Raw genomic sequence first — 48,761 nt, 5'->3', positions numbered from 1 at the left:
TGAATTCAACGCAGTTAGCGCTAAAACTGGCTGCTAGAAAGGCATTAATTATCCGCAGCTCAGGTTATTTAGTTGTTCTAAATGAGAAATTTTTAACGCCGTTAGCGTCAGATTTGCTCCTTCAAATTGAGCAAGTATTAAGACTAATTGGTATTATCCACAACAGTGTATTTGTTGCACAGGACTTAGCCTGAGCAAATGTCTAGATAAGTGTTCTATCTTTGAGATGAGAGAGGATTACCGATAACTTCACGTCCAAATCCTGCTATAACTAAAGCACTCACACGCATAGGCATGGAGAATCTTCTGCTTAATCTTATTCTGTAACTAGGAAAAAGTGACAATGAAGAAAAGGGTATGGATAGCTGATATGTCGCAGAGAGGAGTATTGAGTTGGCTAGTTGAGGAAAATAACGCAGCTATTTATAGTTAGCTGCGTTATTGATATTTACGCTTTTGCTTTAGAAGTGGTTTCTTCTAGTTCTTTTGCTGCATCAGGGTCGTTGAAAACATCGATATCAAATTCGTTTTCAGATTTGGCCACAGCACAAGTTACCATACAGTCACCTGTTACGTTAACTGCTGTTCTTGTCATATCTAATAGTCTGTCTACACCAATGATAAGCGCGATACCTTCAACAGGCAATCCAACTTGGTTAAGCACCATTGCAAGCATGATCAAGCCAACACCAGGCACGCCTGCCGTACCAACTGAGGCAAGAGTCGCAGTCAAGATAACCATGAGATAGTCATTGATGGTGAGGTCTACGCCAAATACCTGAGCGATGAAGACCGTTGCAACACCTTGCATGATAGCCGTGCCATCCATATTAATGGTTGCACCCAGAGGGATCGTAAAAGAGGCAACTGAGTTATGCGCACCTAGTTTCTTAGTCGCGGTCTCCAGTGTTACGGGCATAGTTGCACTTGAGCTTGACGTACTAAAGGCAAACATGCATGCGTCTTTCATCTTCTTCAGGAAGATAATAGGGCTCAAGCCTGTTAACAGCTTGAACAAAATTGAATAGTTAATGAATGCATGAATTAGCAGAGCTGCCAACACTACCATAAAGTATTTGCCGAGCTCGGCGATTAACCCCATGTCGATCGTTGTAAACAACTTAGCCATTAAACAAAATACGCCATATGGAGCGACATTCATCAATAAAGTGACTAGCTTAAGCACCACTGTATTTAGGTCTTCAAATACGGTTGCTAGGCGAGCACCAGCATCGCCGCTGAGCGCCATAGCGATGCCAAATAGTAGCGCAAAGACGATGATTTGAAGCATGTTACCGTTGGCCATCGCGTCAATTGGATTGGTCGGGAACATGTTGATTATGACTTGCACAAGTGTCGGCGCTTGCTTTGCGTCAAATGACGCGCTGTTTGGAATTTCAACGCCACCACCCGGTGCAATAAGTAGTGCGAGCGTAATCGCTACCGTGATTGCGATTGCTGTTGTAATGAGATACAAACCAATGGACTTACCACCCAAGCGGCCCAATTTTTTTGGGTCACTAAGGCTACATGTGCCACATACAAGAGAAATAAACACTAAAGGAACAACAAGCATTTTTAAGCTTGCAATGAAGATCTGCCCACCGATGTGGAATAAACCGTCAACGAAGAAACCTTTAATGGGGAGGTCAAAGAGACCTAAAGGAATAAGTATTTCTTTATTCTTACCTAGGATGGCTTGAAGGGTGAGGCCTAGTACAACCCCCAACACCATGCCTATCATAATGCGCGCCGTTAGGCCCATTTTTTTATTTTCTGACATTGCCCTAACACTATGTATCTTAAAACTGCTAAAGCTTAACAGGCTTGGCGCAGATGAACAGCATTTCACGACAGAAAATCTACCTAATCTAATAAAAAATTGTGATTTTATCGATAAAATTGGGTTACTATTGAACAATAATAAAATTAACTTAGCTAGGGAGATAGGTGAATGCCCTTGATGCGCTATTTTAGCATACTGATGCTAGCATTCTTACTGACCGCGTGCGGTGGCGGCGGCAGTATTCAAAAAGATACAGATAATGGTGATGATGGTAGCGATGGCACTTATGCCATTACGCTTTCAGGAGCGGATACTAGTGGTAATTCTACGAATACACTTTCATCTTCATCTCCTTTAGTAATCACTGCCACGTTAACAAAAGATGGTAGCCCTCTGGCAAATAGTCGAGTCGTTTTTGAGAGCGACGAATTTGCAACCATGGAACCCAGCTCAGGGTCTGTCCTTACCAATGATGAGGGTAAAGCGTCAATTACTCTAAAAGTAACTGCTACTGTAGGTGCTGGACGTATTACGGCGACTTACACTCAAGGCGATAATAGTGCAACGGGATCTTTTGATTTTACCTCTCAAGGTGGCGGCGATGACGGCAATGTAACAGCGTCTGCAAAACTTGAGGTCATGCTATTAAGTAAATGCCCTGCTGGATGGGATGATAGCCGAGATCAGGCCATGATAGATCCTATCGCTGCTGGGTGTACTCGCGTCAATCAAGTATCGTCAAACGAGACGGCTGATGTATTCATCAAAATGACATCTAGCCAAACTGGCGATGCTATTGCCAACGGGTTAATTAGCGCTGAAACTACTTTAGGGACTATTTTACCATCGACAGGCACTGCGTTGACGGATTCTTTTGGTATTGCAATCTTAAAGTTTCAGCCTGGTAACCAAGGTGGCGCAGGTACCATTACCGTAAACTCTCCAGATTATGTCGATGTTACTCAGGCTATCAATTTTAATGTTGGTGTTGCTCAGTTGAATGTTACGATTGACAACGGTTTGGTGGATAGCAATGGCGTCCAACAAAAGCTTTCCGCAGGTGGAAGTACGGTTATTACTGTGACACTGAAAGATCAGAATGGGGCATTAATCAATAGTGCTGTTGAAGTTGCATTTAGCTCAGCTTGTTCTATAGCAACCCCTGCGCTGGCCGAATTAGATGAAACGGTAAATACCTCCAATGGCTTCGCCCGCTCTACTTACCGTGCAAAAGGTTGTCAAGGCGAAGATAGAATTTCTGTTACTATTCAAAACGGCAGCTCTCCAATAAATCAAGAAACAATTATTGAAGTGGATAGTGCACTTGCACAAGCGGTACAGTTTTTACCTGAGGAAGATGGATTTAATCAGTTTATTGCTTTACCTCCAGGTGAAGGCGGTTTACCAACCCAATCTGTTGTGAGCTTTAAACTGGTAGATGAAGATAACCTTGCAATTCCACGTGCTCGAGTCGACTTTAGGTTGTCAGATGAGCAAGGTCTTGCATCGCTGACGCAAATTACCGGAAACACCAATGCAAATGGTATTGTAAGAACGACTGTTAAGTCTGGTATTGTGCCAGGTCCGCTCGTTGTTAGTGCATGTTATATCCCTGAAGAATCTTACGCGAATTTACCTGATGGTGATGCGATTACCTGTTGGACGGATATCGCCAAAGCATGTAATGATGCAGATGCATCAAACGACGATGCTCGTTGTCCTACAGGTGTAATGCATACTATTGAGCTAAGTGAGCAAATATTTGGCGTATCGTCAGGGTTAATTTTAAGCTCAGGTGTCACAGATCAGGATACGTTTGATGCTTCCCCTGTTACATTCAATACCAACTCGCTTAATTATAATGGGGTAACAACAAATATTACCTTGTTCTTTGGTGATCAATTCAATCAGTTTAATGCTGATGGTGTCGCTGCAACGGTGATTGCTGAAGCCGGTGCTATTGGTAGTACTGAGTCTGAGGACACTTATGATTGTAGAACGAATAATGCTGCTTGTACTGTGGTATGGCGCAGCCAAGGAGATAGACCTTTCTATGAATATCGTTGGGGTAACCGCATTGGTGATATAGATGGCAATGCGAATACCTTTGAAGCGGTAGCGCCTAGGCTAGCAGCTACATTATCAAATACTCAAAAGCAAGACTCAGCTAATTGGAACTGTGACCCATATTTTGGTAGTGCTGCACCATGTATTAATGGCATGCTACGACAAAAAGACGCTTCGTCGGGCGACGATGCTGCAACTGCGCTTAGACGAATTGTAATGGGTGGGCGTGTAAGCGTGTTGGCTTTTGTTAAAGGCCAAGAAAATTTCAGAGATGAGCAATCAAGCGGTGGTGTAGAGCGCCGTAATGGTCGATTTGATATTGGCGAATATCGCCAAGAGTTTGACCTTACAGAAGCATTCCTAGATACCAATGAAAATGGTCGCTTTGATAAAGAGAATTGTGATTCTGCCGCAAACACTGGACCTTGTTCTCCAACCGGAACTGTAAATGGCGGTCATGACGATTGGTGGATGGATAGCAATAACAATGGTCGCTTTGATTTTGATAACGATGGTAACGGTGTTTATGAAGGGGACGGCAAGTATAATGGCTTGCTTTGTTCAGAAGCCGCTGAAGCTGCAGGAGAATGTACGAAAGAGCTAGTTAATGTATACAGACAATTTGAATTGATAATGTCTGGCGATAACGCTTTTGTGCGATTTACAGTGCCGGCTGCGCTTGCAGGTTCGAATACGTGCCCAAGTGGGAATGGCTTAGTGCTTGAACCATCTGGAGTAGAGGGAGTATGCGATCTCGCCGGTGTAGATTTTACGGCAGCAGGTAGCCCTTCAGCTGTTCCTATTACAATTTATTTCACTGATGAGTTTGGTAATCCGCTTCCGGCTGGCACAGAAGTCGAGATTTCAACAAATAACGGTGAATTAACCAGTGGAAGTGTGTCTGGCACCTTAGGGAATTACACAAGTGACAAGCCAAACTTCTTCAACGTTACGTTGGCGAGGGAAGCTGAGCCAAACAACAAACTTTCTGGTGTATTAGGGATCAAATTTACTTTTCCAGCTTTGGGAGATGATGATGACGAACGAAAGACACAATCAATAGGAATAAGCGTTACAGACGCAGGATAATTCAACAAATGCCAACTTTCGGGTTGGCATTTTTGTTTCTATTCCTTTATATTCCCGTGCCTTAACCTTATATATATGAATGCGTCCCTAAATTGGCTGAATATTGTACACAAATTGGATAATAATTCGGTGATCAGGGAAAAGTTAGTATTTTTAGCTTGTAACAATAGGTGTTTGTAGATATACCTATAAGTAATTTAACGCCCAAGTAAGGGCAAACATCAGACAGAATCGGTCAAAAATAGGCAGCTATGGGCAAATCGCTAGTAATTGTAGAGTCTCCCGCGAAGGCAAAAACAATCAATAAATACCTCGGCAAGGATTACATTGTTAAATCCAGTGTAGGTCATGTTCGAGATCTTCCTACCTCAGGGGCAGGTAAAACGAAAGGCTTGGCAACTAAGTCGCCAGCTGAAGTACGTAAAATGTCACCTGAAGAAAAAGCGCAATATAAAAAGCAAAAAGATTATGCAAATTTAGTTGCGAGGATGGGGATTGATCCTGAGAAGGGTTGGGAACCGCATTACGAAATTTTGCCGGGTAAAGAAAAAGTAGTTCAAGAACTACAAAAGCTTGCTGAAGATGCTGACCATATCTATCTCGCAACCGATTTGGATAGAGAAGGGGAGGCCATTGCTTGGCACCTTGAGCAGATTATCGGTGGCGATGAGAGCAAGTATAAGCGTGTGGTCTTTAACGAGATCACCAAAAACGCGATAACTCAAGCGTTTGAGGCGCCTGGCGACCTTAACACCGACATGGTATATGCGCAGCAGGCAAGACGATTCCTTGACCGTGTTGTTGGCTTTATGGTGTCCCCGCTGCTTTGGCAAAAAGTAGCAAGAGGGTTATCGGCAGGTCGTGTACAATCTGTTGCTGTGAGATTACTTGTTGAACGAGAGCGTGAGATTAAAGCGTTTATTCCAGAAGAGTTTTGGGATATTCACGCTGATGTTAAAGCAACAAAAGATGATATTCGCCTAGCGGTTACTAAGTTTAAAGGCGAAGCATTTAAGCCAGTAAATAAAGCGCAAGCTGATACAGCCGTACAAGTGCTTGAAAACAGTGCTTACGAAGTAGTCAAGGTTGAAGAAAAGCCAAGTAAGAGTAAGCCGAGTGCGCCATTTATTACCTCGACAATGCAGCAAGCGGCAAGTACTCGTTTAGGCTATGGCGTAAAGAAAACCATGATGTTAGCGCAGCGTCTATACGAGGCGGGTTACATCACCTATATGCGTACAGACTCGACGAATTTATCAAACGATGCGTTAGAAATGTGTCGTGGCTATATCGATAGTGAATTTGGTAGTAAGTATTTACCAGAAGCACCGCTGCGTTATTCCGCAAAAGGCAACGCACAAGAGGCGCATGAGGCAATTCGTCCTTCTGATGTGACAATCTTATCCGGTCATTTAGACGGCGTAGAGGCTGATGCTAAGAAGCTCTATGAGCTTATTTGGCGTCAGTTTGTGGCGTGTCAGATGATGCCTGCAGAGTATGACTTAACGACGCTGACCGTCGCTGCGGAAGATTACACGTTAAAAGCGAAAGGGCGCGTGCTACGTTTTGATGGTTGGACACGTGTACAACCATCCGTTCGTAAGAAGAATGAAGAAGAGCAGGCGCTTCCAAGTGTTTCAGTTGGCGACAAGCTTGATCTTATTGCAATTGATCCTAAGCAGCACTTTACTAAACCACCAGCACGTTTCAGCGAAGCAAGCTTAGTTAAGGAATTAGAAAAGCGTGGTATTGGTCGTCCATCTACCTATGCTGCTATCATTTCGACGATTCAGGACCGTGGTTATGTCCGAGTTGAAAACCGCCGTTTTTACGCTGAAAAAATGGGCGAGATCGTAACTGACAGACTCGTTGAGAATTTTAACGATTTAATGGACTTTGACTTTACCGCAAAAATGGAAGGTCGCCTTGATGATATCGCAGAAGGTGAACGCTTATGGACGCAGGTACTTGATAAGTTTTACGCCGACTTTTCTAACCAGCTAGAAATCGCAGCTGGCGATGAAAGTGAAGGCGGCATGCGACAAAATGTGATGGTCGAAACAGACATAGATTGTCCTACATGTTCACGTAAGATGGGTATTCGTACTGCTTCTACTGGGGTATTCCTTGGCTGTACAGGCTATAACTTACCGCCAAAAGAGCGCTGTACTACGACAATTAATCTCGTGTCAGGTGACGAAGCGGTTGCCGCGGATGCGGATGAAGAGGCGGAAGCCGAATCACTTCGTCATATGAAGCGTTGCCCAATTTGCGAAACAGCAATGGATTCATATCTTATTGATGAAACGAAAAAACTCCATGTATGCGGTAATAATCCAGCATGTAAGGGCTATGTCATTGAGACAGGTGCATTTAAGATCAAGGGCTACGATGGACCACTGATTGAGTGTGACAAGTGTGGCTCGGATATGCAGCTTAAATCTGGCCGTTTTGGTAAGTATTTTGGTTGTACAAATGAAGACTGTAAAAATACACGTAAACTATTGAAAAATGGTGAAGCTGCGCCACCGAAAGAAGATCCAGTTCCGCTACCGGAACTAGAATGCGAAAAATCGGACGCGCATTTTGTGCTTCGAGATGGCGCTTCAGGTATTTTCTTAGCGGCGCACACATTCCCGAAGTCACGTGAAACACGTGCTCCTAAAGTATCAGAGCTAAAACGCTTTAGAGATAGAATTTCACCTAAATTCTATTATCTGGCTGATGCGCCTGAGCAAGACTCGGATGGTAATCCTGCGATTGTTCGTTACTCTAGAAAAACCAAGACACAATATGTGATGACAGAAGTGGATGGTAAAGCGACGGGTTGGAAAGCGACGTATAGCAATGGTAAATGGGTAGAAGAAGAGAAAACTACCAAGAAAAAGAAAGCTTAACGGCTAGCCAAACATCGATAAGCGTCTTCGGATGCTATGGATATTTTGTCCAAAATGTTATTAAAAACAAAAGGCCGTTCAACGTATTGAGCGGCCTTTTCATCATGAATGCCATCACTTAATTAAGCGAACTGGTATTATACCAATTACACTAATTCTCCAAGCAATTTGAAGGGTGAAATAACTCATTTACTTAAAACAAATGGTGTTATTTAATGTTTACGTCTTTGACTTTTTGATAGCCAGTTGCTTCTAGCTCGTCGTTAACGCAATTCAAAACATATTTTTTCATCTCAGATGCTTGTACATCATCATCTTTTGCCCAATCAAGGCACATTTGAGTTAACTCTTGAACCAAATCTGCAGGCGCGACTGGTAACTCTTCATCCGCTTGTACTTGTACACAAGCAAAAAGAGATAGAGCGATGATTAATGATGAAACTAAGGTTTTCATTCGTGTTACCTGTTAGTTGAAAGAACAAGCATGTTTTAAAGCAAAATTTAAAATAAGGAAAACGAATTAATTTTCTCCTTAAGAGCAGAAAATTGATTCAAATTTACATTAATAAATGGTGAGAAATACAAGCGTTGATGCTACATTCAAAGGTTAAGTAAAACTAACTAAACATGGTGAAAATCAAAAACATGGAGCAAGAAACTAAGTCTGCGAATGAGCAATTTAATCGTTATGAATATCTCTTAGAAAGAACCTTATTTAAAGGAAGATGGCTGTTAGCGCCTTTCTTTGTTGGCCTACTGCTCGCGATTGTGTTGTTGTTACTTAAGTTCTTTAAACAGCTTTATGTGATGACCATCAGTGCGCTTACGGCGACAAACCAAGAGTTACTCATTGGTATCTTAACATTGGTTGATACGGCTTTACTGGCCGGGTTGTTGATCATTATTATTTTTAGTGGCTACGAGAATTTCGTTTCTAAGCTCAATGTTGAGCCCCAAGAAGATAAGCCGACTTGGATGGGAAAGGTTGGCTTCTCGGGCCTTAAAATCAAATTGATCAGTGCCATCGTAGCAATATCTGCGGTAGAACTACTCAAAGTCTTTATCCATTCTCAAGACTTAACCAGTGAGCAGCTTGCTTGGAAAGTAGGCATACATATTACTTTCGTGATCTCTGGGGTGTTGTTTTCGGTTACCGACTTTATTAATAGTCGAACCCACTCCCATTAAATATAGCGGATAAAAAGAGTGATAATCGACTTATGCTCACTATCACTCTTTTATTCTTATTAGCACAGTCTTTGGTTCGTGCTACGCCTATATGAGCAACATCTCGGATCCGAGCACGTCTTAGTCAAACTTTCTATTACTGTAAAGGAGCAATGAAGTGGCTACCACAACATAGCCCAATAACAGATATAGAGTGGCAACTGAGTGTTCGTGATTTAACAGGTAAGATTTAAACGCACTATGTAAAATGATTACGAACATGCACGAAAGTGACAATGTAAGGGCGCTCGTTATGATGCTCCCTAGCGCAACGCAAAGAATAAATCCTGCAACCGAGCCGATAAATATTATAAGGTAGAAAACCACAGTCTCAAATGTGGTAAGGAAGCTGCAAACCAGCAATACTGTAAGTTGAAACAAAGATAAGCAAAAGCCAAGCTTAACTGCTGCGACGTGATAGGCCTGTTTAATTGATTTTAGGCTTGAATAGACAGGTAATAGATAGAGCTGGTCCCATGTCATTTTTGTTTGTAGTTTGGACCAACAGACAAAAATAGCGACCATCAAAACAAGCATATCGGTAAAGCCAGTGATAAATTGAATTGTGACACCAAAAAAGCCGACTGCCACAATGGCTAAAAGCCCTGAGAGAAAAAATATTTGACAAGTTTGTATCAACAGGTTGCCTGAAAAATAGCTCATCGGCATAAAAAATTGCCTAAACCGCTGAGTGAGGAAATCAGGGGTAAAGGTATTACTCGGGAGCCAGCCAGTCTGTATATTATTTATGTAGGTTTGATATGCCAAATGATGCCATTGACAGTTATTATTTCGTGTAACCAGCAGATAAACTGCCACTAATATGAAGGGAATGGCGAGGAGTGCTAAAACTTGTGGAGTATCACCAAAAAACATAGCGAGCATGAGTACGAGCATGAAAACGTAGCTATTATGTTTGAAATAAAAGCTATTTCGAATACATAATAAAAAGAAACTACCACCAAAACTTGTTGCAAACAACATGGCATAAGCAACTTCTGGCGCGGGGCGGTTGAAAAGAGCGAGTGCATTGAACATGTAGCCAACGACTAGTATTACAAGTCCTTGTAAGTATACGTGCCGTTTAATTGCAGGGAATAGTAATGCGCTTTCCTGTGCTTGTAATTTCACTAACTGCCAGCAAAAAGCCATCCATAAGGCGCTGATAGCAAAGACCAAGCTAAATGTTTGTATGTTTTGCTCTTCTATTAAGGTTAATAATGGTGTAGCAATAGAAGCTAAGATCCCCGGAATGAAAAAATTTGCAGAGCCACACTCTCGTAACCAAAAGCCGGAAAACCCTGTCCACCAATTGCGCCGAGTTAACGTGCTCATGTGTGTAGCTCCACAAAAAGTTGTTCAAGGTTGCTATGGCTTTGCTGTAGGTCCGTTGGCCAATTTGAGCCGTCTTGAGCTTGGTAAATACTAAAACGTTCAGATTGGTGAAGCAGCTCTGCTGATGGAAGGTTGTTTGTAAGGTGATGCGGAACAAGTCTAATCTGTTCCTTCAGTGTATCTAGTTCGCCAGTAACCAATACCTTACCATCTTTAATAATAGCAATATGACTCGCGACGCGCTCAACGTCAGATGTAATATGCGAGGAGAAAAGTACACCAGAGCCGGACTCAAGCGCTAGCTCAAATAAGTCCGACATAAATTCTCGGCGTGCGATGGGGTCGAGATTTGAAACAGGCTCGTCAAGGATCAGTAACTTAGGTCGATACGACATCGCCATTATCAGCGCTAAGCTTTGTTGCTGACCAACTGAAAGGTTACTTACTAGCTTGTTTTCGTCTAACTCGAAGCGAGAAAGCCACTCTTGTTCTAGCGTGTTATCCCAATTTTGATAAAAGCTGCGGTGCAGTGCGAGGGCGTCTTTGACTTTAAAACCTTGATAACCACAGGGTTGCTGTGGCACATAGCCAATTTGGCTCTTGCATGTAGGACTCAGCTCTAGATTGCTGCTGTTGAGGCAGCTAACTTCACCACTATTTTGTTCGATTAGTCCAAGTGCAATTCGCAGTAGCGTAGTTTTACCTGCACCGTTTCGTCCCAGTAGACCCATAACCATACCAGGTTCAATAGTAAGGTTTATGTTTTCAAGAACAGACTTGTCGGAAAATTGTTTATGGATTTTGGTGAATTGTAGTAGTGGGCTTGTCATTATTCTTGTCCCCAGTTTTTATCTATCAATGATATCAACTCAACCTTGGTGATCCCAAGTTGTTTCGCATCATTAATTAAAATATCTAGGTTTTTGTTGAGCAGACTATCGGTCTGCTGTGTGGTTGGCTGTTGTGCTACTCGTGTCGGCTGACCGCGTCTTCGTTCAAGCCAACCTTGATCGACAAGTTGCCCGATTGCTCGAGAGACAGTCATCGGATTTACCGAGAAATGTTCAGCTAGCTTTCTTACAGAAGGTAGCTCTTCTCCGGCTTGTGCTTTACCTGACACAATTAAACGCACTACCTGATCAAATAGCTGCTTATAAATCGGCTCTGCGCTGTTGGGGTTGACATGAATAAGATCTAGCATTACTCTAATTCTACTGTATTAATACAATAATACACTGATACACTCACTTAAAGTTAGCATACTGACCGTGAGTCAACAAGGAAATAACTATGAAAAAGCCATTTAAGTTTAAGAAAAGCTTAGTAAAGCTAGCGCTGCTTCCTTTCGTTTTAGGAACTGTGCTGCCATTACAAGCAGCAGCATCAACAGCAGAATTATCCGCTTGCTATGCAAAGGGGCTCGATGATAGAGCACAATGCGGCAAAATCTCACAACCATTAAGTGAAACCAAAACAGAACAAAAAATTGATATTCACTTTATGGTTATTCCTGCAATAAAACAGCTTTACCCACAAGAAGCGATTATTGCGTTTGCAGGGGGACCTGGACAATCAGCCACCGAAATCGCAGCAAATTTTGAAAGGATCCTTAAATACGCTAGAGAAAGTAGAGACATCATACTTGTTGACCAACGGGGAACCGGAAAATCCAATCTATTGCAATGTGATATGGATAACCTTGAACAACAATTTGCGCTAAATGATACCTTGCTGGGTCTCGATTTTTACAAAGAAGATGCCCTAAAGTGCAAAGAAAAACTAGACACAGATCTTTCCGATTACACAACTGTTGCGGCAGCAAAAGATTTTGACGCGGTAAGAACCGCACTCGGTTATAGCAAGTTACACTTATACGGTGGCTCATATGGAACACGCATCGCACTTGAGTATATGAGACAGTTCCCTGATAGTGTTGCATCGGCCGTGTTAGATGGTCTTGCACCCAATAACCAAAGTTTAATGGCGATTGGTGGCGCGATAGAAGAGTCATTGAACGCCCTATTTGCACAATGTGAAGCCGATAAAAAGTGTGCAAATAATTATCCTAATCTAAAGCAGCAATGGCAAAGCTTGCTGGAGCAAGTTGGGCAAACGCCGATAGAGGTTTCTGTGCTTCACCCTAGAACCAGTAAACCGCTCGCAATGACGATGACCAAAATGAAGCTATTTAGCGCGATTAGGATGGCGCTTTACTCTCATACCTCCCGAGCATTGGTGCCGCTTGCGATTAGTGAAGCGACTAAAGGTAACCTTGCTCCTCTAGTTGGCATGATGGCACCAAGTGAAGACGGCCTTGGATTGGCCATGGGGATGCATCAGGCAATTGTATGTGGAGAAGATTGGCCACGATTAACGGCTGCGGACAAAGCGAAATATGGTGAAAACTATATGGGTAAGATGATGATTACAGGATTGGATGCGACGTGCCCAATTTGGAATGTGAGTCCGGTGTCGAGTAGTTACTATGAACCCGTTGCGTCCGATATTCCAACCTTACTACTTTCTGGCGGATTGGACCCAGCAACGCCTGCTCAGTGGGCCGAAGTTGCGATGGAAAAACTAAACAATGCCACACACTTAGTTGCACCAACGGCAACGCATATTGTCGCAGGGCAAAGCTGTGCTAATAAGCTTATTGCTAAGTTTTACGATGAAAAGACAGTGGGAGACTTTGATACCAGTTGTCTTGAAGAAGACACACGCAAACAATTCTTTATGAACATCAATGGCCCTGCAACAGCTGATAAGGAGTAACTCATGATCCAAGTAGATAACTTACATAAAAAGATTGGTGAAGTGAACGCGCTAGACGGGCTGTCATTTACCGCTCGTGATGGTCAAATTACGGGACTATTGGGACCCAACGGAGCTGGTAAAACGACTTGCTTACGGACCGTATTTGGCCTGCTTCAAGCTGATCAAGGTATGGCGTCTATCGATAGTATTGATGTTGCCAAAGAGCCAACCAGGGCAAAACAACAATTAGGATTGTTCCCAGACCCATGTGGGCTCTACGAGCGCATGACGCCGCGTGAATATACCCAATTTTACGCTGAACTAAGTGGCATGGACGCAAAATCGGCCGCTACAGCGACGCAAGAAGTATTAGAAAAGCTACAAATGTTGGATATCGCGGATAGACGCTGTAAAGGCTTTTCACAAGGCCAAAGAATGAAAACGGCGTTGGCACAGGCAATTGTGCATAAACCAACGAATATTGTACTTGATGAGCCAACACGTGGTTTAGATGTAATGAGTACCAGAGTGTTACGGGATTTGTTGATGATGCTTAAGGCGCAAGGTCACTGTGTCTTATTTTCTAGCCACGTGATGCAAGAAGTTGCAGCACTTTGTGATCATGTGGTGGTCATGGCGAAAGGCAAAGTGGTCGCGGAAGGTTCTCCAGAGGCCCTATGTGAACAAACAGGTAAAGCGTCGCTTGAGGAAGCTTTCATTACCCTGATAGGTACAGATGAAGGAATTGCAGCATGATGAAATTAATCTCAGTTTTATTTAAAAAAGAAGTGTTAGACGCAAGCCGCGACAAACGTTCAGTGATGGCTGGCCTTTACTATTGCATCGGTGCACCTATTCTAATGTGTGTATTGTTTACCGTCATGTTTAAGCAAATGGCTTCGCCTGAAGCACTCAAAATCACCATTAATAACGCAGAGAATGCGCCAAACTTAGTGCAATTTTTAGCGAGTAAAGAAATTGAACATGGTGAAGGCGAAGAAGTTAAAGCCATTACCTTGGAGATCAGCGAAGATTACCAAGAAAATATGATGCAAGGTAAGAGTGCGACGGTATTTATCATTGCTGATAAATCGGAGCAAAAGTTACGTTCATCAATTAACCGGCTAGAGCGTAACCTCATGTTATACAACAGCGAAGTCGCTTCATTGCGATTAGTCGCGCGTGGTATCGATCCGACTATTGCACGTGCGATTGATGTCCAAACTCATGACCAAGCGACACCGACCTCTAAAGGAGGCTTCGTATTAGGTATTGCAACATTATCTATTATTATTTCGCTATTTTATGCGGCGATGGGTATGGCAATTGACAGTAGTGCAGGGGAGCGTGAACGTAACTCATTACAGCTATTACTTAGCCACCCGATCAGTACCATGCATATTGTGTTAGCTAAAGTGGGGGCAATCGCAGGTTTTTCTATCATTGCTTTAGTGTTAACCACCATAGTATCTAAGTTTGCTTATAATATGGTGCCATGGGAAATGATGGGCTTTACAGTGGTCATTGGTCCTAAATTTATTATTTCAGCAATTATAATTGGCCTGCCTATTGCGTTAATGTCTGCCAGTTTATTGATATTTATCTCTTTCCTAGCTAAATCATTTAAAGAAGCGCAATCTTATGTGGCGATGGCGCTGTTCATTCCGGTAATGATGAGCATGGCAACGACCTATGATATTGCTACCGACATTATGCAGTGGATGCCGATCGCAGCGCAGCAAAATGCAATGATTGAAATCATTAAAGGCAATGCGATACCAGTACCACAACTATTATTGTCGAGCGCGGTCACACTGGGGTTGTTTGCTATTTTCACCTACCTAAGCAGTCGTATGCTAAAAAGTGAAAAGGTAGTGTTCGGCCTTTAATTTATTTGTTCCCAACTATGGCGCCCAAAGCGGCGCCATTTTTGTATTTTACCTCATCTTAATTTCACGTATAATCGGCGCCCCATAATTGATGTAGTAATGTACTAGCGCGATAACGCGCACAGTACGCAGTTGAGTAAGTATGAATACGGCACCTAACACCATGACAGAGCAAGATAATCGCAAAGAAGTTTTAGAGTTTAATAAGCTGCAAAAGCGTCTGCGCCGTAATGTCGGCAACGCCATCAAAGATTACAATATGATCGAAGAAGGCGATGTGGTGATGGCTTGTATCAGCGGTGGTAAGGATTCATTCGCTATGCTGGATATTTTACTTAGCCTAAAAAAAGCGGCACCAATTCACTTTGATGTGGTCGCGGTCAATCTGGATCAAAAGCAGCCTGGGTTCCCAGAGCATATTTTGCCTGAGTACTTCGAAACGTTAGACATTCCTTATTATATCATTGATAAAGATACCTACTCAGTCGTAAAAGAAAAAGTACCAGAGGGCAAAACGACTTGTGGCCTTTGTTCACGCTTGCGCCGTGGTACTTTGTATTCATTTGCTGAAAAGATTGGCGCGACAAAAATTGCACTGGGTCATCACTTAGATGATATTGTTGAAACGCTGTTTTTAAACATGTTCTACGGCGCGAGAATGAAAGCGATGCCACCCAAACTACGTTCTGATGATGGTCGTAATGTGGTGATCCGCCCACTCACTTATGCACGAGAAAAAGATCTTATTCAATACGCTGAACACAAAGATTTTCCTATTATTCCGTGCAACCTATGTGGTTCGCAAGAAAACTTGCAACGTCAAAATATTAAATCTATGTTGGTTGAGTGGGACAAGAAGACGCCAGGTCGAGTAGAGAATATTTTCAAATCAATTCAGAATGTTAGTCCAAGCCAACTGGCTGACACTGAACTCTTTGATTTCGAAAGTTTGCCTCTAGATAGAGACGGTGAGCGAGAAGCTTATGATTTTAACGAAGCAGTGGTTTCCTCGACAAACATTGATGAATCATTGTTCATTGATGTAACCAATATTTAATTCTCAATAGTGATTTACCCAGGCTAGCCTAAATAGTCTTATACTTCTTAACTATTTTACTTTTTGGCTTGCACAGCTCAAGTAAACGGAATGTGTGGCTGTGTATTTGCCGCACATTCCAATCTAAACTTGGGATCACCTCTTTTTCTAGCAGCTGTTATCCCGAGTCTACGCCTTAGTCTTCTAATGGGGATTTATAGCCATCAGGCTTTAGTGCTAAGACATCACAATCTAAGCTATCAATCACATGTTCAGCAGTATTGCCAACCAGCGCTGCACTCAGTCCAGTGCGACCGACAGTGCCAATGACCACTAACTCAGCATCTTTTTCTTTAGCAACGTAGGGAATAACGTCCTCTGGTAGCCCTTCTTTGATGATGCAATCGCTTTTATCTATTGAATAAGTTTCTGCAAGTGCAAACGTTTCGTCTTCATGGTGTTTTTTCACGGCTTCATTGTATTGCGATGGGTTAAACTCGGGAATTTCAATGGCAATATTAACAGGCGTTGCTGGATAGGTGTTTACCAGGCTCAATTTGGCATTGGCTAATTCACATAAAAACTGAGCATCCGTAATGATACGTTTATTAAGTTCTTGATGTTGCTCGTTATCGCTGACAGAGTTTACCGCTGCAATAATGTTGCCTTGATCTGGCCAAGCGTGATCTTTAACCAGTAATAGAGGTGCAGGGCATTTGCGAATTAAATGCCAATCGGTTGGGGTGAAGATCACTGATTTCAGGGTGTCGTGTTGATGCGTAGATTTAATGACCAAATCATAATCATGCGCAAGCACGGTTTTGATGATCGCTTCGTAGGGGCGATTGTGCCACAACACTTTAGTTTGGATACTCACATCAGAAAAGTCCTTAACCATATCGGCAAGCCATGCTTCTCTGTCTTTGATCACCGCTTCACGCATTGCTTCACGCTCGTCTTTAGACAACATCGTGGTCATTTCATAGGAGAAGTCATAAATAGACATAAATGCAGTGATGGCTGCACCGGTACGCTTGGCAAGATTGATAGAGCGTTCTAAGCTATTTTGGCGCTCTTTAGTTGGATCAATTACGGTGAGTATACTTTTGATTTTATCCACGACTATCTCCTTAAAACGGTATACAAATAAGGTCAGAAGCTTTTCACCTCTGACCTTATTGAGTGTAACCGATCCTATCTAAGGATAAAGTCTTAACGATAAATAGTTTGTTCTAAATCAAGATGCAATCGCGGCTGTTTCAGCTAGGGCTGCAGCATCAATAATGGTGATGAACTTGCCTTCGACCTTTATTGTTCCAGCTTTTTGGAAACGGCTGAGTAAACGACTAATGGTTTCTACAGTAAGACCCAAGTAGTTACCAATTTCACCGCGCGTCATCGTAAAGCGGAATTCTTTACGAGAAAAACCACGCTCGCCAAAGCGATTTGAAAGGTTATAGATAAAAGTTGCTAAGCGTTCTTCAGCAGTCTTTTTATTCAGTAATAACAACATTTCTTGGTCGTAATTGATTTCACTGCTCATTAATCGCATGATCTGTTGGCGCAGTTTTGGCAGCTTACCAGCTAACTCATCAAGGGTGTCAAAAGGGATTTCGCATACCATAGAGGTTTCTAAAGCTTGTGCGAAGCTTTGGTGCTGCATTTTATTAATGGCATCAAAACCCACAAGATCGCCCGCAAGGTGAAATCCTGTGATCTGCTCATCACCTTGTTCAGACAGTGTGTAGCTTTTAAATGAGCCGGAACGAACGGCAAAGATAGCATTTAATGGCGCACCTGACTCGAAAAGAAAATCTCCTTTATGAAGCGGCTTTTTACGTTCAATGATCTCATCTAGCTTGTCCATTTCACTGCCATTGAGCGAAAATGGGAGACAAAGTTGACTGATACTGCAATTATTGCAGCTGATTGTGCATTGGCTCTTTGAGCGGTTTTGATTACTTAAGTCCATAAAATTTCCATAAGTCTATGACGCACGTGAAGGCAACCTAGTACAAAGCATAACGGCTTTGGTACTACAGATCGCCACAAACTCATATGACACGCAAAAGAAAATTTGGTTATCAATTGGAGCTCCTAATCTCAAAGCGCTAACCAATAATCTTAAATGATGAGTTTGCTTAGATAAGGATAGGTTAATGTACTAACTTATCAGTTGCAATAATAATTAAATAAACACCATACCAAATCAATAAATTACCCATAATAATACGTGTAACTAAATGATTTATAAACTTTTGTAGCAGCTGAGCCGATTGCCCTATTACAATCAGTGCAGGCATTGTGCCGACACCAAAGGCGAGCATAATGAGTGCGCCTTCAGTTGCTGATCTCGCTTGTAATGTCCATGTTAAGGCCGAATAAACTAGGCCACAGGGTAGCCACCCCCATAAGGCGCCGTAGCAAAACGCTTTGGTTTTTGTATTGACCGGGACTAAGTAGCGATTGAGCTTAACAATATGTTGCCAAATTAAGCTTTTAGCAAACGACTCTAGCCATTTTAAGGTACTGGCTAAGCGCATTACGTAGATAGCGACAAGCACCATAAAAATACCACTCATCAATTGTAATATAATGGCGAGAGATGTGTTTTGCTTGGCGAGACTTGCCCCGAGTAGGGCAACAAGGCTGCCAGCAAGCGCATAGCTGGAGATACGTCCGATATTATACAACAGGGTAACAACCACCGCAGAAAGTTGCTTGCTCGCCAGTTGTAGCGAGCTGGCAATACCGCCACACATCACCAAGCAGTGGCCACTTCCCGCAAGCCCCATCACAAATGCACTCAGCAAGCTTATCTCATTCATGCTATTTGTCGTTATTACTCATGTCATTTGATGGTTTTACGGACTTATCACCCGTTTGCGCTTTATCATCATCGAATAAGATGCTGTGGCCCTGTTTATTCAAATCTGAAAATTGTTCGCTTTTTACTGCCCAAAAGAAAATACCAATAGCAATAATGACGAATAAAATGGCGATAGGTATTAATACGTAGATGATACTCATAGCTTTAATAATCTTAATGAATTACCGATCACGATGATCGAGCTGGCTGACATGCCAATAACTGCTATCCAAGGTGGAATGAGGCCAAGTGCAGCGAGTGGCAAAATGGAGCCGTTATACAAAAGTGATATGGTTAAGTTTTGCTTTACTATTCTGCGCGTTTGTTTCGCTACTTGCTGAAGGGCTAGAATGGCATTCAAATCGCTATTTAACAACACTACATCAGCGGTATTTTTTGAGATATCAGCGCCGGTATCCATCGCAACTGACAAGTGAGCGCTATTGAATACTGGGCTATCGTTGATGCCATCACCTACCATAGCGACAATCTCGCCTTGTTTGGACCAAGCCTCAACGGCTTGTTGCTTAATCTCTGGTGTGCAAGCGCTTTGGTAGCTATCTAATGCTAACTGCTGCGATAACTCTTTACCTGCATTGGAGCTATCCCCAGTTAGCATATGGCATGTAAGGCCCGCTTGTTGTAACTGTTCAACAACTGTTTCTGCATTGCTTTTTACTTTGTCATTGAAGTAAAAGTCAGCGACTGCGTTGTTATCAATGAACAAGGTTGCTTGAGCAAATGACGCGTGGTTATCAAACCAATGGCTTTTCCCAAGGGCAATAGTGATTCCTTGCCAGTGACCACGGATACCTGAACCAGCCACAACTTCAACATCTTGGACTAGGTTTTCGGTTGGGGTGATATGTGCAAATGCGCGAGCGATAGGGTGCTCAGAAAACCGCTCTAACGCTGCTGCAAAATCCAAGACTTGTTGCTCGTTATAGTCAGTTTGTAGCAATTCGATATGTTTGATTGAGAAACGGCCTTCGGTCAGTGTGCCTGTTTTGTCAAAGGCAACATGCGTTAATTTGGTTGCCGTTTCTAATACATGGGCCTCTTTAATCAAGATCCCTTTCTTTGTAAGTGACGCCACGGCGCAAGTCAGCGCGGTGGGTATAGCTAGGCTCAATGCACAAGGACAGGTTGCTACTAGCACCGAAATCGTGACCCAAAAAGCCTTATCTGGTGAAATGGGATACCAGCCGATGGCGGTAATTGAGGCAAAAACTAATAGGCAGGCAACAAACCACTGCGCGACTTTATCGGTGATTTCCACCAACTTAGGGCGTTTGGTAAGTGCGTTATGTTGCAGTCGAATAATTTGGTTGAGCAGGGTATTTTGCCCAATTTTATTGATCTCTAACGTAATTATACCGTCGTGATTCACGGTTCCAGCATACACTTGATGGCCTTGATATTTCTTAACTGGCAAATGTTCGCCTGTCATCATCGACTCATCAACTGTGGTATGGCCTTTGATCACTAAGCCATCCGCAGGGATAGTTTCTCCAGCCTTAACTAATATCAGATCGTTCAGTTTTAGCTTTTTGGCGGCAATATGTTGCTCATTGTTATTCTCATCAACCTTTCTGGCGGTCAATGGCAGCAGCTTTTGCAGGTTTGCAGTAAACTCACTGGCTTTTAATCTGGCCCTGAACTCAAGGTATTTACCTAACAACAGCAAGAAGGTAAACATACAGATGGATTCAAAATAGACTTCGCCGACTTCCATAAAAGTCGCGTAAGTACTGGCGCCGTAAGCTCCGAATATAGCAAGTGAAACAGGGAGATCCATATTCAGTTGTTTAGCTTTCAGCCCTTTAACCGCATTCGTTAAAAATGGCATCGCTGAATACAGAATAACAGGAGAGGCAAGCACGAGACTTATCCAACGAAAGTACTGTTCAAAATTCTCTTCCATGCCTGAAAACATGCCAAAGTACATGGCAAATGCAAACATCATCACTTGCATAGTCATGAGGCCAGCAACGCCTAAACGACGGATGTATGCTTTCGCTACGGCTTGTTTCTGTGCAGCTTCTTCATCGGCTTGAAATGGGTAGGCCTTATAGCCGATTTCCATCAAAGATTTAATGATATCGCTAAGCTTAACGTGTTTATCTTGCCATACAATCATGGCGCGGTGAGTGGAGGTGTTAACATCAACACGAACGATACCACCGAGCGCCAGCAGTTGCTTTTCGATAAGCCAAGCACAAGCGGCGCAGCTTATTCCTTCAACACTGAGCAGTACCTCTTTATGTTCTCCGCTAATTTCGACGAAGTCCTCTTGGATCTCGTCGTTATCATAGCTGAGTAGCATTTTGAGTTGTTCAGGTACAAGCTCTTCAACTTTACCTGCACTTTCTGTGCGGTAAGTATAGTAGTCACTCATACCTTGAGAAATAATGGTTTCGGCAACGGCCTGGCAGCCAATACAGCAAACCGGTTGTGCGCTACCCTCAAAGGTAACCGAGCCTACAAACCCTTTAGGAATAGGCTCCAAACAATGAAAACACGAATTTGCCATGGCAGCTTACTTATACTGTGGAGTGACCGCGATAATACCATCATGTGGCAGTTGGATTTTTTCTTTCATTTTCCAACTGTTGTCCATAGGCTCAATAAATACCGTGAATACACCGCTATGTGGTTCATCAAATAAGCCAGTAAACTCGCCGCTGGCGTTTTTAGTCAGCGTGACTGCAAAATCGTATTTCTCAATAGTGCGGTGGTAAAACGAAAGCTTTAATGCATGAACTTTAGAAGCGTCGCCCTTGGTAAATTTAAAGGTGACTTTTTGCTCTGCTACTTGCAGGTCACCATGTAAATAGAGCGCTTTTGCTTTATCAAACTTACTCAGCTCTAGATTGATTGCTTTACCTTTTTTGTAGTAGTCATCAACGACCATATCAGGACCATTACCGACTGCAAACGTGATGAGAAAAACACAGGCAACGACAGTAACGAGTGGGAAAAAAATTAAAAACCAAGGCCAAAAATTCTTATACCAAGGGGTAGGGTTCATAGTTGCTCACATGGCTATAAAACTTGCTCGTATTCTATCGTAAGTTGCGGTAAATACCTAAAAAAAAGCCTCCAAATGGAGGCTTTTTTGATCTCAAATAATGTTCTAAAAGCTAAGCTTATTGGTCTTGTGACAAGCTATAAACATACGCTGTTAGAAGGTGTACTTTATCTTCACCTAAGATATCTTTCCATGCTGGCATAACACCCGCACGACCGTGGCGAAGTGTGTCTTCAACTGCGCGTTGAGAACCACCGTATAGCCAGATATTATCGGTTAAGTTTGGTGCACCGAACGGCAGGTTATGTGCAACAGAACCTTTACCATCCATACCATGACAAGCTGCACACATTGCAAACTTAGCTTTACCTGCTTCAGCATCTTTTTGGTTAACAGTACGTCCAGAAAGGCTTAGTACATAAGCAGTCATTTCTTTTACGCCTTGATCACCAAGTGCATCTTGCCAAGCTGGCATCGCTGCAACACGACCGTTAAGCAGTGTTTCTTTGATCTTGTCAGGCGTGCCACCATATAACCAGTCTTTATCAGTTAGGTTAGGGAAGCCTGCGCCACCACGAGCATCAGAGCCATGACACTGAGCACAGTTTTGCGAGAATAAACGTTGACCGATTTCAAGTGCTTCTTCATTCTTTGCAAGCGCAAGTACGTCTTGCTTTGCAAATTCTTGGAAGATAGGGCCAAAACGGTCTTGTGCTGCTTCAACTTCTTTATCAAGTTGTACCCACTGGCCATTTTCATGTGCTTCAGCGACTGCTTTCTTAGACTCTGCCAAGGTAGTAATACCTTGGTTAGAGCTCGTCCAGTTTAAGAAACCTTTAAAGTTACCAAGACCTGGGTAAGCAGCAAGATAATATACTGACCAAACAAAAGTCGCGAAGAACATGTAAGTCCACCACTTTGGTAGTGGATTATTTAATTCCTCAATTCCGTCGAACTCGTGACCACAGCTTTCGCCTTCTTTGACACCTGTGTAGTTTTTCAGGTTCCAAATTAGCAGGCCGAAAATCAGAGCTAGACACGCTAGGGTTAGTACAATAACCCAAATACTCCAAAAGCTAGTCATTTTTCAGACTCCTTTTCCTCGTTAGAGATAGTGTTGTTATGTTTTTTCTCATCTTCAAAAATGGCATTAGCAGCGTCGTCGAAACGGCGCTTAGAGCGCTTGCTATATGCCCACACAACAATCACTATAAACAGTACCAAAATTACCAGAGTCAAAATGCCTCTGTATGTGCCGTAATCCATAACAATTACTTCAAATGTGTGCCAAGTTGTTGTAAGTAAGCGATAAGTGCTTGCATTTCTGTCGCACCTTCACCACCGTTCATCGCGTGGATTTCATCCACTTGCGCTTGTAGTTCAGCATCATCACCGTAGCCTTTGCCATTGTAGCGGTCTGACGACTTATCAATACCAAATGCATCACGGAACACTTGTAATTTTTTCAGAGTATAAGTGGTATCTACTTTAGTGCTATCAAGCCAAGGGTAGCCTGGCATGTTTGACTCAGGTACCACCGAGCGAGGATCCATTAAGTGCGCATAGTGCCAGTCGTCAGAATAACGCTGACCAACACGTGCCAAATCTGGACCTGTACGTTTAGAGCCCCACTGGAATGGGTGATCCCATACTGACTCACCGGCTACAGAGTAGTGACCGTAGCGCTCAACTTCATCACGGAATGGACGAACCATCTGTGAGTGACAGTTGTAACAACCTTCACGTACGAAGATGTCACGACCTTCCATTTCAAGCGCGGTAAGCGGGCGTAAGCCTTCTACTGGCTGAGTGGTATCTTTTTGGAACATTAGTGGAGTAATTTCAACTAGTGCACCGAAGCTAATCGCGAATACCGTTAGGATAGCCATCAGGCCAACGTTCTTTTCAACGATTTCGTGTTTGTTTGTTGAGTTATTGTTGCTCATACTCAATACCCCTTAAGCCACTTGCGGGTTTGCATCAGTGGCAAGTTGACCACTTTTTGCAGTAACCGTACGGAATACGTTGTAAGCCATTACCAGCATACCAACTACGATGAATACACCGCCTAGGAATCGCATGATATAGAAAGGCTTAGAAGCTTCTAGTGACTGAACAAAGCTGTACATTAATGTACCGTCAGCATTTACTGCGCGCCACATTAGGCCTTGCATAACACCAGAGATCCACATTGCAACGATATAAAGCACAACACCAACAGTGTGTAGCCAGAAATGCGTGTTAACTAGCTTGATGCTGTACATGTTACCGTGACCAAATAGGGCAGGGATTAGGTGGTAAATTGCACCGATAGAAATCATCGCAACCCAACCTAGTGCACCAGAGTGTACGTGACCTACTGTCCAGTCTGTGTAATGTGAAAGCGCATTTACAGACTTAATAGCCATCATTGGGCCTTCGAACGTAGACATACCGTAAAACGATAGAGACACAACTAAGAAACGCAGTACTGGGTCAGTACGTAGTTTGTGCCAAGCGCCAGACAGCGTCATGATACCGTTGATCATACCGCCCCAAGAAGGAACGAATAGGATAACTGACATCACCATACCTAGAGACTGTGTCCAGTCAGGTAGTGCTGTGTAGTGAAGGTGGTGAGGACCTGCCCAAATATATAGAGAAACAAGTGCCCAGAAGTGAACAACCGATAGACGGTAAGAGTAAACTGGACGACCTGCTTGTTTTGGTACGAAGTAGTACATCATACCTAAGAAACCAGCGGTAAGTAGGAAGCCTACTGCGTTGTGACCATACCACCACTGAACCATCGCATCTACAGCACCTGCGTAGATTGAATAAGATTTAGTAAGTGATACAGGAATAGCCATACTGTTTACAATGTGAAGCACTGCAACAGTGATAATGAAACCAGCGTAGAACCAGTTTGCTACATAGATGTGTGACACTTTACGCTTGATAAGAGTACCAAAGAATACTACAGCATAAGTAACCCATACTACCGCGATTGCGATATCAATCGGCCACTCTAGTTCAGCGTATTCTTTTGAAGAAGTAATACCTAGAGGAAGCGTGATAGCCGCAGATACGATGATGGCTTGCCAACCCCAGAAGGTAAATGCGGCAAGTTTGTCAGAGAACAGGCGCGTTTGACACGTGCGCTGAACAACATAGTAAGAGGTTGCAAATAGTGCACTTGTACCAAATGCAAAGATTACTGCGTTCGTGTGTAACGGACGAAGTCTAGAGTAAGTTAACCATGGAATGTCGAAGTTTAACGCAGGCCACGCAAGTTGCGCTGCGATAAATACACCTACACCCATGCCAACAATGCCCCAAATCACTGTCATGATAGCGAATTGGCGTACAACTTTATAATTGTACTCAGTTTGTGATGCTACTGTTTGGCTCATTTTCTGGATTCCGCTGCAATTTATTGCGATTAGAAATGAATTACCTGAATTACAGGCCCTAGTTATATTTCTTCAAGCCCGTCATGTTTTAACTCAAAAGATGAGTGAAAACCTAACCAGCCCGAGAAACCTTTATTTTTGCGAGGAAATGATAATTTTTTTGCTTATGAAAAGATACCTAAAACGCCTAAAATTATGACATCAATCAAGTTTTCACGCGCTTTTTGTTCGCTTCTTAAGCAACCTAGCATTTGCCCTGAAACTTGCGTACACTGCGCAGGATTCAGAAGTGACGGTAAATCCCTCATGATTGCAAAGCAATTAACAATCGGGTTGCTAGGTGTTTTCCTCGTGGCCTGTTCAGACCCGACTATTATTATACATGAAAGTTCAGAAAAAAGTGAAAGTTCAGTAACAAGAAATGTCTGTAATTTTTCAACGCCCTGTGATTTAACTCCACAAGTGCAGATTTATCTAGGCTCAAAGCAGGTTCAACCTGAAACAGAATTTACCATTGGGCTAAAAAGTGCGACTAAAGTAGAGGTCGTTTCGGCATGGCTTGAGGGAGAAAATATGAACATGGGGAGAATTCCCGTGTTCTTTGACAAAAACACACTGATAGCAAAAACCATGGTCGGTGTTTGCACGGATAAATCTATGCGTTGGATTTTACGTTTGGCGCTAACCGTTAACGGCCAGTCTGTTACTACCAGTCATCCAATAGCTGTAAACTACCAATGAATAAATCTGTTTTTATCGAATATCTCAAGTTTGCACTTGAACAAAAGCTGATTGAAGCCACTGAAGCGGCAAACAGTGCACGTGCTGATGCTACCCATGAACAAAGTGCTGCCGAAACACAATATGACTCGTTGAGTATCGAATATGGGTATTTGGCAGAAGGACAAAGTGAGCGCGTTGATGCCATGCATTTGGCAAAACAAACAATATTGAATCAGTTGGCTCTAGCTGTAAGCAATACAATTGCACATAACGCACTAGTTGAAATTGAAGACGAGCAGGGCAACTGTCATTGGTTCTATTTTGCGCCTTGCGAAGGCGGGCTAAAAATCCAATATAAAGAAACACCAGTGTTGGTGTTAACGTTTGATGCGCCTCTTGGCAAGCGGCTAAAGGGGTTAACGGTAGACGAAGATATTTCGTTTTTCTTCAACGGCCAACAGCAAACGTTAACCGTGATGCAAATACTGTAGAGTAGTTTACTCTCGTTTTGCTACGAGTTGCTACGAGAACAATTTCTTTCTTACTATTGCCCGGTATGTGCTTGGTGACTTTCCCATTAATTGCCTAAATACTCTACTTAATTGCCCTTGTGAATTAAATCCAGAAGCAAGGGCAATATCTTGAATGGAGAGGTTACTGCTCGCGAGTAGCTCTTTACACATTTCTATACGCACCTGTTGCAAGTAGGCAACGGCGGTTTGTCCTGTTGCTTGTTTAAAGCGGCGGTTGAAGGTGCGATAACTCAAATCAAATTGCGCCGCGACAGCGGGTAAAGAGATTTCCGATGCGGCGTTATTTTTCAGCCAAAATAGAATTGCGGCAATTTGCTCGTCAGCATGACGGTCCACAGCCCCTTCTAAATAGCGCTGTTCTTCGTATGGTTTACGAATTTCATGAGAAAAGTTTTGCTGCACATGGTGTGCGGCATCTATCCCGTACAGTAGTTCAATAATATGTACAATAACATCAGCCAGCGCATTTAAGCTGGCTACAGTGTAGATCCGCTCTGATTGAGTGATAAAGTAATCCGGTTTTAATTCAACATTGGGGTATAGCTGAGAAAATTGTTTGGCAAAATGCCAGTGGGTCGTTGCTGAATGCCCGTCAAGCAGGCCTGAACTTGCTAAAAAGCAAACACCTGTACCAACACCTATCAGTGTGCTTCCTGCTCCCCATGCATCCGCAAGTGACTCACTCAGCGCTTGGTTTTGTCTTACAATAGGTCTTGGATTTCGCCATATACTTGGCACAATAATGTAGTCATATAAAGGCAATGAGCTAAAGTCACTTTGTGCCTCAAGTGTCAGGTAATTATCGGCGTTGACCGCCTCGCCTTGGCTACTGCAAAGGAGAACTTCTAAAGGAACATAAGCCTCTTTTAGATGTACTTTAGCAAAGGCTTGTCCGGCTTTGAGCATTTCCAGCGGTAAGGTGACACTGGTAACGAGCATATGCTTGTAAAGCACAATGGCGACCTTAGTATAGGATTTCATCTGCTCCGACCTCTTAATTTTGGCGAAAAATGATTTATATGTGGCGTATTTTGTAAAAACTTAAATTCGAATGCAATTAAAATCAAGTCATTATCTTAGTTCAGAAGTAGGAACGACATGACAGCATTGCCAATTATTGTAGGAATGGGGGGTATTAACGCCGCGGGGCGCACTTCTTTCCATCAAGGCTACAAACGTATTGTACTTGATAAGCTAAATGCTAAAGACCGACAAGAGACCTATTTGGGTCTTGCGAGTTTAATGAACTTAGTGCGTTATGAAGATGGCAAGCTAATTGACCAAAACGACCAAGTCGTTCAAGAGGTGGAGATTGAGTCGCGTTTTGGTGAGCAGATCTTAGCGGGAACGTTGATCCGTAAAATCGAAAAAAACCATTTTGATGTAGATGCGACTCCTTGGCAGCAAAAGCTCACAATGAAAGCAAATGATGACAGCAAGATAGTATTCAGTTGTCGTAAACGTGATTTACCAGAGCCAGTTCCTGCAGCTTGGCAAGTGATTGAGCTTGATCCAAAAATGGTTGAAGTAACCATTGCGGACCAGATTGAAGTTAAGCACGATAGCTATAGAGACAATCCAATTAAAGCCGCAGGTCAATTACCAACAGGCTTTGAGCCGTCACTCATGTATAACAGCCGTTATCAACCACGCGGCCTTCAGGCAACTATTTTCGCTGCAACCGACGCTATCCGCTCAACGGGTCTTGAGTGGGACAAGGTAATGAACAGCGTACGACCGGACCAAATCGGCACTTACTCCGCTTCTGTGGCAGGGCAAATGAATGATGAGGGCTTAGGTGGATTAGTACGTAGTCGTTTGCGTGGCGACCGAGTAAGCACTAAGCAGTTAGCGCTAGGACTCAACACCATGTCCACTGACTTTATCAATGCTTATGTTACTGGCAGCGTTGGCACAACGTTTACGACATCAGGTGCCTGTGCGACGTTTCTATATAACCTCCGCGCTGCAGTGAATGATATTCAGGCTGGCCGTACTCGAGTGGCGATTGTAGCCAGTGTTGAGTGTGCCATTACACCTGAGATCATCGAAGGCTTCGGTAATATGGGCGCACTCGCAAATGAAGAAGGTTTGCGTAAACTTGATGGTACTGAGCATGTAGACTATCGCAAAACAAGTCGTCCTTTTGGTGAAAACTGTGGCTTTACAATTGGTGAAGGGGCACAAGTGGCGATTTTGATGGATGACGCCTTAGCAATTGAACTTGGCGCGCAGATCATGGGCTCGATTGCTGACGTATATGTCAATGCAGACGGCGTGAAAAAGTCGATTACGGCACCTGGGCCTGGTAACTATATAACCATGGCAAAATCGGTCGCGCTGGCTCAGCAAATCGCAGGCACAGAGGCGTTAGTAAAACGCAGCTTTATTTTGGCACATGGCTCAAGCACACCACAAAACCGGGTTACTGAGTCGCGTATCTATCACAAAATTGCAGAAACCTTTGCGATTAATGGTTGGAAAGTGGCGGCGCCAAAAGCCTATGTTGGTCATACCATCGCGCCGGCGTCTGGCGACCAGCTTGCGATGGCACTTGGGGTATTTGAATACAATATTATGCCCGGGATCACCACAATCAATGCAGTAGCAGAAGATGTTCACGCCGAGCATTTAGATATTCGTACCGAGCACTATGAGTGCGAGCCAATGGATATCGCCTTTATAAACTCCAAGGGCTTTGGCGGCAACAATGCAACGGCAACTGTACTTTCTCCAAAGCTCACGAAGCAGCTACTAAGCAAGCGCTATAGCCAAGCTGAGTTTGCAAATTATGAGCAACAACTTGCCATTACAACACAAAGGCAAATTGCATATCAGCAAGCGGCCGATTATGGTCAGTACGAACTCATTTACCGTTTTGGCAAGGGCATGATTGATGAATCTGAATTGAATTTAAGTCAGCAAGAGTTAGCCATTCCTGGGTTCGAGCAAAGTATACAGCTTTGTCCAACGAATCCATACGGCGATTTAATCTGATGATTTGATACAAAGAATAATGTTAAGCAAGCAAGGCGTACAGGGAGTACGCCTTTTTTATTTTTAGCTTAGTGCTCAAAGCGCAAGCGGCAGTCAGGCTCATCTCATATAGTTAGCATGAAACTCAAGATGATTTTCAATAAAGCTCGAGATAAAGAAATAGCTATGATCGTAACCTTCATGCATGTTTAGCGTGATAGGGTAGCCTGCTTTTTCTGCAGCTTGTTCGAATAACCAAGGCTTTAACTGCTCGTCTAAAAACTGGTCACTTGAACCTTGCTCAATGAGTATCGGACGTTTCGTTGGACTAACATAGTGCGACAATAATTCGGTCGCGTCATATTGTTGCCAGCGCTGTTTGTCGTCCCCTAAATATCCTGTTAGCGCTTTTTGACCCCAGGGGCAGTTACTTGGGTTCACGATTGGACTAAACGCTGAGATACTCGTATAGGCATCAGGGTTTCTAAGCCCAATAATTAACGCACCATGCCCCCCCATGGAGTGACCACTAATGGCTTTTTGCGGACTAACAGGGAAGTGCGCTTCGATTAACTGGGGCAGCTCTTCGGTCACGTAGTCATACATTTGATAATGTTGACTATACGGTGCCTGTGTCGCATTGACGTAAAACCCCGCACCTAGACCAAAGTCATAAGCGCCATTTTCATCATCTGCAACGCCTTCTCCACGCGGGCTTGTATCTGGCGCGACAATAGCGATACCAAGCTCGTTGGCTTTTTTAAACGCGCCTGCTTTTTGCATGAAGTTTTCATCGCTGCAGGTTAACCCTGAGAGCCAATATAAAACCGGGACTTGTTGTCCCTCGTTGACAATTTCAGGTAAAAAAATGGCGAAGGTCATTTCACACTGTGTCGACTGGCTGGTATGTGTGTAGCGCTTATGCCAACCGCCGGATACTTTGTTGCTGGAAATCAGTTCCATCAAGTGCTCCTTAATTAAGCGAAATAGGACGCAACCTGTGCGTCCTTGAGCGGGTACTAGTAATGGATCACTGAGCGGATACTCTTGCCGTCATGCATTAAATCAAAGGCTTCATTAATATCTTCGAGCTTCATGGTATGAGTGATAAAGTCATTGAGTTTGAATTCACCAGCCATATAGCGTTCAACAATCTCAGGAAGCTCTGAGCGACCTTTTACGCCACCAAAAGCACTGCCGCGCCATACGCGACCGGTAACCAATTGGAATGGACGTGTTGAAATCTCTTGTCCAGCGCCTGCAACACCGATGATGACAGACTCACCCCAACCTTTGTGACAGCACTCAAGGGCACTTCTCATAACATCTACGTTACCGATACATTCGAACGAGAAATCCACACCGCCATCGGTCATTTCAACGATCACTTCTTGGATAGGTTTGTCGAAGTTTTTCGGGTTGATAAGATCGGTTGCCCCAAGCTTTGTCGCCAGCTCAAACTTATCTTCATTGATGTCGATACCGATGATCCGACTCGCGCCAGCCATTGCCGCGCCAATGATAGCGGACAAGCCGATACCACCTAGGCCGAAAATGGCGACGGTATCGCCTTTTTGCACTTTAGCGGTATTCATTACTGCGCCCATTCCTGTGGTGACACCACAGCCAAGCAAACAGATCTCCTCAAGAGGCGCTGCTTTGTTTACTTTAGCCAAAGAGATTTCTGGCAGCACAGTGTACTCAGAGAACGTTGACGTGCCCATGTAGTGATAAATTGGTTGGCCGTTTTTATAAAAGCGGGTTGTGCCATCAGGCATCAAGCCTTTACCTTGGGTTTCACGGATCTGCTGACAAAGGTTCGTTTTACCAGACTTACAGAACTTACATTCGCCACATTCCGGTGTGTACAATGGGATCACATGGTCGCCAACGGCAACGCTAGTAACGCCTTCACCAATCGCTTCAACAATACCTGCACCTTCATGACCTAAGATTGCTGGGAATACGCCTTCAGGATCGTCGCCAGACAAAGTGAAAGCATCGGTATGACATACGCCTGTTGCGGTGATTTTAACTAAGACTTCGCCTTTTTTCGGTGGCATAACATCAACTTCTTCAATACTAAGCGGTTGACCTGGGCCCCAAGCGATTGCTGCTTTAGATTTAATAAATTCAGACATGGTTTGTTCCTTTCTTAAAAGTTGATAGCAGTATAACTACATTATGATTTTTGATAATCTATAAAAATCATAAAGACTTTTACGTATATGTAATAATGGATAGATGGATTGGCATTGATGAGTTTGTAGCGGTCGCGAGTAATGGCTCATTTAGTGGGGCTGCAACTCAGTTAAATACTTCGGTTGCGCAAATTAGTCGCCGTGTGAAAATGTTAGAGGAGCGGCTCAACATACAACTTTTGACGCGCACTACCCGAAAATTAGCGCTGACTCAGGAAGGTGAAGTGTTTTTATCTCACGCAAAGCACTTGCAGCATGGATTAGATGACGCCACTGCTGCAATCCGTCAACGTGATAGACAGCCAACAGGCAAACTTAAGCTTACCGCACCGGTAATGTACGGCGAATCTTATGTCATGCCTGCCGTGGTTGACTTTATGCGTTTGTATCCAAAAGTTGAGGTTGAAATGCATTTGACGAACAATCAAGTCGACTTGCTCGATAAGGGCTTTGACTTGGCAATTCGACTCGGTAAGTTACAGGATTCATCACTGCGCGCCAAACGGCTAACCACACGTAAAACCATGGTGTGTGGCGCGAATATCTATTTAAATCAATTTGGCCAACCGCATACGCTCGCTGAGCTTGGCAATCATAAATGTTTGATTGGCAATAGTAGCGAATGGCGCTTTGTTGAGCACGGTAAAACGCGACAAATTAAAGTGGCGGGGCCACTGCGTTGCAACAGTGGTTGGGGGCTCTTGGAAGCAGCAAAGCAAGGCTTAGGTTTGGTACAGTTACCACATTATTACGTGCAAGAGGCGCTAGAGAGTGGTGAGTTAACAGAGGTACTAACCAACTTTAGACCTGAAGAAGAGGGTGTCTGGGCGCTGTATCCACCCAGACAATTTGTCGCGACCAGTTTACGCTTGTTACTGGATCACTTAAGTGCGCACTTTAATAAGTTTTAGCCATAGTATCAATGGCTTGGCTGAGCGCTATCTCGCGACTATCACAAAATGCACGGTCGCCTAGACGGTCGTGAATGTTTAAGCGCTTGAGCTTATCGGTGGTCTCCAAATTCGGTGAATAGATAAACACGCTACAGTCAGCATCAAGCGCATCTGTAATCGCATTTTCAATGGCTAAGCCCACGGTGACATCAATCATAGCTACGTCGCTTAAATCTAATACCATGGCTTTGTATTCACTAATCTTGCGATGTTGTCTTGCGATTGCTTTTGAGACGCTAAAAATCATTGGCCCGGAAAGATAAAAGAATAATAGTTTACCGTTGGCTTTATCTAACAGCTCGCTTTCCTTTTTTGTTAGTGGCACATCTTCATCGCTATCACTGTCGCTAATTGCTTTAACATGATTAGCTTGCACTCGGCTTAATCTCTCTATGATCATCACATTAGAGATAAATACGCCAAGGCCCACGGCAACAATCAGGTCAACAAAAACGGTAAGGAGCATTACGCCATACATAATCGCCATTTGACTGACACTAAGCTTATGAGCACGCTGGATAAAACTCCAATCCAGAATATTAAAACCAACATACACTGCAATACCAGCAAGCACCGCCATTGGGATTGGCTCGGTCAAACTGCCCGCGATAAAGACTACGGCCATCAAAATTAGTGCCCTGAATATGCCAGCGATGGGCGAGCGAGCGCCCACTTGAATATTGACCACAGTTCCCATCGTTGCACCAGCACCTGGCAATGCACCAAAAAGGCCAGCTATCATATTGGCAATACCTTGGCCTCTGAGCTCCTTATCAGAATCATGTTCGGTTCGCGTTAAACTGTCGGCTATTACTGCTGTTAGCAACGTATCTATACAGCCCAAAGTGCCCAGTACCAATGCGTCGATAAGCATTTCAACGAATAGCTCTGGTGATAATACTGGCAACACAATACTTGGCAAGCCACTTGGAATTTCTCCGATGCGGCGAATACTATCGGTATCAAAAATAATAATTGAAAGCAGTGTAACGGCGACGAGTGCGACCAGTTGAGCGGGCACGTACTGGCGCCACTTACTTGGCATTTTGAATAAGATTGCAAGTGTGATCACCCCGAGGAACAACTCAGAAAAGTGTAAATCCATTAGCAGGCTTGGCAAATTAGACAAAGTGCCAACAACACCACCTGCAGGCGCTTGGTGTCCAAGTAAAGGAGCAAGCTGCAAAATAATGAGGATAACACCAATACCAGACATAAATCCGGAGATGACGCTGTAAGGCATCAAGGTAACGTATTTACCTAACTTGAGCGTACCGAGTAAAACCTGAAAAGCACCTGCCATCATGACAACAGTAAAGCCCATCGCAAGACCATTTTCGGGGTACTTGCTCATCATGGCGGTGAGTACTGCTGTCATGATAACAGTCATTGGGCCGGTTGGTTCAGAAATGAGGGAGGTTGAACCACCGAACAGCGCGGCAAATAAGCCAACTAAAATTGCGCCCCACATCCCAGCTTCTGCGCCAGCACCAGAGGCAACACCAAAAGCGAGTGCGAGTGGTAAAGAAATAATTGCAGTGGTTACACCACCGAATAGGTCACCTTTTAAAGAGGCGTTTTTAAATCTCTTAAGTGTGATCATACTTTTGACTTTAACGATCAAAGAATTGACGGCATTCTACTGATAAATAACACGGAGTGCTACGAAGGACTGGTATTACCATTTGTCTGCTCAGTAAAATTCGGACACAAAAAAGCCAGTCTAAAAAGACTGGCTTTTCAATTACTGCTTAGTCAACCTGAGCAGGAGAGGCCATGTCGGCGCTTGCTCTGCCTGTTGGTGACTTAGAGCCAACACCTGATCCGCTATTCGCCACAGTCTGACGCTGTTCATGTGGCATCGCAGATGGTGTTTCTACCACGACATCCTCAATCACACTTTGTGCTTTTGTCATTGGCGCGGCAGCCGTTTGGTTGAAGCGTATACGGCTTTGTACTGAATTGCTGTTTACTACTTGTTGAGTAGGTGCTTCAACTGTTTCAGCGACTGGTGTATCTTCAGTTGAAGATTCAGTAACTGTTTCAGCAGCTGTTGTTTCCTCAACCGCTTCTGTTGCCGGTGCCTCGGCTGCTGGCTCCTGAACTTCAGGTGTTGCCTCAGTGTCAGAAGCCTGAGCTTCTTCTACAACTGCAGTTTCAGCCTCAACTTTTTCCTCTGTAGATTCAACTTGTTCAGCCTCTACTGTGTCAGCGATTGGCTCAGCTTTCACCTCTTTTGCTGCTTCTTGCGGCATAGCTTCTACTGCTTCTGCGACTACTTCGTCAGCACTTGCGGATGTTTCGGGCTGTGCAGCTTGTTGCAATGGTGCTTCAGCAGTACTTGCCTCAACTTCTTTTACAGGCTCCGCTTCTTGCGCTGCATTTTCGTCAACCTGTGCTTCGGCTGGCTTAGTTTCGACATGCTGCTCTGCATCAGTGTGTGTCTCAGAAACTGTCACTTCTGCCGCTGGCGCATTATCTTCAGTTACCGCTTCAGGTGACAATTGAGTCTCAACTGTATTTGCTTCTTGCTGTACACCTTCTTGAACGTCAATGTCAGAAGAAGATTTTGCTTTTAGCTCTGCTTCGTATTCTGCAGCTGCTTGATCTGCAACGGGCACAAATGCAGCAGCTTGACCTTTTTCAGGCGTATCCTGACGACGGCGACGTTGACCTGCCGCTCTCAGATGACGCGGAGAACGTCTAGAACGAGTGCGGCCTTCTTTATTTTCGTCATCATTTTGCGATTCTGAAAGTTCGGCAGATACCACCTCGGTAACATCGTTTTGTTCGTGGCGCTCAGTGTTAGCAGTTTCTTGCTGCTTTGCTTGAGCGTGTACGTCAGCTTGTTCAGAAGGTGCTGCTACATGTTCGTTAGTTGCAGACTCTTGTTCTGATTTGTCAGCGACAGGTTTCGCTTTTCTTTGCCTTGGCTTTTGTTCAGCTTTAGACTCAGCTGCCGTTTTCGCTGGTTGTTCAAGCGGCTTTGCTTCTACTTTCACTTCTTCAGTGCTAGCTTGCTCTGACGTGTTAGTATCCTGCGCATTGGTTTCTTCCACACGTACCTTCTTGCGAAGATTACGTCTTTGTCTGCGTGGTTTTACTGTCGCTTCTTTAACTGGCGCGTCTTTAGCCTCAACCGTTTCAACGTTATCGTTTACAGGCTCCTTAGCTGGACGGTTTGCTTTGTCCTGATCTTGGCGCTTTCTGTTATTTGGACGACGGCGTTTGCGGTTATCACCACGTTGCTCGTTACTGTTGTTTTCGTCTTTCGATTCAACCGTTGTGTCTTTTTGTTGATCGTTACGACGGCGGTTATTGTTACGACGACGATTGTTATTATTGCGACGGCGATTATCACGGTTGTTATCGCGTGATGATTTTTCTTCAGAAGGCTTGTTTTCTTCTTGGTTATCGCTGTCACTAGCAAATAGGCTCTTGAACCATTGACCAATCTTTGCAAACAGGCTGGTGCCGTTTTGAGCAGGTTGTGCTTGTGGCTTACGCGTTTGTGGTTTTGCTGTTTGAGCTGGAGTAGGGGCTGGCGCAGGCGCCGGTGCTGGTGCATCAGGCATAACGACACCTTTTAACACAGGCTCCTCTTTCACAATCGCTTGAGCTCGAGCAATTTCAACGACTTCAGGCTCTGGCGCGGTGATCTGCTCATAGCTTGCAGCTTCTGTTGTTTCATCTTTACGCAACCTAACCACTTCATAGTGAGGTGTTTCTAGGTGTTGATTAGGGATGATAACAACGTGGCACTCGTGGCGCTTTTCGATGCGTTGCACAGAACGACGCTTTTCATTTAAAAGATAAGCACCAACAGCGACAGGCACTTGGGCGTTGACCTGAGCGGTATTATCTTTGATCGCTTCTTCTTCGATTAGACGCAAGATAGACAAAGCAATGGATTCGTTTGAGCGAATGGTGCCTTGGCCGTCACAGCGTGGACACGTATGTTGGCTCGCTTCACCTAAAGACGGACGCAAACGTTGACGCGACATTTCTAATAAGCCGAAACGAGAAATCTTACCGATTTGCACGCGAGCACGGTCAGTACGAACGGCTTCTTTCAAGCGGTTTTCTACTTCACGTTGATGGCGAGGCGGAGTCATATCGATAAAGTCGATAACGATTAATCCACCTAAGTCACGTAAACGTAACTGGCGTGCAATCTCGTCAGCCGCTTCTAGGTTAGTATTCAGCGCAGTCTCTTCGATATCGCCACCTTTCGTCGCTTTTGACGAGTTGATATCGATAGAAGTGAGTGCTTCTGTTGGATCAATAACGATAGAACCACCTGAAGGCAAACGCACTTCACGCTGGAAAGCTGACTCAATCTGACTCTCAATTTGATAATGCGTGAATAACGGCACATCGTTTTGATAAAGCTTAACACGATTGATGAAATCTGGACGGAAACGCTCGATATGCGCTTTCGCTTCTTCAAAAACACGCGGTTTATCAATTAGGATCTCACCGATATCACGACGTAAATAATCGCGAATAGCACGGAAGATCACGTTACTTTCTTGGTGAATTAAGAAAGGTGCTTTACCGCTATTTGCTGCGTTTTGGATTGCGTCCCAATGAACAAGTAACGCTTTAAGGTCGTACTCTAGTTCTTCGAAAGATTTACCTACGCCCGCGGTGCGTACGATAAGACCCATACCTTTAGGTACGTTTAAGCGACTCAATGCTTCTTTAAGCTCAATGCGCTCATCACCTTCGATACGACGTGAAATACCGCCAGCTCTTGGGTTATTTGGCATTAATACCAAGTAGCTACCAGCGACGCTGATAAACGTTGTAAGTGCCGCACCTTTTTGACCACGTTCTTCTTTATCAACCTGAACGATGACTTCTTGACCTTCTTTGATCACGTCTTTGATGTTAGGACGACCATTGAATGTGTAGCCATCTGGGAAATACGTTTTAGCGATTTCTTTTAAAGGAAGGAATCCGTGACGCTCAGCGCCATAATCAACAAATGCGGCTTCTAGGGATGGTTCGATACGGGTAATTTTACCCTTATAGATATTGGCTTTTTTCTGTTCGTGACCAGGGCTTTCTATATCTAGATCGTATAGACGCTGGCCGTCAACCAGTGCCACGCGCATTTCTTCTTGCTGCGTTGCATTGATCAGCATACGTTTCATATTGTAATTCTCTACTTAATTATTTACAGCGCCTGATACGTCTTGCCAGCGACAGCGTGCTACACCTTGGATGTTCCTATTAAATGATGCAGTCTCACGACTGGGGGAAAGGGAACATATTCACAGTTTCCGCTTTAAATCAGGGTAAAATCACTGATCCATCGTTCGCTCTTTGCACGTTTATTCGTTTCACAAAGTAGTCATGCACGGGGCAAGTTGAGCTTGGTTTGCCAAGCTTGGCTATCACCATCTTTTGACTTGATTGCTTTGTGGTTATTCACGAGTTGCGGCCTGCTATGCACGGGTATTACTGCAACTGTGGTAAACGTATCAGACAAATTTTAATTTCTTGCTTTTTGATTTGTTCATCGTGTCCAGTCATTAAACGAAATATTACGCGCTTCGCATTGACTGTTCGCACGTGTTTATCTTAGATGTATGATAAAAGCTTTGGAAATATTAGCTCTAATCTGTATGATCTGCCATCCAAGATGTGCATCACGATATTGTTTTTGCGATAAAAAGCACCTCGCAAAAATTTGCGGCCTGATTATCCCACTAATAATGTCGAGATAGCAACTAAATTATTACTCAAATCAGTGATTAGGCAATGTCAGAGAAACCCGCATTACAAGTTAGCTTCGTTACCGTGACGGAAGACCAAGAAGGTCAAAGGATCGATAACTTTTTAGTTACGCATTTGAAAGGGGTGCCAAAAAGCGCCGTATATAAAATTCTTCGTAAAGGGGAAGTGCGCGTAAACAAAAAGCGGGTGAAGCCTGTATATAAACTACAAATCAATGATGAAATCCGTATCCCACCTGTGCGTGTTGCGGAGAAAACAGAGTTTGTGCCTAAAAATCTAGATAAAGTCGCAAACTTAGAAGATGCCATTCTTTATGAAGATAAGTATCTGATAGTTATAAATAAACCAGCCGGTATGGCGGTACATGGTGGCAGCGGCTTAAGCTATGGCTTAATTGAAGCATTAAGAGCATTACGCGCACAAGAGCAAAGTTTGGAGTTGGTGCACCGTTTGGACCGCGACACATCGGGTTGTTTGTTGATTTCAAAGCGCCGCGCTGTGCTTAAAGGACTTCATGAACAGTTAAGAGAAAAGACCATGGAGAAGAATTACCTTGCGCTGGTCTCAGGGCAATGGGATGCCAAACATAAAAATGTCACCGAACCGCTACGTAAAAATACCTTAAAGTCAGGTGAGCGAGTGGTGCGAGTGGATCATGAGCAAGGCAAGCCTTCTCATACTCGTTTTAGAGTCGTCGAGCGTTTTGAGTCCGCAACTTTAGTGCAAGCGTCACCAGTAACAGGCAGGACGCACCAGATCCGAGTGCATACTCAATGCAAAGGACATCCAATTGCGTGTGATGATAAGTATGGCGATCAGGTGTTTGATGCCAAAATGCGTGAAGTGGGATTAAATAGGCTGTTTTTGCATGCCAAAGAACTCAGATTTATGCACCCAAAAACAGAAACGACACACCATGTAGAGGCGCCATTGGATGGGGCTTTGGAAGCATGCTTAGTTAAATTAAGGAAGTAACATGCGTTATAAGTGTGTAATTTTCGATTGGGATGGCACCGTCATGGACTCTGTGCCAAAAATCGTAAACACCATTCATCAAGCTGCTGAATCTTGTGGAATTGCACCCGTCAGTAACGAAGCGGCGAAAAGTATTATCGGCCTGTCTCTCGATAAAGCGATACTGACACTTTTTCCAAATCATGAAGACAAATTAGCGTCTTTAATAGCGGCTTATAAGTATATCTATAAACATCAAGATAAAACTCCAGCGCCTCTATTTGAAGGCGCTGAAACACTTTTAAAGCAATTACATGGCAATGGAGTCAAAGTTGCGGTTGCAACAGGAAAAAGCCGAGTCGGGCTTGACCGTCTGATGACAGAAAGCGGGTTGAGTGATGTTTTCGTTACGACACGGACAGCATGTGAGGCGGAGTCTAAACCGCATCCCGATATGTTGCTTCAGATTTTGGCTGAACTAAATGTGGAAGCTACAGAGGCTGTCATGATAGGCGATACGATAATTGATATGAATTTAGCGAAGAATGCAGGCATTGACGCGATCGGTGTCACTATGGGAGTTGCAACAAAAGAGCAGTTATCGCAAACATCGGCTGCTTATATTTGCGATAACTATCAAGACTTGTCTAAGCTATTGTTGGCCTGATTGCTCGGCGAGCACATCAATACCAAACGTGAGCAGTGTTTTAGTGAGTTGAATAAGGGGAAGGCCAATCAGGGTATTGGGGTCTTCTCCTTCAAGTTTATCAAACAGACAGATCCCTAATCCTTCGCTTTTAAAGCTTCCAGCGCAGTTGTAAGGTGTTTCCGCATCACAATAGTTACTGATCTGGGCTTGGGTAAGTTGGCGAAAGTAAACGTAGAACGGTACTACTTCAGTGACCGTTTTGCCGCTTTCAATGTCGAAAACGGTTAAACCAGTCAAAAAAGTCACGCGATTATTACTAAATAGGCTTAGTTGCTTAATCGCGTTCTCTTTATTATGCGGCTTTCCTAGGATCTCACCGTTGAACAGCGCGACTTGGTCTGAACCAATCACCACACCTTGTTGATATTTTGCTATTGCTGCTTTGGCTTTTGATTCGCTCAACCGTGCAACAAGTTGCTGCGCTGATTCACCTTCGAGTGTTTGCTCATCTACATCCGGTGAAAAAGATGCAAAAGGAAGCATTAATTTTTTCAAAATTGACTGCCTAAATGGCGAACTTGAGGCTAGAATAAGGGGCGTTTTCATGAGATTTTTATCTTTGTGACAACATTGCCAACAGGATAATGCGCAATAACGCGAAAAACAAAGGGAAAGTGTATTTTTACTTTGACTAACACAGTAACTATCTATATGATGCAGCCCCTATGCAAAAGGTGAAAATTCCCATCACTATTGATCCATGCAGAGCAGCGCAACGTCGAGCATCTTATGACGGTGTTGTAATGCTTGAAGAACTTTCTCGATTGCAGCAAGTTGTGCGTGATCAAAATAGTGAAATAGTGGTAGACATTCATTTCAACATCGACGAACAAGGTTTGGTTGTTGTGCAAGGCAAAGTCCGAGCCCATCTAACTGTTGTATGTCAGCGTTGTAATGATGAATTAGGGTTGGATTTGGAACAAGACTTTGCGTATTCGCCAGTCGGATTAGGTGCAGAGTCGGATGATCTTCCCGAGCGTTATGATGTGTTGGAACTGGATGAAGAGGGTGAAGTTAATCTAAGACAAATCGTCGAAGATGAACTGCTACTCGCGATTCCGATAGTCCCGACGCATGATGAAGCACTATGCTCTTATTCTGATAAGCCAAAGAGCTTTGGTGAAATTGAAGCAGAAGATAGCAAACCAAATCCATTTGAAATTTTGAAACAACTTAAGAAAGATTCTTAGGAGAAGGCTAATGGCGGTACAAAAAAGCAAGAAGTCACGCGCACGTCGTGGTATGCGTCGTTCACACGATGCGATCAGTGGACCAGCTCTAACTGTAGATCAGGTTTCTGGCGAGACTCATCGTCGTCACCACGTGACTGCTGACGGTTACTACAAAGGCGTTAAAGTAATTTCTAAGTAAGAGATTACTTTATGCTGACTGATCTAACCATTGCGTTAGATATGATGGGGGGCGATTACGGCCCCCGTTCATCTATCCCCGCAGCCATCGCTGCTGTGCTTAAGCACCCAAATTTAAATCTAATCCTCTGTGGTAATCAGCAAGTTATTGAAAGTGCTTTGACTAAAGCAAATATGCTGGATCATCCAAGACTCAAAATTAAACACTGTAAAGAAGTCGTCACTAACGGTTGTGAACCTGCCTCTGCACTTAGAAATAAAAAGCAGTCTTCAATGCGTATTGCGCTTGATTTGGTGAAATCTGGCGAAGCGCAGGCATGTGTAAGTTCAGGCAATACAGGTGCGCTCTTTTTTATGGCCCACTATGTGCTAAAAATGTTGCCTGGCATCAAGCGTCCCGCGTTAATTTCAGCCGTTCCAACAGAGAAAAAACAGCCCGTTTATCTGCTTGATCTTGGTGCGAATGTGCATTGTGACCCTGAGACCCTCTATCAGTTTGGTATTATGGGCTCAATCGTGGCTGGAGAGGCATTAAATATTCCTTCACCTAAAGTGTGCTTGCTAAACATTGGCTCTGAAGAAATCAAAGGTCATGATGGTATCAAGCAAGCTGCAAAATTAATGAAATCCTCATCTGTTATTAATTATCAAGGCTATTGTGAGGGGAGCGATATGTTCTCTGGCAAAGCCGATGTTATTGTGTGTGAGGGATTTGTCGGCAACGTTGCCTTGAAAACCTGTGAAGGGATTGCCAAACTCATCATGCATAAGTTTAGCAAAGCGTTAAAAAAGCACTTTTTTTATAAAGCGTTGGCCTTTTTACTTCGACCCGTTATAAAAAAATTGTATAGAAGGGTGAACCCCGACCAGTATAACGGTGCAAGTCTGGTAGGATTGCGCGGTATTGTTGTGAAAAGTCACGGAAATGCCACAACTAAGGCATTTTTAGCCGCGATTGAAGAAGCTGCGCAAGAAGTACAACGTAAGATCCCTGAAAAGATCCAAACGGTGTTTGCTCAGGTCGACACAGAAAAACAACCGTCAGGTCCGCATCCCTAACACTTCTAAGTGACATGAGGACGTGGCGACAACAGAGAAAATAAGAGCACAATATGTCACAAAAAATCGCATTATTTTTCCCAGGGCAGGGCTCACAAAGCGTGGGCATGTTATCTGAATTATTAGCATCTTCTGACATCGTTAAAGCGACGTTCGCTGAAGCGTCAGAAGCACTAGGCTACGATTTAGCCGAACTTGTGCTAAATGGTCCTGAAGAAGAATTAAACCAAACGCACCGTACTCAACCAGCATTATTGACCGCAAGTGTCGCTATCTTTAGAGCGTGGCAAGAGAAAGGTGTTGAAGATGAACTGACGTTAGCAGGCCATAGTCTAGGCGAATACTCTGCATTAGTATGTGCAGAAGTATTAACCCTTGCAGATGCCGTTAAGTTAGTTGAAAAACGTGGTTTATACATGCAAGAAGCAGTTCCTGCTGGTACGGGTTCAATGGCGGCAATTATTGGTTTAGATGATGACGTGATTGCTAAGGTGTGTGCCGAATCTGCACAGGGGGATGTTGTTTCGCCGGTAAACTACAACTCACCAGGTCAAGTGGTGATTGCGGGTCATGTTGAAGCAGTAAATCGAGCCTCTGAAGCGTGTAAAGAAGCAGGAGCTAAACGCGCATTACCACTTGCCGTTAGCGTTCCATCTCATTGCGCATTAATGAAACCAGCAGCTGATAAATTAGCTAAAGATCTTGAGATACTCGCTTTTTCAGAGCCAAAGTTTGACGTGATTAACAATGTTGACGTTGCTGTTGCAAAAGATGCTGCAGCAATAAAAGATGCGCTTATTCGCCAGCTTTATAGTCCAGTAAGATGGACTGAAACTGTACAAGCGGTTGCAAAAGAAGGTGTTACAACAACTTTTGAGTTCGGCCCTGGTAAAGTGATTTCGGGTCTTGTCAAACGCATCGACCGCTCAGTGTCGTGCGTGTCGGTAAATGATTTAGCTGCCATTGCAGCAGCAGAATAATAACGAGAGTATTATGAGTAATTTATTTTCTTTAGAAGGAAAAGTAGTACTAGTAACGGGTGCTAGCCGAGGTATTGGTAAAGCAATCGCTAACGCCTTAGTGGCACAAGGTGCAAAAGTTGCGGGTACTGCAACGAGTGAGTCTGGAGCAGAGCGTATCTCTGAGTATCTAGGCGAAAATGGTAAAGGTTATGCGCTAAACGTGACAAATGCCGACTCAATCTCAGCAACTTTGGATGCAATCAAAGCAGACTTAGGTGATATCGATGTGCTGGTAAACAATGCTGGTATCACTCGTGATAACTTGCTGATGCGCATGAAAGATCAAGAGTGGGATGATATCATCGATACTAACTTGTCATCTATTTTCCGCTTATCAAAAGCGGTACTTCGCCCAATGATGAAGAAGAAAAATGGCCGTATCATTAACATTGGTTCAGTAGTGGGCACTATGGGTAATGCGGGTCAAGCTAACTATGCTGCTGCAAAAGCTGGTGTAATTGGTTTTACAAAATCATTGGCACGTGAGGTTGCATCTCGTGGTATTACGGTAAATACTGTAGCACCGGGCTTCATTCAGACAGATATGACGGATGAGCTAACTGATGAGCAAAAGGCAGCGACTTTGGCGAATGTACCAGCAGGTCGTTTAGGTCAGCCAGAAGAAATCGCAGCGGCTGTGATTTATTTAGCATCAGATGCGGCAGCGTATGTTTCTGGTGAAACTTTGCACGTAAATGGTGCGATGTACATGGTTTAACCCGCTAAGATCACAAATCAATTGAAATTTTTGTGATCTTGTCGACAACGTACTTGAAATCGTCGCGAAAATAGGCGATAAAAAGATCCAAAGCTTTGTAACAGGTTTGACCAGAAAAAAAAGTACGGGTCAATCCTTGAATCCCAGAATGATGCGTCGTAAACTGCGCCGCAATCTGAAAATTAACGCAGTAGCGTTTAAATAAAGGAAAGAAGAATGAGCGACATCCAAGAACGCGTAAAGAAAATTATTGTTGAACAACTAGGTGTTAAAGAAGAAGAAGTTAAATCAGAAGCGTCTTTCGTTGATGATTTAGGTGCTGACTCTCTAGACACTGTTGAGCTTGTAATGGCGCTAGAAGAAGAGTTCGATACAGAGATCCCTGATGAAGAAGCTGAGAAAATCACTACTGTTCAGGCAGCTATCGACTACGTTACTGCTCACGCTGAGTAACTAGCTTTTCTATTAGGGCAGCACTCGCTGCCCTAACTCTTTCTAGACCCCCCAATTATTATAATAATCCCTTTTTGGAGGACACCGTGGCTAAACGTCGAGTCGTAGTAACTGGCTTAGGTATGTTGACGCCGCTGGGTAATGATGTTGCATCTACCTGGCAGGGCTTATTAGAAGGCCGTAGTGGCATTCGCAATATCACGCATTTTGACACAGAAGGTTTCGGGACTAAGTTTGCTGGTTTAGTGAACGACTTTGATGTCACTGAGTACATTTCCCCTAAAGATGCTAAAAAAATGGATGTCTTCATCCAGTATGGTATCGCTGCAGGTGTACAGGCTTTAAAAGACTCAGGTCTTGAAGTTAACGAAGAGAATGCCGCTAGAGTTGGTGTGGCCATCGGCTCTGGTATCGGTGGCTTGACGCTTATTGAAGAAAACCACGTTAAGCTATTAAATAGCGGTCCACGCAAGCTTTCTCCGTTTTACGTTCCGTCTACCATTATCAATATGATCTCTGGCCACTTGTCCATCATGCATGGCTTGAGAGGTCCAAATATTTCGATTGTGACTGCATGTACAACTGGCCTTCATAATATTGGCCATGCGGCACGTATGATTGCGTACGGCGACGCGGATGCGATGGTAGCAGGCGGTGCTGAAAAAGCGTCAACCCCAATTGGTATGGGTGGTTTTAGCGCGGCTCGTGCGCTTTCTACGCGTAACGATGATCCGCAAGCGGCTTCTCGCCCTTGGGATAAAGACCGTGATGGTTTTGTGCTAGCTGATGGAGCCGGTGTGATCGTACTGGAAGAATATGAGCATGCGAAAGCTCGTGGTGCGAAGATCTATGCTGAACTGGTTGGCTTTGGTATGAGTGGCGATGCATATCACATGACATCACCACCAGAAGACGGTGCAGGTGCTGCACAGGCCATGGTTAATGCATTGAATGATGCAGGGATCAATGCAGAGCAGGTTGGCTATATCAACGCACACGGCACTTCTACTCCAGCGGGTGACGTTGCAGAGACGCATGCTGTTAAGTCGGTATTTGGTTCTGCGGCAAAAAATGTGATGGTGAGCTCGTCTAAATCAATGATGGGTCACTTACTTGGTGCTGCGGGCTCAGTTGAATCAATTATTTCGATTCTTGCGCTGCAAGACCAAAAAGTAACGCCGACCATTAACTTGGATAACCCAGATGAAGGCTGTGATTTAGATTATGTGCCTCATACTGCCCGTGATGCGAAACTAGAGTACACTTTGTGTAACTCGTTTGGTTTCGGTGGAACAAACGGTTCGTTGCTATTTAAAAAGGTGTAGATCAGCCTTAGTAATTTGATAGCAAAGTAGGTTATGATAAAAAAGCTCGGCATTGCCGAGTTTTTTTATGTTTTTGATACCCTTAAAAAGGAAAGTGATGTGGATAATCAACAGCTTTTTTCTAACACTGACAGAGGATTGGCCTATGGCGATGGCTTTTTTACCACCGCGTTAGTCCGTGATGGAAATGTTGATTTGTGGCCACTTCATAGAAACCGACTGGTGGAATGTCAGCAGCGCTTGGGCTTTCCTGAGTTACGACTAGGCGAAATCGAGTCTTTGGTTCAAGAGCAAGTTAAAGATAAAAGGGAAGCGGTGCTAAAGCTCCTTATCACTCGAGGGGAAGGGGGCCGTGGTTATCAAGCTCCTGAGACGCCTAAGCTGAGTGTGAGTATTCAGATATTACCTTTTCCTTCACACTATACAACTTGGCAGCAGAGTGGGATTGAAGTCGCATTAAGCCGGGTTAAACTGGGTATTCAGCCGTTACTCGCTGGATTAAAGACACTGAATCGGTTAGAACAAGTACTTATTAAACAAGATGCTCAGACATTGGTTTGTGACGATGTCATTGTGACGGACATCAATGATAGGGTGATTGAAGCGTCAGCGGCAAATATCATCATGATTAAAGACAACAGGCTGTATACACCAGAACTTAGTGGCTCAGGCATTAAAGGCGTGTTTTTAACCGCACTTGAAAGTAAACACGATATTAGGGTCAAAAATATTGCTTTTGACGAGTTACAAGCGGCTGATGGTGTATTTATTTGTAATAGTTTAATGCAGTTGGTACCTGTAGTAAGAATTGAGAATAAACATTTCGATATCGCCGACTTACATGAATTGAAAAGGCGATTTTTAGGGAAATAATATAAATGAAAAAACTGTTCATCATAGTCGCATTTTTGATAGCAGCAGCGTCATGGTGGTTATCTCAGCAAATAAATAAGGTTAAATTTGAACCACTTAATATCTCTGAGCCATTAGTTGAGATAAAGGCTGGGCAAACATTCAATCAGCTATGTCATCTATGGCAGCGTAGCGGGGCGTTATCTAACTGCTTTCCTTATCAACTTTATAGTAAGTTAGAGCCTAAGTTATTCGCGTTACAAGCGGGCTTTTACGATCTTAAAGGGCTAACTGTACTAGATGCCATCAGCAAAATTAGTCGCGGGGAGCAACACAACTTTAGCTTTACAATCATTGAAGGGATGCCCATTTGGGAAGTCAAAGACAAGCTCCTCAGCGCCCCCTACTTAACGCAAGACATTGATAAGCTGACAGCACAACTGAATATATCGCAAAGTTCAGCTGAAGGGTGGTTGTACCCCGACACCTACCACTATCATGGAAATGATTCAGCACAGCGCTTACTTAAACGTGCCCATACCAAAATGCAGAGTGTGCTTGAAGAAGAGTGGCAAAATAGAATGCCAGATCTTCCTTTAAACACGCCTTATGAAGCCTTGATCTTGGCTTCGATTATTGAGAAAGAAACGGGTGTAGTCGCAGAACGAGATAAAGTTGCCTCCGTTTTTATCAATCGTTTGCGTAAGGGCATGCGTTTACAGACAGATCCAACCATTATCTATGGTATCGGTGAGCAGTTTGATGGTGATATTAAACGTGAAGATATCCGTGAAAAGACACCATATAACACCTATCGGATTGATGGTTTGCCACCGACACCCATTGCAATGCCGTCTCGTGCTGCGATCCATGCGGCACTTAATCCAGCAACAACCGAATACTTGTACTTTGTTGCGTCAGGAGATGGTGGACACCACTTTTCGAAAACACTGACTGAACACAATAAAGCGGTGAAGAAATTTATTTTGAAACAATGACATTGCAAGAGAGCTGGCGTTGAAAGAGAGGGCTAACCCTCTCGTTACTCTCTATTACAACATAAAATATTCTTTAATACCCGCCAATACACTAGATACTGCAACTGAAGCTAAAATAAGTCCCATTACTCGGCTGACGATACTTGCGCCACTATCACCAATCCATTGGTGAATTTTTGTCGCAACCAGTAGAAATATCAACACGATAGCCAATACGCTGAGCATAATAATCGACGTTTGGAGTTGTTCAAATACATTGTTTTCGCTGTTTTTAGTAAGCAAAACGGCTGCTAGCATTGCCCCTGGGCTTGCGATAGAAGGCATTGCTAAAGGGAAAATAGCGGTATCGGATGCTTTACTGTCTAACTTAATCTCTTCACTTGGCTTACCCTCGCCAAAAATCATTGTCATGGCAAAGATGAACAGTACGATGCCTCCGGCAATCGCGAATGCAGGTAGGGGAATACCAATCGCGTTTAAAATGATTTCGCCCGCAATAATAAAAAACAGCAACACAATTGCTGCAACCAGTGTAGCTTTTACCGCTATTTTTCGTTTCGTCGCAATATCAAAGCCAGTAGTGGTTGCGATAAATACTGGAATGGTGCCAATGGGGTCGATGACCGCAAAGAAAAAAATGAACGTTGAGATATAATGTTCCATAGTTCCCTATTATGAAATAAAGGTTGTTCACAAATTATACCAGTTGTATTAAGTAAATGATCTATCTTGAAGCGGGGAAATAGCTTTAGTAGCAAGGCAAAAATTTTGCTATTTAGTTGTTCTAAATGAGAA

General features: G+C 43.7%; 45 protein-coding genes. 23 read left to right on the top strand and 22 right to left on the bottom strand.

Annotated elements, in window-relative coordinates:
• The coding region (locus MHN32_RS18295; protein WP_239422475.1) for a hypothetical protein at positions 1–194 on the top strand (194 nt) is incomplete at its 5' end.
• A 254-nt stretch (positions 195–448) separates the two neighbouring features.
• On the opposite strand, the gene MHN32_RS18290 is transcribed toward MHN32_RS18295, so the two are convergent.
• Positions 449–1,783, bottom strand: coding sequence for a dicarboxylate/amino acid:cation symporter (locus MHN32_RS18290; protein ID WP_174168722.1), 1,335 nt, complete (start codon positions 1,781–1,783; stop codon positions 449–451).
• Positions 1,784–1,963: 180 nt separating this feature from the next.
• On the opposite strand from MHN32_RS18290, the gene MHN32_RS18285 reads away from it, so the two are divergent.
• On the top strand, positions 1,964–4,942 hold the full coding sequence (locus MHN32_RS18285) for a hypothetical protein (protein WP_239422474.1): 2,979 nt from the start codon (positions 1,964–1,966) through the stop codon (positions 4,940–4,942).
• A 251-nt stretch (positions 4,943–5,193) separates the two neighbouring features.
• Entirely contained in the window at positions 5,194–7,839 is a 2,646-nt protein-coding gene (gene topA, locus MHN32_RS18280; RefSeq protein ID WP_239422473.1) for a type I DNA topoisomerase, read from the top strand.
• 208 nt (positions 7,840–8,047) lie between these two features.
• Here topA and MHN32_RS18275 read toward each other — a convergent pair whose 3' ends face one another.
• Positions 8,048–8,293, bottom strand: a complete 246-nt coding sequence (locus MHN32_RS18275) for a hypothetical protein (protein ID WP_010605025.1) — start codon at positions 8,291–8,293, stop codon at positions 8,048–8,050.
• Positions 8,294–8,466: 173 nt separating this feature from the next.
• Here MHN32_RS18275 and MHN32_RS18270 point away from each other — a divergent pair, with 173 nt between their 5' ends.
• Positions 8,467–9,027: a TIGR00645 family protein gene (locus tag MHN32_RS18270; RefSeq protein WP_010605024.1), complete on the top strand. Its 561-nt coding sequence runs from the start codon at positions 8,467–8,469 to the stop codon at positions 9,025–9,027.
• A 120-nt stretch (positions 9,028–9,147) separates the two neighbouring features.
• On the opposite strand, the gene MHN32_RS18265 is transcribed toward MHN32_RS18270, so the two are convergent.
• The 3 genes from MHN32_RS18265 to MHN32_RS18255 are packed head-to-tail and all read right to left on the bottom strand — an operon-like array spanning position 9,148 to position 11,602.
• Positions 9,148–10,401 carry a hypothetical protein gene (locus MHN32_RS18265; protein ID WP_239422472.1) on the bottom strand — a complete coding sequence of 418 codons (1,254 nt, stop codon included), beginning with the start codon at positions 10,399–10,401 and terminating at the stop codon, positions 9,148–9,150.
• The gene (locus MHN32_RS18260) at positions 10,398–11,231 is read right to left on the bottom strand and encodes an ABC transporter ATP-binding protein (protein ID WP_239422471.1); all 834 of its coding nucleotides are present in this window, start codon (positions 11,229–11,231) and stop codon (positions 10,398–10,400) included. The genes MHN32_RS18265 and MHN32_RS18260 overlap by 4 nt, the downstream gene beginning before the upstream one ends.
• Positions 11,231–11,602, bottom strand: a complete 372-nt coding sequence (locus MHN32_RS18255; RefSeq protein WP_010605021.1) for a GntR family transcriptional regulator — start codon at positions 11,600–11,602, stop codon at positions 11,231–11,233. Before MHN32_RS18255 ends, MHN32_RS18260 begins: the two co-directional genes overlap by 1 nt.
• Positions 11,603–11,691: 89 nt before the next feature.
• On the opposite strand from MHN32_RS18255, the gene MHN32_RS18250 reads away from it, so the two are divergent.
• From MHN32_RS18250 to ttcA, 4 genes are all read left to right on the top strand, one after another.
• Positions 11,692–13,176 (top strand): alpha/beta fold hydrolase, encoded by a 1,485-nt coding sequence (locus tag MHN32_RS18250; RefSeq protein ID WP_239422470.1) that lies wholly within the window; start codon positions 11,692–11,694, stop codon positions 13,174–13,176.
• Between the two features lie 3 nt (positions 13,177–13,179).
• Positions 13,180–13,914 carry an ATP-binding cassette domain-containing protein gene (locus MHN32_RS18245; RefSeq protein WP_095729531.1) on the top strand — a complete coding sequence of 245 codons (735 nt, stop codon included), beginning with the start codon at positions 13,180–13,182 and terminating at the stop codon, positions 13,912–13,914.
• Complete coding sequence (locus MHN32_RS18240; RefSeq protein ID WP_010605018.1) at positions 13,911–15,047, top strand: ABC transporter permease; 1,137 nt, start codon at positions 13,911–13,913, stop codon at positions 15,045–15,047. Before MHN32_RS18245 ends, MHN32_RS18240 begins: the two co-directional genes overlap by 4 nt.
• 163 nt (positions 15,048–15,210) lie before the next feature.
• Entirely contained in the window at positions 15,211–16,104 is an 894-nt protein-coding gene (ttcA, locus tag MHN32_RS18235; protein ID WP_010373971.1) for a tRNA 2-thiocytidine(32) synthetase TtcA, read from the top strand.
• A gap of 175 nt (positions 16,105–16,279) precedes the next feature.
• On the opposite strand, the gene uspE is transcribed toward ttcA, so the two are convergent.
• The 10 genes from uspE to ccoN all read right to left on the bottom strand — a co-directional run bounded on the left by uspE (position 16,280) and on the right by ccoN (position 25,375).
• On the bottom strand, positions 16,280–17,203 hold the full coding sequence (uspE, locus tag MHN32_RS18230; protein ID WP_010605017.1) for a universal stress protein UspE: 924 nt from the start codon (positions 17,201–17,203) through the stop codon (positions 16,280–16,282).
• 117 nt (positions 17,204–17,320) lie between these two features.
• On the bottom strand, positions 17,321–18,055 hold the full coding sequence (locus tag MHN32_RS18225) for an FNR family transcription factor (protein ID WP_010373979.1): 735 nt from the start codon (positions 18,053–18,055) through the stop codon (positions 17,321–17,323).
• Between the two features lie 184 nt (positions 18,056–18,239).
• The gene (locus MHN32_RS18220; protein ID WP_227387055.1) at positions 18,240–18,911 is read right to left on the bottom strand and encodes a sulfite exporter TauE/SafE family protein; all 672 of its coding nucleotides are present in this window, start codon (positions 18,909–18,911) and stop codon (positions 18,240–18,242) included.
• Position 18,912: 1 nt separating this feature from the next.
• Positions 18,913–19,113 carry a cbb3-type cytochrome oxidase assembly protein CcoS gene (gene ccoS, locus MHN32_RS18215; protein WP_239422469.1) on the bottom strand — a complete coding sequence of 67 codons (201 nt, stop codon included), beginning with the start codon at positions 19,111–19,113 and terminating at the stop codon, positions 18,913–18,915.
• Entirely contained in the window at positions 19,110–21,485 is a 2,376-nt protein-coding gene (locus MHN32_RS18210) for a heavy metal translocating P-type ATPase (RefSeq protein WP_239422468.1), read from the bottom strand. The genes ccoS and MHN32_RS18210 overlap by 4 nt, the downstream gene beginning before the upstream one ends.
• A 6-nt stretch (positions 21,486–21,491) precedes the next feature.
• The gene (locus MHN32_RS18205; RefSeq protein WP_010605013.1) at positions 21,492–21,983 is read right to left on the bottom strand and encodes a FixH family protein; all 492 of its coding nucleotides are present in this window, start codon (positions 21,981–21,983) and stop codon (positions 21,492–21,494) included.
• Between the two features lie 118 nt (positions 21,984–22,101).
• On the bottom strand, positions 22,102–23,067 hold the full coding sequence (gene ccoP / locus MHN32_RS18200; protein WP_102056969.1) for a cytochrome-c oxidase, cbb3-type subunit III: 966 nt from the start codon (positions 23,065–23,067) through the stop codon (positions 22,102–22,104).
• Positions 23,064–23,249 (bottom strand): cbb3-type cytochrome c oxidase subunit 3, encoded by a 186-nt coding sequence (locus MHN32_RS18195; RefSeq protein WP_010373992.1) that lies wholly within the window; start codon positions 23,247–23,249, stop codon positions 23,064–23,066. The genes ccoP and MHN32_RS18195 overlap by 4 nt, the downstream gene beginning before the upstream one ends.
• A gap of 5 nt (positions 23,250–23,254) precedes the next feature.
• A complete protein-coding gene (gene ccoO, locus MHN32_RS18190) occupies positions 23,255–23,929 on the bottom strand; it encodes a cytochrome-c oxidase, cbb3-type subunit II (RefSeq protein WP_010373994.1) in 675 nt (224 codons plus the stop codon).
• Positions 23,930–23,941: 12 nt separating this feature from the next.
• On the bottom strand, positions 23,942–25,375 hold the full coding sequence (gene ccoN, locus MHN32_RS18185) for a cytochrome-c oxidase, cbb3-type subunit I (protein WP_010373997.1): 1,434 nt from the start codon (positions 25,373–25,375) through the stop codon (positions 23,942–23,944).
• Positions 25,376–25,681: 306 nt separating this feature from the next.
• On the opposite strand from ccoN, the gene MHN32_RS18180 reads away from it, so the two are divergent.
• Entirely contained in the window at positions 25,682–26,116 is a 435-nt protein-coding gene (locus MHN32_RS18180; RefSeq protein ID WP_010373998.1) for a hypothetical protein, read from the top strand.
• Entirely contained in the window at positions 26,113–26,589 is a 477-nt protein-coding gene (locus MHN32_RS18175; RefSeq protein WP_010605010.1) for a hypothetical protein, read from the top strand. The genes MHN32_RS18180 and MHN32_RS18175 overlap by 4 nt, the downstream gene beginning before the upstream one ends.
• A gap of 30 nt (positions 26,590–26,619) precedes the next feature.
• Here the strand turns inward: MHN32_RS18175 and MHN32_RS18170 are convergent, their stop codons facing one another.
• Positions 26,620–27,612, bottom strand: coding sequence for a helix-turn-helix domain-containing protein (locus tag MHN32_RS18170; RefSeq protein WP_010605009.1), 993 nt, complete (start codon positions 27,610–27,612; stop codon positions 26,620–26,622).
• A 117-nt stretch (positions 27,613–27,729) separates the two neighbouring features.
• Between MHN32_RS18170 and MHN32_RS18165 the strand changes: the two genes are divergently transcribed.
• Entirely contained in the window at positions 27,730–29,628 is a 1,899-nt protein-coding gene (locus MHN32_RS18165) for a beta-ketoacyl synthase (RefSeq protein ID WP_239422467.1), read from the top strand.
• 99 nt (positions 29,629–29,727) lie between these two features.
• On the opposite strand, the gene fghA is transcribed toward MHN32_RS18165, so the two are convergent.
• The gene (fghA, locus tag MHN32_RS18160) at positions 29,728–30,570 is read right to left on the bottom strand and encodes an S-formylglutathione hydrolase (protein ID WP_237116518.1); all 843 of its coding nucleotides are present in this window, start codon (positions 30,568–30,570) and stop codon (positions 29,728–29,730) included.
• A 56-nt stretch (positions 30,571–30,626) separates the two neighbouring features.
• Positions 30,627–31,748 (bottom strand): S-(hydroxymethyl)glutathione dehydrogenase/class III alcohol dehydrogenase, encoded by a 1,122-nt coding sequence (locus MHN32_RS18155; RefSeq protein ID WP_239422466.1) that lies wholly within the window; start codon positions 31,746–31,748, stop codon positions 30,627–30,629.
• A 95-nt stretch (positions 31,749–31,843) separates the two neighbouring features.
• On the opposite strand from MHN32_RS18155, the gene MHN32_RS18150 reads away from it, so the two are divergent.
• Complete coding sequence (locus MHN32_RS18150) at positions 31,844–32,719, top strand: LysR substrate-binding domain-containing protein (RefSeq protein WP_211866275.1); 876 nt, start codon at positions 31,844–31,846, stop codon at positions 32,717–32,719.
• Here the strand turns inward: MHN32_RS18150 and MHN32_RS18145 are convergent.
• A complete protein-coding gene (locus MHN32_RS18145; protein ID WP_010605005.1) occupies positions 32,706–34,364 on the bottom strand; it encodes a SulP family inorganic anion transporter in 1,659 nt (552 codons plus the stop codon). The two genes, MHN32_RS18150 and MHN32_RS18145, sit on opposite strands and share 14 nt — an antisense overlap.
• 148 nt (positions 34,365–34,512) lie before the next feature.
• Positions 34,513–37,920, bottom strand: a complete 3,408-nt coding sequence (gene rne / locus MHN32_RS18140; protein WP_239422465.1) for a ribonuclease E — start codon at positions 37,918–37,920, stop codon at positions 34,513–34,515.
• A 610-nt stretch (positions 37,921–38,530) separates the two neighbouring features.
• On the opposite strand from rne, the gene rluC reads away from it, so the two are divergent.
• Both rluC and MHN32_RS18130 read left to right on the top strand, forming a co-directional pair.
• Positions 38,531–39,481 carry a 23S rRNA pseudouridine(955/2504/2580) synthase RluC gene (gene rluC, locus MHN32_RS18135; RefSeq protein ID WP_239422464.1) on the top strand — a complete coding sequence of 317 codons (951 nt, stop codon included), beginning with the start codon at positions 38,531–38,533 and terminating at the stop codon, positions 39,479–39,481.
• 1 nt (position 39,482) lies between these two features.
• Entirely contained in the window at positions 39,483–40,127 is a 645-nt protein-coding gene (locus MHN32_RS18130; RefSeq protein ID WP_239422463.1) for an HAD-IIIA family hydrolase, read from the top strand.
• On the opposite strand, the gene MHN32_RS18125 is transcribed toward MHN32_RS18130, so the two are convergent.
• Positions 40,113–40,715, bottom strand: coding sequence for a nucleoside triphosphate pyrophosphatase (locus MHN32_RS18125; protein ID WP_010605001.1), 603 nt, complete (start codon positions 40,713–40,715; stop codon positions 40,113–40,115). The genes MHN32_RS18130 and MHN32_RS18125 overlap by 15 nt on opposite strands.
• A gap of 119 nt (positions 40,716–40,834) precedes the next feature.
• Here MHN32_RS18125 and yceD point away from each other — a divergent pair, with 119 nt between their 5' ends.
• From yceD to mltG, 9 genes are all read left to right on the top strand, one after another.
• Positions 40,835–41,359 carry a 23S rRNA accumulation protein YceD gene (gene yceD / locus MHN32_RS18120; protein ID WP_239422462.1) on the top strand — a complete coding sequence of 175 codons (525 nt, stop codon included), beginning with the start codon at positions 40,835–40,837 and terminating at the stop codon, positions 41,357–41,359.
• Positions 41,360–41,369: 10 nt separating this feature from the next.
• Positions 41,370–41,540, top strand: coding sequence for a 50S ribosomal protein L32 (gene rpmF / locus MHN32_RS18115; RefSeq protein ID WP_010374010.1), 171 nt, complete (start codon positions 41,370–41,372; stop codon positions 41,538–41,540).
• 11 nt (positions 41,541–41,551) lie between these two features.
• The gene (plsX, locus tag MHN32_RS18110; protein WP_010605000.1) at positions 41,552–42,598 is read left to right on the top strand and encodes a phosphate acyltransferase PlsX; all 1,047 of its coding nucleotides are present in this window, start codon (positions 41,552–41,554) and stop codon (positions 42,596–42,598) included.
• A gap of 53 nt (positions 42,599–42,651) precedes the next feature.
• Complete coding sequence (fabD, locus tag MHN32_RS18105) at positions 42,652–43,578, top strand: ACP S-malonyltransferase (protein WP_239422461.1); 927 nt, start codon at positions 42,652–42,654, stop codon at positions 43,576–43,578.
• A 13-nt stretch (positions 43,579–43,591) separates the two neighbouring features.
• On the top strand, positions 43,592–44,338 hold the full coding sequence (fabG, locus tag MHN32_RS18100; protein ID WP_239422460.1) for a 3-oxoacyl-ACP reductase FabG: 747 nt from the start codon (positions 43,592–43,594) through the stop codon (positions 44,336–44,338).
• A gap of 216 nt (positions 44,339–44,554) precedes the next feature.
• Positions 44,555–44,791, top strand: a complete 237-nt coding sequence (gene acpP / locus MHN32_RS18095; RefSeq protein WP_010374019.1) for an acyl carrier protein — start codon at positions 44,555–44,557, stop codon at positions 44,789–44,791.
• 86 nt (positions 44,792–44,877) lie between these two features.
• Positions 44,878–46,116, top strand: coding sequence for a beta-ketoacyl-ACP synthase II (fabF, locus tag MHN32_RS18090; RefSeq protein WP_010604997.1), 1,239 nt, complete (start codon positions 44,878–44,880; stop codon positions 46,114–46,116).
• A 33-nt stretch (positions 46,117–46,149) separates the two neighbouring features.
• A complete protein-coding gene (gene pabC / locus MHN32_RS18085; RefSeq protein ID WP_206470957.1) occupies positions 46,150–46,989 on the top strand; it encodes an aminodeoxychorismate lyase in 840 nt (279 codons plus the stop codon).
• 5 nt (positions 46,990–46,994) lie between these two features.
• Positions 46,995–47,966, top strand: coding sequence for an endolytic transglycosylase MltG (mltG, locus tag MHN32_RS18080; protein ID WP_102056956.1), 972 nt, complete (start codon positions 46,995–46,997; stop codon positions 47,964–47,966).
• A gap of 54 nt (positions 47,967–48,020) precedes the next feature.
• Here mltG and MHN32_RS18075 read toward each other — a convergent pair whose 3' ends face one another.
• The gene (locus MHN32_RS18075; protein ID WP_017219127.1) at positions 48,021–48,629 is read right to left on the bottom strand and encodes a MarC family protein; all 609 of its coding nucleotides are present in this window, start codon (positions 48,627–48,629) and stop codon (positions 48,021–48,023) included.
• Positions 48,630–48,761 lie beyond the last annotated feature (132 nt).

Origin of the sequence: Pseudoalteromonas sp. Of11M-6 (assembly GCF_022347905.1) — a bacterium.
Classification (GTDB): Bacteria; Pseudomonadota; Gammaproteobacteria; order Enterobacterales; family Alteromonadaceae; genus Pseudoalteromonas.
Note: the sequence above shows the minus strand (reverse complement) of the source record. Positions and strands in the feature narration are given on the sequence as shown.

Bases quoted from the DNA above. Each gene is read 5' to 3' on its own strand.
- MHN32_RS18290 (WP_174168722.1), bottom strand. From the start codon at position 1,783: ATGTCAGAAAATAAAAAAATGGGCCTAACGGCGCGCATTATGATAGGC.
- MHN32_RS18285 (WP_239422474.1), top strand. From the start codon at position 1,964: ATGCGCTATTTTAGCATACTGATGCTAGCATTCTTACTGACCGCGTGC.
- topA (WP_239422473.1), top strand. From the start codon at position 5,194: ATGGGCAAATCGCTAGTAATTGTAGAGTCTCCCGCGAAGGCAAAAACA.
- MHN32_RS18275 (WP_010605025.1), bottom strand. From the start codon at position 8,293: ATGAAAACCTTAGTTTCATCATTAATCATCGCTCTATCTCTTTTTGCT.
- MHN32_RS18270 (WP_010605024.1), top strand. From the start codon at position 8,467: ATGGTGAAAATCAAAAACATGGAGCAAGAAACTAAGTCTGCGAATGAG.
- MHN32_RS18265 (WP_239422472.1), bottom strand. From the start codon at position 10,401: ATGAGCACGTTAACTCGGCGCAATTGGTGGACAGGGTTTTCCGGCTTT.
- MHN32_RS18260 (WP_239422471.1), bottom strand. From the start codon at position 11,231: ATGACAAGCCCACTACTACAATTCACCAAAATCCATAAACAATTTTCC.
- MHN32_RS18255 (WP_010605021.1), bottom strand. From the start codon at position 11,602: ATGCTAGATCTTATTCATGTCAACCCCAACAGCGCAGAGCCGATTTAT.
- MHN32_RS18250 (WP_239422470.1), top strand. From the start codon at position 11,692: ATGAAAAAGCCATTTAAGTTTAAGAAAAGCTTAGTAAAGCTAGCGCTG.
- MHN32_RS18245 (WP_095729531.1), top strand. From the start codon at position 13,180: ATGATCCAAGTAGATAACTTACATAAAAAGATTGGTGAAGTGAACGCG.
- MHN32_RS18240 (WP_010605018.1), top strand. From the start codon at position 13,911: ATGATGAAATTAATCTCAGTTTTATTTAAAAAAGAAGTGTTAGACGCA.
- ttcA (WP_010373971.1), top strand. From the start codon at position 15,211: ATGACAGAGCAAGATAATCGCAAAGAAGTTTTAGAGTTTAATAAGCTG.
- MHN32_RS18225 (WP_010373979.1), bottom strand. From the start codon at position 18,055: ATGGACTTAAGTAATCAAAACCGCTCAAAGAGCCAATGCACAATCAGC.
- MHN32_RS18220 (WP_227387055.1), bottom strand. From the start codon at position 18,911: ATGAATGAGATAAGCTTGCTGAGTGCATTTGTGATGGGGCTTGCGGGA.
- ccoS (WP_239422469.1), bottom strand. From the start codon at position 19,113: ATGAGTATCATCTACGTATTAATACCTATCGCCATTTTATTCGTCATT.
- MHN32_RS18210 (WP_239422468.1), bottom strand. From the start codon at position 21,485: ATGGCAAATTCGTGTTTTCATTGTTTGGAGCCTATTCCTAAAGGGTTT.
- MHN32_RS18205 (WP_010605013.1), bottom strand. From the start codon at position 21,983: ATGAACCCTACCCCTTGGTATAAGAATTTTTGGCCTTGGTTTTTAATT.
- ccoP (WP_102056969.1), bottom strand. From the start codon at position 23,067: ATGACTAGCTTTTGGAGTATTTGGGTTATTGTACTAACCCTAGCGTGT.
- MHN32_RS18195 (WP_010373992.1), bottom strand. From the start codon at position 23,249: ATGGATTACGGCACATACAGAGGCATTTTGACTCTGGTAATTTTGGTA.
- ccoO (WP_010373994.1), bottom strand. From the start codon at position 23,929: ATGAGCAACAATAACTCAACAAACAAACACGAAATCGTTGAAAAGAAC.
- ccoN (WP_010373997.1), bottom strand. From the start codon at position 25,375: ATGAGCCAAACAGTAGCATCACAAACTGAGTACAATTATAAAGTTGTA.
- MHN32_RS18180 (WP_010373998.1), top strand. From the start codon at position 25,682: ATGATTGCAAAGCAATTAACAATCGGGTTGCTAGGTGTTTTCCTCGTG.
- MHN32_RS18175 (WP_010605010.1), top strand. From the start codon at position 26,113: ATGAATAAATCTGTTTTTATCGAATATCTCAAGTTTGCACTTGAACAA.
- MHN32_RS18170 (WP_010605009.1), bottom strand. From the start codon at position 27,612: ATGAAATCCTATACTAAGGTCGCCATTGTGCTTTACAAGCATATGCTC.
- MHN32_RS18165 (WP_239422467.1), top strand. From the start codon at position 27,730: ATGACAGCATTGCCAATTATTGTAGGAATGGGGGGTATTAACGCCGCG.
- fghA (WP_237116518.1), bottom strand. From the start codon at position 30,570: ATGGAACTGATTTCCAGCAACAAAGTATCCGGCGGTTGGCATAAGCGC.
- MHN32_RS18155 (WP_239422466.1), bottom strand. From the start codon at position 31,748: ATGTCTGAATTTATTAAATCTAAAGCAGCAATCGCTTGGGGCCCAGGT.
- MHN32_RS18150 (WP_211866275.1), top strand. From the start codon at position 31,844: ATGGATAGATGGATTGGCATTGATGAGTTTGTAGCGGTCGCGAGTAAT.
- MHN32_RS18145 (WP_010605005.1), bottom strand. From the start codon at position 34,364: ATGATCACACTTAAGAGATTTAAAAACGCCTCTTTAAAAGGTGACCTA.
- rne (WP_239422465.1), bottom strand. From the start codon at position 37,920: ATGAAACGTATGCTGATCAATGCAACGCAGCAAGAAGAAATGCGCGTG.
- rluC (WP_239422464.1), top strand. From the start codon at position 38,531: ATGTCAGAGAAACCCGCATTACAAGTTAGCTTCGTTACCGTGACGGAA.
- MHN32_RS18130 (WP_239422463.1), top strand. From the start codon at position 39,483: ATGCGTTATAAGTGTGTAATTTTCGATTGGGATGGCACCGTCATGGAC.
- MHN32_RS18125 (WP_010605001.1), bottom strand. From the start codon at position 40,715: ATGAAAACGCCCCTTATTCTAGCCTCAAGTTCGCCATTTAGGCAGTCA.
- yceD (WP_239422462.1), top strand. From the start codon at position 40,835: ATGCAAAAGGTGAAAATTCCCATCACTATTGATCCATGCAGAGCAGCG.
- rpmF (WP_010374010.1), top strand. From the start codon at position 41,370: ATGGCGGTACAAAAAAGCAAGAAGTCACGCGCACGTCGTGGTATGCGT.
- plsX (WP_010605000.1), top strand. From the start codon at position 41,552: ATGCTGACTGATCTAACCATTGCGTTAGATATGATGGGGGGCGATTAC.
- fabD (WP_239422461.1), top strand. From the start codon at position 42,652: ATGTCACAAAAAATCGCATTATTTTTCCCAGGGCAGGGCTCACAAAGC.
- fabG (WP_239422460.1), top strand. From the start codon at position 43,592: ATGAGTAATTTATTTTCTTTAGAAGGAAAAGTAGTACTAGTAACGGGT.
- acpP (WP_010374019.1), top strand. From the start codon at position 44,555: ATGAGCGACATCCAAGAACGCGTAAAGAAAATTATTGTTGAACAACTA.
- pabC (WP_206470957.1), top strand. From the start codon at position 46,150: ATGATAAAAAAGCTCGGCATTGCCGAGTTTTTTTATGTTTTTGATACC.
- mltG (WP_102056956.1), top strand. From the start codon at position 46,995: ATGAAAAAACTGTTCATCATAGTCGCATTTTTGATAGCAGCAGCGTCA.
- MHN32_RS18075 (WP_017219127.1), bottom strand. From the start codon at position 48,629: ATGGAACATTATATCTCAACGTTCATTTTTTTCTTTGCGGTCATCGAC.